Source organism: Mycobacterium attenuatum, assembly GCF_900566085.1.
GTDB classification, from domain to species: Bacteria; Actinomycetota; Actinomycetes; order Mycobacteriales; family Mycobacteriaceae; genus Mycobacterium; species Mycobacterium attenuatum.
This window is the reverse complement of sequence record NZ_UPHT01000110.1, coordinates 1-57,671: the sequence shown is the minus strand read 5'-3', so window position 1 is coordinate 57,671 and position 57,671 is coordinate 1. Positions and strand designations below refer to the sequence as shown.

Sequence of the window (57,671 nt, the reverse complement as noted above, 5' to 3'; positions counted from 1 at the left end):
GTGGATGGTCGTCGGTTTTGGCCTCCAGGCGGGCCACCCGGGTGAGCAGCGACTGCAGGCTCACCCCCACCAAGTCGGGCAGCAATGAGTCGTCGTGTCCGGACGAACCGTTGCGGCTGATGACTTGGCCGGGGACACCGACCACCACTGAGCCGGATGGAACTTCTTTCACCACAACGGAATTGGCGCCGATCCGGCTGCCGTCGCCGATCTTGATCGGGCCCAGGATCTTGGCGCCGGCTCCGATGATCACCCGGTCACCGACGGTGGGGTGGCGTTTACCGATATCGGTTCCGGTGCCGCCGAGCGTGACGCCGTGATAGAGCGTGACGTCATCACCCACTTCTGCGGTCTCACCGATGACCAAGCCGGTCGCGTGGTCGATGAACAGGCCGGAGCCCAGGACGGCGCCGGGATGGATGTCGACACCGGTCAGGATGCGGGTGAGTTCGGCTAACGCCCGAGCGGCAAGCCGCGCGTTGTGCCGCCACAACCAGTGGCTGATCCGGTGGCCCCACACCGCGTGCACGCCAGGATAGCTGAAGATGACCTCCAACGTGGTCGGCCGGGCCGGGTCGCGCTGTCTGGCCACCCGAATGTCGCGTCGAATCTGCGCCAGCATGGCTAATCGCTCAGGTCCGCAAATAACGGTGTGCTCAGATAGCGCTCGCCGAAGTCGGGCAGAACGACGACCACGAGTTTGCCGGCGTTTTGCGGCCTACGGGCCACTTCCACCGCGGCCCACACGGCCGCGCCCGAGGAGATGCCAACCAGCAACCCTTCCTCCTTGGCCAGTCGGCGGGCCAGGTCGAACGCGTCGTCGTTGGCGACGGTGATGACCTCGTCCACCAGGCCCAGGTCCAAAACCGGCGGAACGAACCCGGCGCCGATGCCCTGAATCGGGTGCGGTCCCTTCTGGCCTCCGGACAGCACCGGCGACGCGGCCGGTTCCACGGCGACGAACTGCGCCGACGGCCGCCGTTCCTTGATGACCTGCGCGACACCGGTGATGGTGCCGCCGGTGCCGATACCCGACACGAAGATGTCGACCTTGCCGTCGGTGTCCTTCCACACCTCCTCGGCCGTCGTCACCGCGTGAACCGCGGGGTTGGCCGGATTCTCGAATTGCTGCGGGATGAAATACCGCTCGTCGGTCTTGGCCAGTTCCTCGGCCTTGGCGATGGCGCCGGCCATGCCCTCGGCGCCCGGCGTGAGCACCAACTCAGCGCCGTAGGCGCGCAGCAGCATGCGTCGCTCGATGCTCATGGTGTCGGGCATGGTGAGCACGCATTGGTACCCGCGAGCGGCCGCCACCATCGCCAGCGCGATGCCGGTGTTTCCGCTCGTTGGTTCGAGGATGATTGTGTCCGGCTTGATCAGGCCCGCCTTCTCGGCGGCGTCGATCATCGCGACGCCGATGCGGTCCTTCACACTTCCCGCCGGATTGAAGGATTCCAGCTTGGCCACCACGTCGGCCACTGCGCCGTCGGTGACCCGTCGCAGCCGCACCAGCGGCGTGCCCCCGATCAGTTGGGTGATGTTCTCGGCGATGGTCATTGGCGGTCTCCAGCGATGTCGGCGCGGGCCTCGGCGGCCTGCCAGTTGATGTCGAACTCGATTGTCACGTGCGCGGGTGTCGTGACTGAAACCGGTGTCAGCGGCTGGGTTGCAATGTCTTGCCCGACAAGGCAATCCGCGGACTTCTGCGGCTTCACCGCCACGGGCGCGTCGGAGGCCGTCCGCAGCCAATAGCCGCCCGCCCGAGGCCGCACGTCGAATTCGAAGGTCAGTACCGGCACCGCGATGGGCGCATTGAGCGGCCGGGTGTCCAGATGTGGCTGCGCCGACCGGGAGCCCGGGCGGTGGGGCGACGGGCGCTGCGCCGCGATGCCCGCGAATTCCAGCGAGCAGGCCTTGCGTCGGCGGGCCGCCGCAGCAGGCAGCGCACGGCGGGGGATGGACAGGACAGTCATGGGATCGGTTGCTCTTCCTGAAGACTTCGGATTGCGCGCGTCCTCATGGGGTGAAGCGCCGGAGCGCGCCGATTGCTGAACGGTCAGAAGGCGTCAGGAATCAACAGCAACAACAACAGTCCACGGCGATGCAGCGCGTACGGACAAAGCGCAGCGGTACGGCCTGTTGCATGCCATCCACTATAGGGCATGGCGCATATCTGCTGATCGGCTCAGCGAACGTGACGCGGGCGTGGCCGAGCCCCGCCGCCATGCCGCCGGCCATCGCCGCCCGGTCGATCCGGGGGAGCCACGGCCTGGAGGCCACTGTTCGCGCTTCGTTCGCGTTCTACAACACCTTGGGTGAGATCGACAGGTGCGTCGATGCGGTACGCGTATCGCCGAGCGCCAACGGCGGCTGAGCCGGATCGCGCCCCGGGTTAGTCGTAGATCGGCAGCCACATGGTGTCGGCGATGGCTTGCTGGACGTCGTCATGGGTCCTGGTGGCGACGCCGTCCTGGCCGGCCGCATGGTAGACGGCCTCGGCGACACTCGCGGAGATGCTCCGCAGGTCCGATACGTCGGGCAACAGAGCGTCCCCGGTCTTGGCCGGATTGGCCCGGCACGCAAGGGCTTTAGCCGCTGCGCGCAGCATGCCCTGGGTCAGCAGCCGGGCTCCGGCCACGACGACACCCAAACCGATCCCCGGAAACGCCAGCACGTTGTTGGCCTGGCCGATGGTGTAGGTGGTGCCGTTGTATTCGACGGGCGCGACCGGGGTGCCGGTGGCCACCAATGCCTTTCCGTTCGACCACGTCAGCACATCGGCCGGCATGGCTTCCATGCGCGAGGTCGGGTTGGACAGGGGAAAGATCATCGGGCGCTGGCAGCACGCCGTCATCGCTTCGACGACCTCCTGGGTAAATGCACCGGAGACCGTCGAGGCGCCCAGCAAGACGGTGGGCGAGGCCAGCTTGATCGCGTCGATCAGTCCAACCCGTGCCGCGGCCCGGACACCCAGCCGGCTACGGCTTTTGGCGTACGGCAGCTGGAAGTCCCGCAGGTCGGCCATATCGTCGAACAGCAGCCCCTGCTTGTCGATGGCCCAGATCTGTGATGTCGCCTGCTCGACGCTGGCGCCGTCGGCGACCATGGCGTCGCGGATCTGATCGGCGACACCCATGCCTGCGGTGCCGGCCCCGAACACGATCACCGTCTGGTCGCAGACAGCGGCACCGGTGACATGTGAGCCCCCGTCAATGGCCGCCACGACCACCGCGCCGGTCCCTTGGACGTCGTCGTTGAAGACGCAGTACCGGGTGCCGAAGGTTTGCAGAATCATCCGCGCATTCGCCGGCCCGAAGTCCTCGAAGTGCAGCATCGCCCCGGGAAACATCCGGTGTGCGGCTTCGATGTAGCGCTCGATGAACTCGTCGTATTCGGCGCCGCTGCGCCGGGCGTGCCGATTGCCCAGATAGAACGGGTCCTGCAACAGCTGCTCGTTGTCGGTGCCGACGTCGAGCGAGACCGCCAAGCAGCGGCGGGGATCGATGCCGCCGCCGGCGGTATAGAGCGCCAATTTGCCCACCGCGATCTGGATGCCGCCCACCCCCCAATCACCGATGCCCAGGATGGCTTCGGCGTCGGTGCACACGATCAGGTCGACGTCGTCGGGTCCGAGGCCCAGGGTTTGGAATGCGACCGCGACATCGTCGGGTTCGTCGATGCTCAGGAACAGCCCGCGCTGCCCGCGGTATTCATCGGAGAACCGTTGGATCGCCTCCCCGACCGTGGGCGTGTACACCACCGGCATCAGTTCGGGCAGATGATCGATCAGCACCTTGTAGTAGAGCAATTCGTGGCGGTAATGCAGCTGCTCCAACAGCAGGTTACGGCCCAGATCAGTGGCCAGGCTCTGCAATTGATGCCACACCCGGTCGGCCTGCTGGTCCAGGGTGAGCACCGCGGACGGAAGCCGACCGACGAGCCCGAGCTGTCGGCGCTGCTCGTGGGTGAAGCCGACCCCGCGATTGAGGCTCGGCGTGGACAGTGCGGCCGGAAACCGGGGCACGCGGGCGTCGCTCATCACCATCTCCGTCCGTGACCTGACGAGGCGTCAAATCACGGTAACCCCGCGAAAGCCCGGCGCAGAGCAGCTGGGTCAGTAGACGTCGCGGTGGTAGCGCTTGGCCGCGCTCAGCGACTGCACGAAGGCGGTGGCCGCTTCGGCCTCGAGGTGTCCGTGCTCGGCGGCGATTTCACACAGCGCGCGGTCGACATCCTTAGCCATCGGGTCGGCAGTGCCGCAGACGTATAATTGCGCGCCGTCCTGCAGCCATTGCCACAGCTGCGCCCCGCGGCGGCGCATCAGGTGCTGCACGTAGACCTTCTCCTGCTGATCGCGCGAGAATGCCAGGTCGAGTTCGGTGAGGAAGCCGTCGGCGTGCATCGCCGAGATCTCCTCGCGGTAGTAGAAATCGGTGGCGGCGTGCTGCTCGCCGAAGAACAGCCAGTTGGGCCCGGTGTGGCCGAGCGCGCGCCGCTCCTGCAGGAAAGCCCGGAAGGGCGCGATGCCGGTGCCCGGACCGATCATGATCATGGGTGTATGCGGGTCACCGGGAGGCCGGAAATTGCTGGATCTCTTGACATAGACCGCGATTTCGTCGCTGGGGCAGCGGTCGGCCAGATAGGTCGAGCACACCCCGCGCCGGGGCACACCGTGAAAGTTGTACCGCACCGGTGACACGGTCAGGTGCACTTCCCCTGGGTGCTGTTTGGGGCTCGATGAAATCGAATACAGCCGCGGCTGAAGCGGTTTGAGCACGGCCAGCCACTCGGCGGGGGTCGCGGCGACCGGAGCCCGGGCCAGCAGGTCGACCGACTGACGGCCCCATGACCAATCGGCAAGCGCGGCTTTGTTTTCCGGGCGCATCAAGGTGTCGAGCTGTTGCGCAACGCCGCGATCTTTGGTGCGCCGCGCGACGAAGCTCAGCAGATCGGAGCTGATGTGAGCGATCTCGAGCCGAGCGGTCAATGCCGCACGCAGCGACATCGATTCGTGGTTGGCGACCTCGACTTGGGTGCGGCCGTCCAATCCGGTCACCGTCAGCCATTCGTCGACAAAGCGCTCGTCGTTGTGTGGCCACACCCCCAAGGCGTCGCCGGCCTCGTAGCTGACCGTTTGCTCAGGCACGTGAAAAACCATCTGCCGCACATCTTTTGCCGAACGGGGCATACTGAGGATGGTGTTACGGACCACGCTGGTCACCAGCGGATTCTTTTTGGTGTACCTCGGCGGCGTTCGGGTGGCCATCGACGACACCTGATGCTGTGTGCCGATGGTCGACTCGGCGCCGCGCAGTTCGTGCAGAACCTCGCTCAGCCAGCCGGTGGCGGGGTCCTCGTAGTCGGGTTCGCAGTCGACGCGGTCGACGATGCGGGTCGCGCCCAGCTCGGCCAGGCGCTGATCCAGCGCCCGCCCGTGACCGCAGAAGTTGCCATAGTTCGAATCGCCCAGTGCCAGAATGGCATAACGAGTACCGGCCAGCTGCGGCGCGGTTTCAGCCGACAGCGCCCGCCAGAAAGCTGCACCGTTGTCCGGTGGGTCACCGTCGCCGGTGGTGCTGGTGATCAGCAGCAGCTGCTCGGTGACCGGCAGCTGCGACACCGGGAACTCATCCATGCCGTGCAGCGCGACCGGCAGTTGGGCCGCGCGCAGTTGCGCGACGACATCAGCGGCGAGCTCTTCGGCGGTCCCGGTTTGCGACGCCCATAGCACCACGATTGGGGCAATTGCCGCAGTGGGCTTTTCGCGATAGCCGTCGGCGCCGTGGGGCCGCCCGGCCGACGCCGGTTGCGGCGTCTCGGCGCGCGCGAACATCCCCGCCAGTAATCCGTCCAGCCACAGTCGGGTGGGCGTGTCGAAGGGAGCGCTGACCGGCACGGTGGGTACCCCGGCCATCCGCCGACCGGTTTCGGTGCGCAGCCCCGCCAGTAGACCGGCAAGATAGGAACGAGCGAACGGACCGAACTGGGGCATCGGTTCGCTTGCCACTCCGAGGAATTCGGCGAGCGCGTCGATGTCGGCCACATCGAGGCACGGGGTGTCGGTGAGCAATCTCGGCTCGGGTGCGCCGGCCCCGCTGGGTTCGTCTGCCGAACGTGGGCGGACCGCTGTTTGGGCGACCTTGGTCAAGGTGACCGCACACGCCTTGTATTCCGGTTGCCGCGATATCGGGTCGACGGCGTCGTTGGTCACGGCATTGATCGAGAGATACTCGCCGAAGACGTCGTTCCAGTGGAAGGGAGCAAAACAGTTGCCGGGCCGCACCCGGTCGGTGACCAGAGCGGGCAGCACCGCGCGGCCGCGACGAGACGCTATCTCGACGTCGTCGCCGTCGCAGACATGCAGTTGTGCGGCATCATCGGGGTGTATCTCGACAAACGGTCCCGGGTTGAGCTTGTTGAGTTTGGCGACCTTCCCGGTCTTGGTCAGTGTGTGCCACTGGTGGGGCAGGCGTCCGGTGTTGAGCAGGAACGGGTAGTCACCGTCGGGCATCTCCTCGGGCAGCAGATGGGGACGGGCGAAGAACACCGCACGTCCACTGGCGGTGGGGAACGCCAACGGCGGCACCGTGCCGTCGTCACGAACCAGCAGCGTCTGGCTGACTCCGTCGTTGCGGTAGCGGATCGGGCTGCGGCCACTGCTTTCGGGTGGGCAGGGCCACTGCAACGGTGTCTGCCGCAACCTGTCGTAGCTGACCCCCCGCAGGTCGTATCCGGTCGCCGGGTTCGAGAACCGCTTGATCTCCTCGAACACCTCCGCGGCAGATCGGTAGTTGAAAGACTCCGAATAGCCCATCTCGCAAGCGATCCGGGCGATGATCTGCCAGTCCGGAAGTGCCTGCCCGACCGGCTCGACGGCCTTCTGGAACAGCGTCAGGGTTCGTTCGGAATTGACCATCACGCCCTCGGACTCGGCCCACAGGGCCGCGGGCAGCAACACGGTCGCATACTGGTTAGTCTCGGTCTCGGCGAACGCATCCTGGCTGATCACCAACTCGGCCTTCTCCAGTCCGGCCAGCACGGTCTTCCGATTAGCCACCGTGGCAACGGGGTTGGTGCACATGATCCAGCATGCCTTGATGTCGCCGGCAGCCATCCGGGAAAACATGTCGACCACACCGGCGCTGACTTCGGTGCGCAGCGACCCGTGGGGAATACCCCACTGCTGCTCCGCGAATTCACGGTCGGCGGCCGAGAGCACCCAGCGCTGTCCCGGTAGACCCGGCCCCATGTAACCCATTTCGCGTCCGCCCATGGCGTTGGGCTGGCCGGTGAGGGAGAAGGGGCCGTTGCCCGGCTTGCAGATGGCGCCGGTGGCCAGATGCAGGTTGCACAGCGCGTTGGTGTTCCAGGTGCCGTGGGTGCTCTGGTTGAGTCCCATTGTCCAGCAGCTCATCCAGTTCGTGGCTTCGCCGATCCAGCGCGCCGCGGTGCGGATGTCTTCGACCGGAAGACCGGTGATTTCGCTTACCTTTTCGGGTGGGAACTGCTCGAGAAAGCTCGGCATCGCCTCCCAACCCTCGGTGAACTCGGCAATGAAATGCGGATCTGTGTAGTCGTTTTCGACGATCAGCCGCAGTAAGCCGTTGAGCAGCGCAAGGTCGGTGCCGGGAGCGATCTGCAGGAACAGGTCGGCCTTGTCGGCGGTCGCGGTGCGGCGTGGGTCGACGACGATCAGTTTGGCGCCGGCCTGCACGCGTTCCATCATGCGCAGGAACAGGATCGGGTGGCAGTCAGCCATGTTGGCTCCGATGACCAGAAACACGTCGGCCTGATCGAAGTCCTGATAGGAGCCGGGTGGCCCGTCTGCGCCCAACGACAGCTTGTAGCCCGAACTGGCCCCGGCCATGCACAGCCGCGAATTGGCCTCGATCTGGTTGGTGCCGATGAACCCTTTGGTCAGCTTGTTGGCCAGGTATTGGGCCTCGATCGACATCTGCCCCGACACGTACACCGCGACTGCGTCGGGGCCGTGTTTCTCGATGATGGCGCGTAACCGCTTGGCGCATTGGGTGATGGCGTCGTCGATGCCGACCGGCTCGAGGGGCTCCCCACGGTCATTGCGCAGGTATGCCGACTCCAGCCGTCCGGGAGCGGCGAGCAGGTCGGCCGTCGTGGCACCTTTGGTGCACAATCGCCCAAAGTTGGCCGGATGGGAGGTGCGGCCAATTGACTTGGCAATGTGGCGCTTTCCGGTTTTCTCGTCCGTTGTGACCTGCAGCACAATGCCGCAGCCCACGCCGCAATAGGCGCACATAGTCTCCACGGCATCCTTACCGGGCGCCATGAGTTCCCTGGACACGCCTACTTCCTTTCTCGCAGCCGCTGCTGACGCACCGCCGCGCAACGGGGTATACGCCAAATCCTGCGACGGGGATGTTTCGGTACGGGATGTGCGAAGTTTCGGCCGCTTTACGGTTTTCTCGCACCGGGTTAGCCGTGCCAGTGCGTTGCTGGAATCCGGTGAGCCCGTCGCCCGGGCACTCGGGGCGACCCGCTCATCCCAGGTCGTCATCGACCGGTGCTCTCGTGGTCAGATTACCCGCGAGTGACCTGCGGTGATGCCCGTAGCGGCGCCATCGGCGCAGTTGTGACGAAACGTGGGGAAGGTTCACAGTTTTCGCCCAGCTCCGCTATCCGTCACGGATGCGCTAGGTGGCAGATCTCGCGCGGTTCGGCCACAGAGATTTAGCTGGTATCGCACAGATTTCGGTAAGCTCGCCAGGTGTTGCGTGGTCGGCCGACGGTGATTCGTCCGTGGTTGGGTGTGATGCTCGGGATCGCCGGAATTGCCGGGGCGGCGGGTTGCGTGGGGAAATCGTCGCCACCGTCACCGCCGCCGGATACCTGCAAGCCGTCCGACGGGCCGACAGCCGACACGGTGCGACACTCCATTGCCGCTGTCCCCGTCCAGGTGCCGGGTTCCGCCTGGGTGGAAATCGCCCGGGGGCACACCAGGAAATGCCGTCTGTACTGGGTGCAGATCATCCCCACCATCGCCTCCGAGTCGACTCCGCAGCAGTTGCTGTTCTTCGACCACAACACCGCGTTGGGCTCGCCGACGCCGGATCCGCGGCCCTATATAACGGTGCTGGCGCCCGGTGATGACACGGTGACGGTCCAGTACCGGTGGCGAGTCGGCAGCGAACCCGAATGCTGTCCTAACGGTATGGGCACGGTGCGATTTCAGATCGGACCCGACGGCAAACTCACAGCGCTGGGCCAGATACCACACACATAGCGACTCCCGGCAACACAAGAGCTACCAATAGCATTGGCGCACAGTCGGTTCCAGCAATGACACCAGCCGGTGGCGGTTGTGCCTACAGCAGTTCTTCAGCTGTTCTTCAGCACATTCAGGCTGCTCACGAGGTGCCGCGTGACTTCGAGTTTGGCACTCTGGAAGTTCGTTGTTGTTTCCCCGTGGGAAATGACGTGGCCGGGTCTAAGGAGAGTGATGGAACAGCAGATGCTGCTGCAACGCGAAAATTCGCTGAGCAATCCCGGCCAGGCTCAGTACAATTCGAACACTTCCACACGGCGCAGGAGTGCCTCGCGGCATATTTCGCATTGGGATGCCGAGGATGTCGCGGCATGGGAAGCCGGCAACAAGGTCATAGCCCGGCGCAATCTGTTCTGGTCGGTGGTCACCGTACATCTGGGTTACTCGGTGTGGACGCTGTGGCCGGTGCTGGTGTTGTTCATGCCGCAGAGCGTCTACGGCTTCTCCGCCGGCGACAAGTTCATGCTCGACACCGTCGCAACGCTGGTGGGGGCGTGCACGCGGCTGCCCTACTCGCTGGCCACAACGATCTTCGGCGGTCGGAACTGGGCGATTTTCTCGGTGACCGCGCTGTTGGTGCCCACCATCGGCACGTTGGTGCTGTTGACTCATCCGGGGCTGCCGTTGTGGCCGTACCTGGTTTGCGCCGCACTGACCGGGCTGGGCGGCGGTAATTTCGCGGCGTCGATGAGTAACGCCAACGCGTTCTACCCACACCGGCTGAAAGGTTCGGCGCTGGGAATTGCCGGCGGAGTGGGAAATCTCGGGGTGCCGACCATCCAGTTGGTCGGACTGTTGATCATCGCCGTGTTCGGGGACGCCAAGCCGTACCTGGTTTGCGGGTTCTACGCGGTGCTGCTGATCGGCGGCACCATCGGGGTCACGCTGTTCATGAACAACGTCGAGCAACACCGGGTCAAGGCCAACCGGCTGCGCCCGATCATCTCCACGGTCCTGTCCACCCGCGACACCTGGTTGCTGGCACTGCTGTACCTCGGCACCTTCGGTTCCTTCATCGGATTTTCATTCGCGTTCGGGCAGGTGCTGCAGACCAACTTCGTGGCCGCCGGACAAGGCACCGGCCAGGCGGCATTGCATGCCGCCGAACTGGCGTTCCTGGGACCCCTGCTGGCGGCGCTGGCGCGCGTCTACGGCGGCCGGCTGGCCGACCGGCTGGGTGGCAGCCGCCTCACCCTGGCCGTCTTTGTGGCGATGGCGCTGGTTGCCGGGCTGCTGATCGGCGCCGGCAGTCTGGAAGGCCGACACGCCGGCCCCATGCGCGGAGCCACCCTGGCCGGTTACTTCGTCTGCTTCATCGCGTTGTTCATCCTGTCCGGTTTGGGCAACGGATCCGTCTACAAGATGATCCCGACGATTTTCGAGGCATGCAGCCGCGAGCTGCATCTCGGCTCGGATCTTAGCGAGGCCGAGCGCCGGGACTGGTCGAGGCTGATCTCCGGGGTGGCCATCGGGCTGGTGGCGTCCTTGGGCGCGTTCGGAGGGGTCGGAATCAACCTGGCGCTGCGCGAATCCTACGTGGCCACCGGCGCGGCGACCGACGCGTTCTGGATCTTCATGGTGTTCTACGCCGGTGCGGCCGCCCTGACCTGGAAGGTATACGTTCGCCGGCCAGTGGTGCACCTTCCGGTGCTGCAGCCGGCCGCTGTCGAGCTCGTCGCGCAGCCGGTGGCGGTCGAACTGGTCGGTCGCTGAAGTCAGTCGGGCAGGTTCTCCGGATGCAGCATCTCGGCGTAGCGCAAGGGTTCGGGGATACCGAAGCCGTCCACCAATGTGCGGACGTGCGGTCGCAGTACCCGGCACCGGTCGTTGATGCCGCGGGTAACCGCCTTGGCCCGTTCGGTCGACAAGAACCGGTGCTCGATATACCAGGCCTTATCCTCCTCGATCACCGACAAGGCGTACAGGTCGCATACCGTCGCGAGCAGTTCGCGGGCGTCGCGGTCGGGGCACGATTCGATCCCGGCGACGAACGCCTCGAGCACCACCCGGTCGATGTGCGCCTGCGCCGCGTGCAGAACGTGATCCTGGACCGCGTTGAACGCGTCGAACGCCGACATCTCGTTGGACTTGCTCTGTAGCCGGCGCGCGACGGAGGACAGCAGATACTCCTCGCGGTCTTCGAACATCTTGAGCTGGGTGCCGCGGTTGAACAGGCTGCCCTCTTCCTCGTTGTCCTGACGGGCGTCCACAACCGTTTGAATGATGGTCTCGGCCGCGGTGCGCTTCATCACGCGCTGACCGACGGTGTTGGCGGCGAAGCGCACCCATTCCACCGGGCTCATGCTGCGGATGTCGTCGGCGTAGGCGGTCAGCAGCTCCTTGGCCACCAGCTGGGTCAGTACGTGGTTGTCGCCCTCGAACGTGGTGAACACGTCGGTGTCCGCGCGCAGGGCGATCAGCCGGTTTTCGGCCATGTAGCCGGCTCCGCCGCAGGCCTCCCGAGCCTCCTGGATGGCTCGGCTGGCGTGCCAGGTGTTGGCTGCCTTGAGCCCGGCCGCCCGGGCTTCCAGCTCCCGTTGCTCCTCGGCGTCCGGGTCGTCCGCGGTTTGCAGGTCATGGCACCTCGACACCAGCTCGTTCTGGGCGAACTGCAGCGCATAAGACCGTGCGATCAGCGGGAACAACCGCCGCTGGTGTACCAGGTAGTCCATGATCAGGACTTCGCTGTCGTCGTCGTCAGGGGCGCTGAATTGCTTGCGCTGCAACGCATATCGGGTGGCGATGTCCAACGCGACGCGTGCGGCCGCGGCCGCGCTGCCGCCGACCGTCACCCGGCCGCGGATCAGCGTCCCGATCATGGTGAAGAAGCGGCGGCTGGCGTTGTCGATCGGCGAGCTGTACGTGCCGTCGGGCGCGACGTCGCCGTACTTGTTCAGCAGATTGACCCGCGGGACCCGGACGTGGTCGAACATGATGCGGCCGTTGTCGACGCCGGGCAGGCCGCCCTTGTAGTGGCAGTCCGACGTCGTCACACCGGGCAGATCGTTGCCCTCGTCGTCGCGGATCGGGACCAGCAAGCAATGCACCCCGTGATTGACCTGCTCGCCGTTCTCGGTGGTGATCAGCTGCGCGAAAACCGCTGCCAGGCGGGCGGTTTCGGCCGCGCCCCCGATGTAGTCCTTGCGCGCCGTCGGGGTGGGCGAGTCGATGACGAACTCTTCGGTCGCGGCGTCGTAGGTGGCGGTGGTCTCCAGCGACTGCACGTCGCTGCCGTGTCCCGTCTCAGTCATCGCGAAGCACCCGCGGATGTCGAGATTGATGATCTTGGGGACGTACTCCTCGTGATGGCGCTGGGTGCCCAGGTTTTCGACGGCACCGCCGAACAGGCCCCACTGCACTCCGGCCTTGACCATCAGGGACAGATCCGACATGGCCAGCATCTCGATCATCGTGATCGCCGCACCCACGTTGCCGGTGCCGCCGTGCTCCTTGCGGAAGCTGTCTTCGGCGGCGCCCGCGGCGGCCAGCAACTGCATCTGCTCGGCCACCTTGGCACGGGCGATGACGGTATTGGGCGTGTAGTGCGGGCGGAAGATCTCCAGGTTCAGCTTCTTGCGCATGTCGTTCTTCACGTCTCGGAAGCGCCCGTCGAGGGCGTTGCGCAGATGTTGGGCAGTGTCGGCAGGGTTCGTCATGTCCGGCGCCATACCCGAACCGTAGCCCGGTCAATCAGGGTCTGGGAACGCCGACCGCACGCGCATCCGCACCGGATCCGAATGAGGTCCGAATACAGAAGGCGCATACGCCGTTTCGCGCCGGTGGGTTTAGATGGCGCAATGGCGAATCCAGAACCCGGGCACCAAGGCGAATCGGGCCGATCCGGCGAACCGGCCTTCGACGTCGGGCACTCGCACTCCGACGTCAGCGGCGGCTGGCTGCGCGCAGCCGCGTTCGGCGCGATGGACGGCCTGGTCAGCAACACCAGCCTGATCGCCGGTGTGGCCGCGGCCGAAAGCGTCCACGCCACCATGGTCAGCGGTGTTGCCGGGCTGCTGGCCGGCGCATTCTCCATGGCGCTGGGCGAATACACGTCGGTGACCACGGCCAACGAGCAGATCGACTCCGAGGTCCATCTCGAGCGCCGCGCCCTGCGCACGCGCCCGCACGACGAACGAGCCGAATTGGTTGCGATGTTGCGGGAACTGGGCCTGACCGCCGAAACCGCGGAGATCGCCACCGAGGAAATCCACCGCGACGAGAACCAGGCGGTCAACTTTCACCTGGTACGCGAGATCGGCGTCGATCCGGCCGCCAAGCCGTCGGCACGGGTAGCAGCCGGATCGTCGTTCGCCATGTTCGCCATCGGTGCACTGCTTCCGCTGATCCCTTACCTGCTCGGCTTCGGGTCGCTGGTCGCCGGGCTGGCATGTGGTGGGGCTGGGCTGCTGGTCGCGGGCGGGCTGACCGCCCGGTTCACTCGCAAAGCGATGTGGTGGGCGGCGACGCGGCAACTGATCTTCGGCGCGGCCGCCGTCGCCGCCACCTATCTGGTGGGATTGCTGATCGCGGCGGTGATGTGAGCCGCCCACGATGTCATGGTCGGGTACTCATGCCGCGGCCGGGCGACGGCCGTAGCCGGAACAACACGAACCCGGCCCACCACGCGCCCAGGATGATCAGCATGGCCATGTCGAAGGCCCACCAGCCCGTGTAGTGCGTCCACACCCCGTTGTGGGCCGCCAGCGGGTCGACCCGGCGCAGGTCAACGGTGGCGGCAGCGGCGGCAAAGCCCCAGTGGGCCGGGATCAGCCAGGAGATCTGGTCGAATCCCCATCTGCCCACCAGCGGCAGCAGCCCGCCGCCGAAGAGCGCGGACCCCAACATCACCGGCACCGCCAGCGGCAGCACCTCCCGCTTCGATCTGCCCAGCGTGGACAGCGCCAGGCCGACGATCATCGAGACGACGGCCGTGGCTGCCACACTCACGTAGAGCTCCACCGTGGGGTTGCGCAGCAGGACCGCCTCATGGACGGGTGGACCTTTGATGGCGACGACGACGGCGGTGAGGACGGCGGCCTGGATGGCTGCCACCAGGCCGAACACGATGACCTTGGCAACCAGATAGGCCAGCGTCGACAACCCCACAGCCTGCTCGCGCCGCAAGGTTCGGCGCTCACCGACCAGGTCACCGACCGTCAGCACGGTGCCCATCAGCACTGCGGCCAGGTTCAGCGCGGCCAGGATCTCGGTGGCTTCGTGCTGGTTGGACGCCAACCGGCCGGCGCGGTCGAACCCGGAGTCCCCGGGAATCAGCAGCGTCAAGCCACCCAGGAGCAACGGCAGCAGCACCAGCAAGAGGAAGGACAGGCGCCTGGCGAACAGCAGACGCGCCTGGCGACGAATCGCCAGCCACAGCTGCTGATCGGCATTGAGTTCGGCGGGCGGCCGCCCCGGCGCTGCCACCGCGGGCGGCGCCTGCGGTACTGAACCAGCTGCCTGTTGCTGATTGAGGAACGCCTGATGCGCGCCGCCGGGATCGGCGCCGACTCGTGCGAACACCGCCGGCCAGTCGGTGGTTCCCATCGCCGGTTCCAGCTGCACCGGCGGCCCGGCGAAAGCCAAGCTGCCGGCCGGGGTGAGCAGCAACACCTGGTCGCACATGTTCAGGTGGGCAAGCGACGTAGTGGCCAACACGACGACGCAACCGAGGTCGGCTTGTCGGCGCAGCATCGCCATGACGTGGCTCTCCTGCGCCGAATTCAGCCCCGCGCTCGGTTCGTCGACGACCAGCAGCGAGGGCCTGGAGACCAGTTCGGTAGCCATCGACGCACAGCGACGTACGTCGGGCGCAAGTTTGGTCACCCTGGTCTTGCGATGCGGCGTCAGTTCGAGTTCCTCGAGAACATGGTTCACCACCCGCTCGCGCGTTTCAGGGGTGGTATCGGGCGGCAGCCGCAGCTCTGCGGCGTAATCCAGGGCCTTGTCGACCGTGAGGCAGCCGTGCACAGCATCCTCGCGCGGCACCACCCCGATGCGCGATCTTCCCCATTTCGGTTCGGCCTGCACGTCGTGACCGTCCACGGTCAGCACTCCCGAACCGAGCGGTCGCAAGCCGGCCAGCAGCTGGATCAAGGCGGTGTTGCGGCTTTCCGCCGGCCCGATGACCGCCATCAACGAGCCTGGGCGGGCGGTGAACGAGATATCAGAAAGCAGTTCGCGCTCGTCGACGGTCAGTCCCAGTCGATATGCCGCCACGCCGAGGGTGCGCGCACCCGGTTTCAGCGGCAGCCGGCTGGTTGTCGGCCCCTCCTCCTCTGAGCCCTCCCGTGGGCCGGTGTCGGGTCGAGCGGCGCGCAGCTTTCGGGTGGCGCCGGTCATCCGCTCGACCAGGCCGCGGCCCGCGGGCCGATCACCCGGTGGCGCGGGCCGATCAACCGGTGGCGGGTGCTGATCAACCGGTGGCGGGTGCCCGGCCTCCGTCGCGGGCGGCGTTCCCTGCGGTGTCAATCCGATGGGTTTGGTGGTTCTGTCCACTGTCGAAGCTGCTCGGATTCGCTGGGTGGCCGACTCCGCGACGATGCGGTGCGCTAGGGGCTGGGCGGGACGTGTGATCGAGGTGGCCGGGATCCGCTGTGTGGCTTGCTCGGTGGGTTTCGCGGCTTTGCGCCACTGGCCGGTGGCCGCGGCCGGACCCGTCGGCGGCGGATGCGGCGGAACTTTGTGGTCGGGCGGCCCAACCGCCATAGCTGGACCCGTGAGAGCGGCGAGCTGGAAGGTTAGCCGGGGTCCGCTGCGAGGATCACCGATCGCGATCGTCTGCCCGTCGCGGATGTCGACCGCCGACAGCCGGGCGCCGTCAGCAAAAATGCCGTTGCCGCTGCCGTCCATGGCCACCCAATGGCTGTCCAGGAACCGTAGCACCACGTCCGGGGCGGGCCGGTCGACCGGACCGGGGCGGTCCAGGCGGATGTCACACTGCGTCCCGCGCCCCACCAGCACGTCGCGGCCCGGGGCGAAGACGTATCGCATCGGCCCGAACCACACGGTCAACGGCGGGGCGTTCGGTATCACGTTGCGGCCGCCACCTTTCGTCACCGAATGTCGTCACCGCGGCGACGATCAATATCTGACTGGGTACCCGGCGGGCGGGTCTACTTATCCAGGATGCACCGCAATGTCACAGAGTGTTGCGGCTCGGCGTGGCCGCCGCATTGTCGAGAAGCTGGCGCAGCACCTCGACGGCCTGCGCCAGGACCTGCCGATCCGCCGGTTCCAGCCGGGCCAGTTGCGGCTCGATCGCCGCCGCACGGTCGGCCCGCACCGCGGCCAGAGTGCGCTGCCCGTCAGCCGTGATGCGAATGCGCACCGCGCGGGCATCGCCGGGGTCGACCGTGCGGGTCACCAGTCCGGCCTCTTCGAGGCGGCGCACCTGCGTGGTCATCGTGGGCTGGGAACAGTGGTCGACCGCGGCCAGGTCGCCGATGCGGGCTTCGCCCTTGGCTTCGATGGTTGCCAGCAGCCGGGCCTGAGCCGAGGGCAGCGGCATCTGGATGCGTTGGGTAGCCAGCCGGTTGAGTCGCGCGACCACGCCCAGCAAATCTGCGCCGAGGCCGTGATCGGGTATCACGGTCCCGGCGGGGTTGGTGGCGGCGGAGGAACTCATGTTCCCATCGTTGCATAGCTTTGCTATGTGAGACCAATCGTGGGTGCTGGCAACCCAATCCGGCGGATGGTTGTGTGCTGCCGCCGCATGCGGCGTCACCTGGCAGAATCGGTGAGGTGACCGTGCCGGCCCCTGTTGCTTCGCGACTTCCGCGACATCGACGGGGGCCGTTGCAACCGGTAGAGCTGGCCCAGGCATCGGTGATGGCCGCGCTGTGCGCGGTCACCGCGATCATTTCGGTCATCGTTCCGTTCGCTGCGGGACTCGCACTGCTCGGCACGGTGCCCACCGGGCTGCTGGCCTACCGCTTCCGGCTGCGCGTGCTGGTTGCCGCGACCGTTGCCGCCGGCGTGATCGCCTTCTTGATCGCCGGAATGGGCGGCTTCATGGGGGTGGTCCACAGCGCCTACATTGGCGGGCTTACCGGAATCGTCAAGCGCCGGGGCCGGGGCACACCGACGGTGATCGTGTCGTCGCTGATCGCCGGGCTGGTCTTCGGCGCGGCCATGGTCGGTATGTTGGCGGCTCTGGCCCGCTTGCGCCGTCTGATTTTCGACGTGATGACCGCAAACGTGGACGGCTTGGCTTCCTTCATGACCCGGATCCATCTGCAGGGCGCCGCCGCCGACCTGAAGCGATACTTCGCCGCCGGGCTGCAGTACTGGCCGTGGGTGTTGCTGGGCTACTTCACGCTCGGGATCATGATCGTGTCACTGATCGGTTGGTGGGCGCTGTCCCGGCTGCTGGATCGGATGCGCGGAATTCCCGACGTGCACAAGCTCGACGCTGCGGCCGGTGATCACACGGCGCCGATCGGGCCGGTTCCGGTGCGATTGGACAACGTGCGCTTCCGCTATCCCGGTGCCGGCCAAGACGCGCTGCGCGAGGTCAGCCTGGAAGTCCGGGTCGGCGAACATGTGGCGATCACCGGCGCAAACGGTTCGGGCAAGACCACGTTGATGCTGGTTCTCGCCGGGCGGCCGCCGACATCAGGCACGGTGGCACGTCCGGGCGCGGTGGGCTTGGGCAAGCTTGGCGGCACGGCGGTGGTTTTGCAGCATCCGGAAAGCCAGGTCCTGGGCACCCGGGTCGCCGACGACGTGGTGTGGGGCCTGCCGCCGGGCACCCGCATCGACGTCGGCCGGCTGCTCGCCGAGGTCGGCCTGGACGGGCTGGCCGAACGCGACACCGGAAGCCTGTCCGGTGGTGAGCTGCAGCGGCTTGCGCTGGCGGCGGCGCTGGCTAGAGAACCGGCGCTGCTGATTGCCGACGAGGTCACCACGATGGTGGACCAGCAGGGCCGCGACGCGCTGCTGGGTGTGCTGTCCGGCCTGACGAAACGCCACCGCACCGCGCTGGTACACATCACGCACTACAACAACGAGGCCGATTCGGCCGACCGGACCATCAATCTCAGCGACTCACCCGACAACGCCGACATGGTCGAGACGGCAGACGTTCCGTCGCCGGCCGTCGCGGTGGGCCACGGGGCCCACCGGCCGGCGCTGGAACTGATCAACGTCGGACACGAATATGCGACGGGCACACCGTGGGCCAAGACCGCGTTGCGAGGGATCAGCTTCGTGGTGGAGCAGGGCGACGGAGTGCTGATCCACGGCGGCAACGGCTCGGGCAAGTCCACGCTGGCGTGGATCATGGCCGGGCTGACGGTTCCCACCGCCGGGTCTTGCCTGCTGGATGGCCGGCCCACCCACGAGCAGGTCGGTGCCGTGGCGTTGTCATTCCAAGCGGCCCGGCTGCAGCTGATGCGCAGCCGCGTCGACCTGGAAGTCGCCTCCGCGGCGGGCTTTTCGGCCCGCGATCAGGACCGCGTGGCTGCGGCGCTGAGCGTCGTAGGGCTGGATCCCGCGCTGGCCAAGCGCAGCATCGATCAGCTCAGCGGTGGGCAAATGCGCCGCGTGGTGCTGGCCGGGCTGCTGGCATGTTCACCGCGGGCGCTGATTCTCGACGAGCCGCTGGCGGGTTTGGATGCCGCCAGCCAGCGCGGTTTGCTGCGGCTACTCGAAGACCTGCGCCGCAAGCAGGACCTCACGGTGGTGGTCATTTCCCATGATTTCGCCGGGATGGAAGAGCTTTGCCCGCGGACGCTGCATCTGCGCAACGGCGCCGTGGAACCGGCGTCGACGACGGCCGCCGGCGGGACCGGGAGCATGTCATGACGCTGTCCGCAGCCAACACATCCGACACGGCAGGACGCGGAGTCCGGCGCCCCACGCGACCGGTTGTCCTGCTGGTTCCCGTACCGGGCAGCTCGATCATCCACGAATTGTGGGCCGGCACGAAACTGCTTGTGGTGTTCGGTATTTCGGTACTGCTGACGTTCTATCCAGGCTGGGTAGCCATCGGGCTGATGGCGGCGCTGGTGCTCACGGCGGCCAGGCTCGCCCATATCCCACGCGGTGCGGTGCCATCGGTGCCTCGCTGGTTATGGGTCGTGCTCGCCATCGGGGGCATTACGGCTGCGCTGGCCGGCGGCGCCCCGTCGATCGCGGTGGCCGGAGTGGAGCTTGAACTGGGCGGAGCATTGAATTTCCTGCGGATCACCGCGCTGTCCATCGTGCTGCTCGCGTTGGGTGCAATGGTTTCCTGGACTACCAACGTCGCCGAAATCGGGCCCGCCCTGGCAACTTTGGGCCGCCCACTGCGACTGCTGCGGATCCCGGTCGACGAGTGGGCGGTCACCTTGGCGCTCGCGCTTCGCGCCTTCCCGATGCTCATCGACGAATTCCAGGTGCTCTACGCAGCCCGGCGGCTGCGGCCCAAGCGCATACCGCGCGGCCGCAAGGCCCGCCGGCAGCGGCGCCGGACCGAAGTGATCGATTTGTTGGCTGCCGCCATCACCGTGACCCTGCGGCGAGCCGATGAGATGGGCGATGCCATCACCGCCCGTGGCGGCACCGGCCAGTTGTCGGCCTATCCGGCCCGACCCAAACTGGTCGACTGGGTGGCTCTGACGACCACTGCCGTGGCCGGCGGCGCAGCGGTGGCGATCGAGACACTGTTGCGGATCACCTGAGCGGGCAACCCAGCTGACACGTCCACCGGGCCGGCCGGCGCGGCTCTTGACCGCCGGGGGGCCCGCTTCTGCGGCTGTCCGAGCGGGCGGGAATCATTACTTAGCCGATCGGCCCGACCATTCAGGCGGTTCGCTGCCGGATGGCGGCAAGCCGGGTTCATAATCAGCCTGGTCCAGCACCAGGAGGGCAATTGCCGGCAACGTCGGTCAGTCTCAGACAGCAGATGCTACGGCGCCGCCCGGTGGTCGGCGCCGCGGTCGCGGCCGGGGTCAACGGCGGCCTCAAACGCAGCCTCGGCACCTTTCAGCTGACCATGTTCGGCGTCGGGTCGACGATAGGTACCGGGATCTTCTTCGTGCTGTCCGAGGCTGTGCCGCAGGCGGGCCCAGGCGTGATCGTCTCGTTCGTCATCGCCGGCATTGCTGCCGGTCTCGCGGCCATCTGCTATGCCGAATTGGCCTCGGCGGTACCGGTTTCGGGCTCGTCGTACTCGTATGCCTACGCCACCTTGGGCGAGGCGGTCGCGGTATGCGTGGCGGCCTGCCTGCTGCTCGAATACGGGGTGGCCACCGCCGCGGTCGCGGTCGGCTGGAGCGGTTATGTCAACAAGCTGCTGCACAACGTGTTCGGGTTGCGCCTGCCGAGCGCGTTGTCGATGGCGCCCTGGGATACGCAGCCTGGCCAAGCGCACGGGTATGTCAACCTTCCGGCGGTCATCTTGATCGCGCTGTGCGCGTTGCTGCTGATTAGGGGCGCCAGTGAGTCGGCGAAGGTCAACGCCATCATGGTGCTGATCAAGCTCGGGGTGCTGGGCATGTTCGTCGTCCTCGCGCTGACCGCCTATAGCAGCGATCGCTTCGCCCAGTTCGCCCCCTTCGGTATTGCCGGCATCGGAGCGGCGGCCGGCACCATCTTCTTCTCCTTCATCGGCCTGGACGCGGTGTCCACCGCCGGTGAGGAGGTGACCAATCCGCAGCAAAGTGTGCCGCGCGCACTGATGGCGGCGCTGTTCGTTGTGACCGGCGTCTACGTGCTGGTTGCGTTCGCCGCGTTGGGTACCCAGCCGTGGCAGCGTTTCCAAGCCCAGGAAGAGGCCGGGCTGGCCACGATTCTGGACAATGTCACCCACAGCACTTGGGCCAGTACCATTTTGGCGGCCGGAGCGGTGATCTCCATTTTCACCGTCACGCTGGTCACTCTGTACGGTCAGACCCGCATTCTGTTTGCGATGGGTCGTGACGGGTTGCTGCCGGCACGGTTCGCCGCGGTGAATCCGCGCACGCAGACTCCGGTCAGCAATACCGTGATCGTCGCGGTCGCCGCGTCGATCCTGGCCGCTGTGGTGCCGCTGGACCGCTTGGCGGACATGGTGTCCATCGGCACGCTCACCGCGTTCATCGTGGTGTCGCTCGGCGTGATCATCCTGCGGGTGCGTGCTCCCGAGCTGCCGCGGGGATTCTGGGTCCCCGGTTACCCGGTGACACCGGTCCTGTCGGTACTGGCTTGCGGCTACCTGCTCTACAGCCTGCACTGGTACACCTGGATTGCGTTCACCGCCTGGGTGGCGGCGGCGCTGCTGTTCTACCTCTTCTGGGGGCGCCACCACAGCGCGCTCAATAACCCTGCGCTGCTTGCGGATCCACGTAGGGAGGAGCTGTGAGCGTCGTCGTGGGGTATCTGGCCGGCCGGGTCGGTGTGTCGGCGCTGCAGCTGGGCGTTCGGTTGACGCGAACGCTGAACACGTCGCTGACGGTGGCGACCATCGTGCCGAAGCCCTGGCTGCCGGCATCGCTGTCGCAACCGGACTTTGAGCAGTGGGCCACCGAGCTGGCCACCGACTCGGCGACGGAGGCGCAGCGTTACCTGCGCACCGTGGCCGACGGGGTCGAGGTCAGCTACGTGCATCGTGAACACCGGTCGGTGTCGGGCGGATTGATCGAGGTGATCGAGGAAGTCGACGCCGAGATGCTGGTGCTGGGCTCATTCCCGAGTGGGCGACGGGCGCGGGTATTGATCGGCTCGACCGCCGATTGGCTGTTGCATTCGTCACCGGTGCCGGTGGCGATCAGCCCTCGTCAGTACGATTCGCCCACTGCCCGGCTTACCCGGCTCACCTGTGGTTATTCTGCGGCGCCGGACTCGATCGAGGTGGTGCAGCGGTGCTCGGAGCTGGCCCGGCGCTACGGCGTGCCGTTGCGGGTGATCACTTTCGCGGTCCGCGGCCGGACCATGTATCCACCGGAGGTGGGCCTGCACGCCGAGTCATGGGTGTTGCAGGCCTGGGCGGCGCAGGCCCAAGAAATGCTGGAAAAACTCAAGACCGACGCCGTGGTAGGCAAAGACGTTGTGCTGCAAGTGATCAGCGGAAATGGGTGGCAGCAGGCGCTGGGGCAGACGGACTGGCAAGACGGTGAGATATTGGCGTTGGGCACCTCACCGCGCGGTGATATCGCCCGAGTCTTTCTCGGTTCGCGCAGCGGCAAGATCATCCGCCACAGCCCGGTACCGGTATTGGTGCTGCCCGGCTAAGAGTCGAGCCGCATCAGCGCTGGGCTGCGGCGTTGGCCGCGGCCTGCGCCTGCCTCAGGATCGTTGCGACATCGCCGCGGCCCAGGAACATTTCGTCGAAGTAGGGTTTGAGGGCGTCGTAGCCGGCAGCGAATCCGGCGCCCCCGGGCGCCGGAATGCGCGGTCCCTTCAGCACCGCGAAGAACGGGGTGACGTCGACCCCGTTGGCTTTCCAGTAGCTGAAGTAAACCGGCTGGGCGGACAATACCGCCGGGATGGCCGCACCGTCCCGTCCCAGATATGCGTTGCCTGCCCTGCTGCCCATCCAGGCCAGCACCTGGCGCACCGCGTCTGGATGCTTGGTAGCGCAATTACCAGCTGCTGCAATGCCATTGGTAACGCTCACCCGGCCCGCCGGCCCGATCGGCAGCATCGCCACACCCCAGTGGAACGTGGCATCACGGGCCACCGGCGCCAGGCTGTAGGTGCCGGACTGAAACAGTGCCATGCGGCCGGCCAGGAATTGGTTACGGGAGAAATCGCCGTTGTCGTTGGTGTCGGAGGCCGGCGGCGCGACGTGGTCGTCGTTGATCAGGCCGACCAGATAGCGGAACGCCTCAATGGCGGGCGGGTTGTCGAAGGCGAACTCGTTGCCGCGCTGGAATACCCCGCCGGCCGAGCCAATGTAGTTGAGATAGATGCCTTGCGGGTCGTTGGCGGCGTTGTAGCCCCACTGGCGGACCCGTCGCGCTTCGAAACCCGGTGTGCCGGCTACATGTCCGTCGGCGTCGACGGTGAGCCGGGCCAGCAGTGGACGCAACGTGTCGTCGGGGCCGGCACTCCACCGCAGCCGGTCCAGCTCCGCCGGGTCCACGCCGGCCGCTGCCAGCAGGTCGGCGTTGTAGAACAGCGCGACCCCGGCGTCGGTCAGCTGCGGCACCGCCCACAAGATGCCGTTACGGGTGAACTGGTCCACCACCGACGGCTCCCAATCGCCGGCATCGAGGTGTGGGCCGATCTTCATCAGCCGGTCGCTGTCGGCATAGGCGGCCAGGTGGGCGTTGGACAGCCAGAAGATGTCGTCGGCGCTGCCACCGGCCACGTCGGTGCGCAGGGTGTCGAAGTAGGTTGAGTAGGAGACCAGGTTCGTGCGCACTTCGATGCCGGGATGCGTGCGGGTGAACGCTTCGAACGAGCGCTGGTAGTCCAGCGCGATCGGCTCGGCCCAGAGCCGGACCGTGACGATGATCCTGCCGCCGGCCGGTTCCCCCGCGCGGTCCAGCGCCACTACCGTGACCCCGAGGAGCACCGCGGTCAGGGTGAGCGCCGCAGCGACGAGGGTGGAAAACCGGGGCCGAGTCATGGTTGGCATCCAGACTGCCGTGACGGTCGTGGATCGGCCAGTACCAAAGCCCGAGCGGCAATCTCGGCGCAGCGACGCGTCATTTGAGCCCCGAGACCAGGATCGACGAGACGATATGCCGCTGGGCCGCAACGAACAGCACGATCAGCGGAACGATCGCGACCGTCGTGGCCGCCATCACCAGCGTCCACTGGGCGTTGAACCGCGACTGCAGGTCGGCTGTGGCCACCGTCAACACCCGCCACTTGTGGCCGCTGGTGATCACCAGCGGCCACATGAAGTTGTTCCACTGCGAGACCACGGTGATCAGTGTCAGGGCGGCCAGGACCGGACGGCTGGACGGAATCACCACGTGCACCAGCACGTCCAGGGTGTTGGCGCCGTCCAGGAACGCGGCGTTGATCAAGTCTTTCGGGATGATGCGAAAGTGCTCGCGCAGCAAGAAGATCGCGTACGGCGAACCGAACATGAACGGCAACACCAGCGCCCAGAACGTGTTGCGCAGGCCGAGCTGAGCCATCATCAAGTACAACGGCACCACCGTGACCGTCGCCGGCACCATCAGCGTGGCGAGGTAGACCCAGAACAACAGGTCGCGTCCGGGAAACTCCAGCCGGGCGAATGCGTAGCCCGCCAGTACCGAAAACGTCAGCTGGCCCAGCAGGATCACCGCCGTTATCAATGCGGTGACCACCGCCGCGCGGCCGAAGCCCGCGCCGGCCAGGTCGGTGTAATTCGACAACGTCGGTGGGCGCGGTAACTGCAGCGGCGTGCCCGTGGCGAACTGGTGGGCGGAGGTGAACGACGTCAACAACCCAAGCACGAAGGGCAGCAGCGTGATGAGCGCGCCCAGGATCAGGCCGGCGTAGATCACGGCGTTGGACAGGTTACGTGAGGTCATAGCTAATCCGTCGCCTAAAGTACAGGTGCTGAACGAAGGTGACGCCGACCAGAATGACGAACAGCACCACGGCCATCACCGACGCCCGTCCGATGGCCGCCGAACCGAATGCCTCCGAATAGATCTGGTGGGCCACCAGCTCGGTGCTTCCCCCCGGACCACCGCCGGTCAGCGCGTAGACGGTATCGAAAATCTGTGCAGCGCTGACGATTCCAGTGACCAGAACGAAGAAGGTGGTCGGCCGCAGCATCGGCAGCGTGATTCGCCAGAACCGCTGCCAGGTTGTCGCGCCGTCGGTGCGTGCGGCCGCGTGGATGTCGTCGGGGATGGCCAGCAGGCCCGCCAGGAAAGACAGCGAAACATAGCCCACGTTGGTCCAGACGACGACGGCCGCGACCAGGGGCAAGGCGAGGTCGGGATTGGTGAGCCATTCGACGCGGCGCCCCAGCAGGGCGCTGACGGCTCCGTCGGTGGGCGCCAGAATCCAGCGCCACATCACCGCGATCGCCAGCGGGGCGCAGATCCAGGGCAGCACGTAGAGCGTGCGAAAGAAGTTGGTGCCCGGAAGCCGCCGGACCAACATCATCGCGGCCAGCAACCCGAGCACCGTCTGCGCCGGCACCACGATGGCCACGAAGACGGCGGTGACCACCAGCGAGCCGCCGAAGCCGGAGTCGGCCAGCACCGATCGCCAGTTGGCCAGCCCGACGAAGCGCAGCGGGCCCAGCAGATCCCAGCGGTACAGGCTCAGCCAGACGACCACCAGGATGGGCAACAACAGGAAAGCGAGCACGCCGAACAGGCTGGGCGCCAGCAGGGCGTAGGCCAACGCGGTGGGTCGGCGTGGCGTGGCGCGCATGGGTGTATTAAAGCGTGGTGGATACGGTGGAGTCGTGACACCAAAGCGGCGAATCGATTCCGACTTTCTGGACCTGCCGCGCCACGCGTTGGCCGACGCCGCGCTGTCAGCGGCCACCGCGGCCGGAGCCAGCCACGCCGACCTGCGGATACACCGCATCAACACCGAGATCATCCAGTTGCGCGACGGAGAACTCGAGACGGCGATCGTCAGCCACGACCTGGGCTTCGCGGTGCGGGTGATCGTCGATGGCACCTGGGGCTTCGCCTCCCACGCCGAGCTGGCGCCGTCGGTGGCCGCCGATACCGCGCGCCGCGCGGTGCAGGTGGCCACCAGACTTGCCGCGCTGAACACCGAGCGTGTCGAGCTGGCGCCGGAGCCGGTCTACGCCGACGCCAGATGGGTGTCGGACTACGAGATCGACCCGTTCGGCCTGCCTGCCACCGAGAAGATCGCCGTGCTGCGGGAGTATTCCGGGCGACTGTTGAGCGCAGACGGCGTCAATCACGCGTTGGCCAGGCTGAACGCCGCCAAGGAGCAGACCTTCTACGCCGACACCAACGGAACGTCGATCACCCAGCAACGGGTGCGGTTACATCCGTCGCTGGAGGCGGTGACCGTCGATGCGGCGGCGGGAACCTTCGACTCCATGCGCACCCTGGCGCCACCGGCGGCCCGGGGCTGGGAGCTGGTCGCCGGTGACCAGATCTGGAACTGGACCGACGAATTGGCGCAGCTGCCGTCGTTGCTGGCCGAGAAGATCAAATCGCCCAGCGTGACTCCGGGTCGCACCGACCTGGTGATCGACCCGACCAACCTCTGGCTGACCATCCACGAATCTATCGGCCACGCAACCGAATACGATCGCGCGATCGGCTACGAGGCGGCCTACGCCGGTACCTCGTTCGCCACGCCGGACAAACTCGGGAGCCTGCGTTACGGCGCAGCGGTGATGAACGTGACGGCCGACCGCACCGTCGAATTCGGCTTGGCCAGTATCGGTTACGACGACGAAGGGGTGGCCGCGCAGAGCTGGGATCTGGTGCGCGACGGAGTGTTCGTCGGCTATCAGCTCGATCGGGTGTTCGCGCTGCGGCTCGGCAAGGAGCGCTCCAACGGCTGCTCATACGCCGACTCACCCCATCACGTGCCGATCCAGCGGATGCCCAATGTTTCGTTGCAGCCCGGCCCCGAGGATCTCAGCACCCCCGATCTCATCGGCCGGGTGGCGGACGGCATCTATATCGTCGGCGACAAATCATGGTCAATTGACATGCAGCGCTACAACTTCCAGTTCACCGGTCAGCGATTCTTCCGCATCCGCGACGGCCGTCTGGACGGCCAGTTGCGCGATGTCGCCTATCAGGCCACCACCACCGACTTCTGGAATTCCATGGAGGCCGTGGGCGGCCCATCGACCTGGCGGCTATGTGGCGCGCTCAACTGTGGCAAGGCCCAGCCGGGCCAGGTCGCCGCCGTCAGTCACGGCTGTCCGTCGGCCCTGTTCCGTGGTGTCAACGTGCTCAACACCCGTACCGAAGGCGGCCGATGATCACTGCCCAGCACGTCGTCAACATCGTCCTGCAGGAGGCGGCGCAGCGTGGCCGCGCCGACGAGACCATGGTGCTGGTGGTCGACCGCACCGAGGTGACGCTGCGCTGGGCGGGCAATTCCATGACCACCAACGGGATTTCGAACAGCCGCAGCGTCACTGTTATTTCCATTGTCCGCCAGGGTGATAGTGCCTACGTCGGCGCAGTGGAGTCAGGTGAGGTCGACCCGTCGGCATTGTCCGGGCTGGTGGCCGCGTCGCAGGACGCGGCCCGTTCGGCGCCGGAAGCCGGTGATGTCGCACCGCTGCTGGCCGACCCCGGTGTGCCCGTCGACTGGGACGCGCCGGTTTCCGGCACGGGTATCGATGTATTCGCCGACCTCGCGGTGTCGCTGAGCCGGGAGTTCGGTGGCGGCGACCGGCTGTACGGCTATGCGCACCACAGCCTTTCGACGACATTCCTGGCGTCGTCGACCGGTTTGCGCCGCCGCTACACACAACCGGCCGGCGCGGTGGAGATCAACGTCAAACGCGGCGACGCCAGTGCCTGGGCGGGCGTCGGCGCGCCCGACTTGGCCGGTGTGCCAATCGATGTCCTGCTCGATCAGCTGTCCACCCGGCTGGGGTGGGCGCAGCGCTGGGTCGAGCTGCCCCCGGGACGCTACGAGACGATCATGCCGCCGTCGACGGTAGCCGACCTGATGCTGTATCTGGTGTGGTCGATGGCCGGCCGTGGCGCGCAGGAGGGTCGCACCGCGCTGTGTGCTCCCGGCGGCGGAACCAGGGTGGGGGAGCGGCTCACCGAGCTGCCGCTGACGCTGTTTTCCGACCCGATGGCGCCCGGCCTGGTGTGCACGCCATTCGTCGCGGTGAGCAACTCGTCGGAGACGGTATCGGTGTTCGACAACGGCATGGAGATCGGCCATGTGGACTGGATCCGCGACGGGGTGATCAACGCGCTGGCCTATCCGCGAGCCACCGCGGCCAAGTACGACGCACCAATCGCCGTGGGCGCCGACAATCTCCTGATGACGGGCGGGTCGGCTGATGTGGCGGAGATGATCGCCGCCACCGAGCGCGGTCTGCTGCTGACCACCTTGTGGTACATCCGCGAGGTCGACCCGACCACGCTGCTGCTCACCGGCCTGACGCGCGACGGCGTCTACCTCGTCGAAGACGGCGCGGTGACGGCGGCGGTCAACAACTTCCGATTCAACGAAAGCCCACTGGACCTGCTGCGACGGGCCACGCAGGCCGGCGTCAGCGAGGTCACCCTGCCCCGAGAATGGGGGAATTGGGCCACCCGGGCGGCTATGCCGTCGCTGCGGATACCGGACTTCCACATGTCCTCCGTCAGCCAGGCGCAATAGCCGATTGCTGTGCGGTGATGGTGCGTTCTAGCGTGTGAAAGATGGCTGTGCGTGACGAATTCGCCCGGTTGGTCGCGTTGTCCCCCGGTGACGGTCGAGTGGTGGGCCTGGTCCGGCGGGTCTGCGGGCGGGCGCTTTCGCTGCCCCCGTTACCATCCGATGTTGTCGTCGACGGACCTGAGTCAGCGGCGGAATGCGCGGTCGCCGAGTTTGCCGAACAGTTCAGCGTCGATGTCTCGGGGATCACCGCCGAGCAACGAACCCGCCTGTTTGAACACCTGGGCGACAACACCTTTGGTGCCGTTGTGTCGATATTCATCGCCGACTTCGTGCCGCGGGTGCGAGCGGGACTGGAAGCACTTGGAGTCGGCTCGGAGTATCTGGGCTGGGCGCGGGGACCGGTCGGGTGGGATCGCGAGTCCGATGGGTCCGCGGCGTTGTTCAACGGTTTCCTGCCCGCGGTGGCTCGGATGCGCGCACTCGATCCGGTCACGTCCGAGCTGGTCCGGTTGCGCGGTGCGGCCCAGCACAACTGCCGGCTCTGCAAGTCGTTGCGTGAGGGCACCGCGCTGGATTCCGGTGGTTCGGAAACGCTGTACGAAGAGATTGAGCGCTTCCAGGCCTCGGTTCTGTTAGAAGATCGCACAAAAGCCGCCCTACGGTATACGGATGCGTTAATTTGGACGCCTGCGCACCTCGCCGCCGACGTCGCCGCCGAGGTGCGCTCAAGGTTCGCCGACGCGGAGGCCATCGAGCTGACCTTTGACATCATGCGTAACGCCAGCAACAAGATTGCCGTGTCGCTAGGTGCTGACGCGCCGAGGGTGGAGCAGGGCACCGAACGGTACCTGATCGGGGCCGACGGTCAGACGGTGTTCAACTGACAATGGGTATCGGCACCATGGCGGTCAGGATGGCGGTCAGGATGGCGGTCAGGATGGCGGTCAGGGTGCTTTTTGCCGTTGCCGTGGGTGTGAGTGTGGCCGGCTGTTTTGGGACCGGCGGCAAGACCGCCAGGCCGACCATGACGGCCCACGACAGCGAGCAATCCCGGCTCCCGCCGATATACCCCGGAACCACGGTGTCGATCCCGACGACCACCACCCCCGCTGGTTCGGCAAGCACCGTTGCGGGCGACGGCACCTACCGGGTCGGAGTCGACATCCGTCCCGGCACGTACCGCTCGCCGGGCGGCAAAGACTGTTATTGGGAGCGGCTGAGAGGACTGGGCGGAACCGTCGAGGACATCATCGTCAACGGCGCCGGAACCGGGCCGCAGGTCGTGACGATCGCGCCCACCGACGTCGCGTTCAAAACGCAGCGCTGCCCGACGTGGACGCTGGATTCCGGCGCTACTGCGACGACTTCGATGACTGCGACGACTTCGACGACTAGGCCGGTGAAGCTGCCCGAGGGTGCCCAGCCGTGTCCCAGCACGGCGGGGCCTGCCGGCGGCTTCAGCCAATCCGCGGTCGGGTCATCGGCGACATCGTGTCAGTTCGCCGAACAGGTGCGGCTCGCCTACGGAGCCAGCGCACCCACCGGCTCGACACCTCGCCAGATCACTGCCGTGAGCCCCGTGACCGGCCAGTCTTATGCCATGACCTGCACCGCGGACGGGGAGCTGGTCGTATGCGGCGGCGGCGATGGCGCCGTCGTCTACGTGTATTGATGCGCTCCGCGGGGGCCAAATAGTAGCACTCTGCAACATTTTGGCGTTGACTTAGATGTATCAGTATTTAGTGGGCATCTGCTCCATTGGCAGGTTCGACAATGAATGCCACACATCTGAGCTCACCCGGGCGAGTCGCCGGGATAATCTTGGCGGCCCTGATGCTGGGCCACGTTCTGCTCGTAGCACCGCCAGCCTCGGCGGACTGCGTCTTGAGCGCGCAGGACAAGCGTTACGTCGCGCTGCTGCAACACCGGCAGATCGGCGCGACTTCCGGCAACACCGACTGCGATGCGGCCGTGCTGGGTCGGCAGATCGCCGACAACGTGCGGGTGGCAGACAATCCGCCATTGATGGCCTCGACGCTTGCCGATGCCGTGTACGATCGGACGAACTTGACCGCGGAGCAGGCTGCGTTTGAGGTCGCAGCAGCGATCTATGTCTACGCACCGGAGATGGTCTGGGTGGTTGACAACACACCGCTGTGATCGGCACGAGGATGGGCGCGCCGCACCTGTCGCGGTTGTCGGGCCCGAGGAGAACGCCAGATGATCACAAAAGCGCTGATCAGCGCCGCTATCGCTGTCGGCGCTTCGATAGCGTTGGCCGCCCCGGCCGCCGCTGATGAGCCGGATGCCTCGGTAACCACCTGCAACTGTGAGCAGTCGCCCGACAAGCCTCCCGCGCCCAGCCTGCAACAGATGAACCAGAGCATCCGAGAAGCCCTCGCCAGCCTGGAATCCGGCGAAGGCTAACCGAAGGGTTGTTGCGGCAGGCGGCCAACTCGTGTGGGCGGGTTGGACGTGCGGGCCAGTTGCACGCACACCATCGCGGGCGTGCGATCAGGCCATCGCCATGTCCGACTGATCCCCGTGCCTCCGCGTGCGGACGGACTCTGTTGGCGCCGCCACAATACCGACGTCGAACATCGCCCCGCAGGACCGGCCACGAAAGCCCTCAGCGCCTGGTCGAGTTCGTTTCGTCTGCTGGTATGGGGCCCGCGAGTTTGAAGAAGGGATCGTGCTCCGGATGGCGAGACACCGCAATTTTGAGAAGCATTGGCCGCTCAGATCGGGGTCGCCAATCCCGGCGGATAATCGAGACAAGCGGCAAACCGCGTATTATGGTGCGCAGCAAGTTGATTCGTGCCACGGGCGGCGCTGACCAGCGGGCTACTGAAGGCCCACCGTCAGGAAAATAACTAGGCCCACAAGCAATTTGCCGCATTCGACATCTTTGATAACCGGTGCGCTGAAACGACTGTGGGCAGGCCAGCCAGCGGACCTCGTCGAACGATAAAGGGCTCGACGAGGCCAGCTGACTGGACGAGACGACTAAACTCCTGGCCGCCGGGCCGCGGCGGGGGCGACACCCGTGCCGGCGTCCTTGCGCCGTTTCAACCCGACGAGTCCACCCAGGCCGAGGAGCCCGAGAAGCCCCCAGAGTCCCGAGTTGTCGCCGTGTTGGTCATTGTTGTTGTCTGCCAACGTCGTAGTGGTCGATGATGGCGTGGGCGCGTCCTGCACAGCGGCGTTGGCTACGCCCGTGCCGCCGAACAGTAGTGCCCCAGTCGCAGAAGCCACTGCAATGGTCTTGCGCATGTTTATCCCTCCAAAATTCGGGTGTTCTCGATCCAATGTCGTTTAGTGAGACCAAGTTCGGACCAGTGTGCTCTAATCCCTGTGAGAAGCAGCGCAAGCGAACGCCCGGCGCCGCATGGTCGGGCTACCCATTAGTGGGATTCTGAAACGGATTCAGTTCGATCGGCGACGCGCAGGTGGTCCGACGCCATTGGATCGAAGATCGATGTTATGGGGCGGACAGAAAATGGGTAGCCGCTCAGAGATGCGAAAGTGCGCGAACCAGATCTCAACTCAGGGAGGGAACTTCAATGACGGCATCGGACAGGACCACACTTGTGGCGCAACTGCGCACGGTCCTTCAGTTGACCAACACCGAAATCCAGGTCGCGGAAACCCGCGTCGCCCAAGCGCGTACCGAAGCGGTGCGCCGCGAGCTGACCCAAAACGCGGCGAATGCCCGCGATCGGGCTGGGGCTATCGAGACGGCAATCCGCCGACTCGGTGGCTACCCTGACGTCGTCGGCCCGTTCCTGGGCCGCGCCGCCGCCGCGGTCAAGGCGCTTACTGAACAGGCCCAACCGTTCGACGAGGCGTTACTGGGTGATCTCGCGCTCGAGGACCAGCTGCTTGATCGCGCGCGTTACATCAAAGCGCTGGCTGTGGCCGCCCAGGAGCGGGACGTTGAAAACCTGGCGGCCCGCCTGATCACCGCTCACTCCGCGACGGTCGATTGGCTCACCACGGTGCTGGCCGAAGATGCACTCGGCGGTCCGGCAGCATTGCGTCGCACCCCGTTACAGGCGGCCACCGGTACGGCGGTGAAACTGGTCAACTTGCCCGTCGCCTGGTCCACGCGCGGAGTAGACCGGGCAGCGGAGGCGCTGCGCTCTACCGGGCCGTCGCTCAAGGAGCTGGTGAACCGGAGCGGTCATGCCAGCGACGTGGCGGTCAAGGCGCTTTCTGCCTCGCGTGACGCTGCCCTTGGCGCGGCCGAGCGGGTTACCCGCAGGGAAGGCGCGGGCGAAGCTGCCGATGCATTGCACTCCGCGCGTGCCCGGACAGGTGTGCTGGCATCCAGTGAACTGCCCATCCGCAAATATGACGATCTGAATGTCAACGAGGCAGTGGCGGCGGTGAAGGAACTCACCAACGCTGGTGATGTGCGGGCGATAATCGCCTACGAGGAGGCCAACAAAAATCGGCAGCGCATCGTATCGGCTGCCCAAACGCGTGTCGCATCCATCGCGCAGGACATCGTGGGGATCAAGGCGTGAGCTGACTGCGATCACTAACCATCGACCAGCCCGACGACTCGGTATGGTGAGGGTTTCTCGCGGTTCCCGATGCGAGTCGGCAGAAACCTGTGCCCCAACGTCAGGCGGACGGGCGGTGCTCCAAGACGGGTGCTGTCGGATGGTAAGCATACTCAACCCAACAGCGGGCTGCCCGCCCGATCGTTATACCGGGATCGGTCGATGTATCGCACGCAGATCTGCTTGCCGCCGAGCGGAATTCGGCTAGCAACTGATCGGGTACCCTCAACGGTTCTGCGTTGACCGCCTCATGGAGTGGCACCCTCATGGAGTGGCACGTTGCCCGACGCCGGTTGCGAACTCCTTTTGCCGGAGTCGACCGCCGGCGCCCGATTCGAGCGGCGGGGTGTTCATCCCGCCGCCTGACCTGAGTCCGTCGAGGAACTCGCTGATCGCGTCCAGAGATGTCCGCGACGCAGTCCAGCCGAGTTCGATTCGGGCGCGCGTGATGTCCATCAGCGGCAGACTTAACGCCAGATCGAGCAGGGTGGGGCTGGTCGGGAGCAGGTGCAGCTTCCAGGCAGCGGCAACGAGCGTCCGGATGGGCCAGGACGGCAGCTTGACCGGCCGGGCGCCCAGCAGTTCCCCGAGCGTCCTGGCGTCCAGGACGGGGTCGGCCGCGACGTTGAACGCCCCGCGCACCGGTTGGACGACGGCAAGCCGAAAGGCCCGTCCCGCGTCGCTGGAATGCAGTGCCTGCAGCCGAAGGCCGGGCAGATCGGGAATGATCGGCAGCCGCGCGGACCGCACCAGCGTGGCGGGCAGCAGCGGTCCCGCAAACAGGCGGCGCTGCTCGGAGGCCGCTTCGCGCTTGAAGATGAAGCCTGGCCGCAGCCGAACCACCCGTATCTTCGGATGATCGCGCTCGAACGTGTCGAGCACGCGTTCCAGATACGACTTCTCCCGTCCGTACGCCGCTGTGGGAAGCGCGTGGGTGGGCCAGGATTCGTCGACACCGCGATCCTGCGGGCCGGGGGAGTACGCGCCCACTGACGAGGCGCAGATCAGCGCATCAACCCCGGCCCGGGCGGCAGCCGCGAAGACGCGGATGCTGCCGAGTACGTTGTTGCGCCAGGTGGTCAGCTCGTCGTGCGTCGGCTGGAAGATCCAGGCTAGCTGCACCACGGCAGCTGCACCACGGAGGTGAGGCTCGAGATCGTCACTCGAGATGTCCGCCTGGATCCAGGTCGTTTTCGGCGGCTGCCACCCCGGGCTGCGACGCGCGATGCCGACGATCGAGTCGATCTGCTCGTCGGCGCCGAGAGCCTCGACCACGCTGGTGCCCACGTTGCCCGTGGCACCCACCACGACCACTCTCATTCGCCACCTCCGCCGCTTGGCTTCGCGAGTACCCGCTGTGGTGCGCTCGTATGCAATGCGGCTTTGCGAGTGACTCCCCGACAGGCGGTAGAAGCCGCTGTCTGCCACCCAACGCCCCTGCGGCGCGACGCTTTGTGTGCACTTCGTTGCGATCCGTCGATCAGCCACCTGGTCACTGCTAGGTGCGGCGCATCGCCTCTGGATCGTCAAGGTCCGCCGCTGCGTAGGCCGCGCGACGTATTTCCTCCCGCGTGAGATTGCCTTGAGGCTGTGCCACCGACCGCTCCGTCTCGAACCTGCGCCGTAACCGTCGATGTGGGCGACGGCCGCGTTCGACATTTCCTCGATCAACACAATCGGCCGTGCCCGTCAGCCTCCCGGTCCACGGTATGAAAAGCTTTACCGATCAACATTATTCGGTTTGCGCAGCCCGGGTGTGGCCCCGCTTGGAGAGCGGCGGCGGTGCCGCGCGCGCAGCTGCTTGTCGAGCGCGTCAACGGCGAGCAGGATCGGCATCGAGCTGAGCGCGACGACCCAGCCCCACAGGGGCGGGTTCCACTGGCCGAGCAATCTGGCCACGGGAGGCACCCACAACTCGACCAACGACAACGCCAGCCCGATCAGCGCTGCCGGCACCAAAAGCCGGTTGGTGGTCCAGCCCAGCGCGCCGGGCCAGCGCGAGGATGACCGGCAGGCGAAGACGTTGGCCGTCTGAGCGAACACCACCGTGATGAATGCCGCGCCGGATGCCGCCGCCAAGGCATGCCCGGTGGGGAACGGGTCGGCCGGACGCCAGCCGAGCGCCAGCATGGACACCAGGAAGGCGGCCAGCGAAAGGACGGCCTCGAGTGGTCCCAGCAGTCCGAAGGCTCGGCGCAGCACGGTGCGGTTCATCAGCCGTCCGTGCACCGGCGGACCTTCGAGCAGGTGCTGTGCCGGCGGCTCGGCTCCCAGCGCAACCGCCGATAGGGTGTCGGTGCCGATGTCCAGGGCGATGATCTGCAATACGCCGAGTGCCAGCGGGAACAGGCCACCCGAAAGTGCCCAGACCAGAAACGGCGCCAACTCGGCGACGTTGTCGGTCAAGTGGTAGGTCAGGAACCGTCGGATGTTGACGAACGTCGCGCGACCCTGCTCGATACCGGCCACGATGCCGGCGAAGGAGTCGTCGAGCAGTACCAGGTCGGCGGCTTCGCGGGCGACGTCGGTGCCGGATTCGCCCATGGCGACGCCGATGTCGGCCTCGTGCAGCGCCGGGGCGTCGTTCACCCCGTCTCCCGTCATCGCCACCACGTGGCCCCGGGAGCGCACCGCGCGGGCGATCCGAAGTTTGTCCTCCGGGGACACCCGGGCGATCACCGCCCCGTCGCGGTCGAGCAGGGCGGCCAAATGCTGCTCGTCCTCGGGCAGGTCGGCCCCCGATAACACCGGCGAGTCGGGGAAGCGCAGGCCCACCTGGTCGGCGATGGCGGTGGCGGTGGCGGGATGGTCGCCGGTCACCATCGCCACCTTCACGCCGGCCCGCCGGCAGGCCTGCAGCGACTCGGAGATCCCGTCGCGCGGCGGATCCTGCAATCCCACCAGGCCGAGCAGGCGGGCGTCCTGATCGCAGTCTTCTTGGTTGCGCGGTGTGCGGCCGTTGCGCGGGCTGGCGGCGACGGCGAGCACCCGCAGCCCACGGTCGGTGAGGGCATCGACTGCCCGGTGCGCCGCCGGGTCGTCACCACAGAGCGGAAGGACCGTATCCGGTGCCCCCTTGACGATGATCTCGTCGGCGAACACCACGGCCATCCGGCGCAGCCGGGGGTCGAAGGGGAACCGCAACTGCGCTGTCATGGCGCGACGGTCCGCGTCCGTGTCGAAGCCCAGGCGCCGGGCCAGGGTGTCCAGGGCCGCTTCCATCGGGTCGCCATGGGCGCGCCAATTGCCTTGGGCCTCTTCGGCATATCCGGTGGAACAGCGCTCGGCGGCCTGGGCGAGCTCACGGACCGAGCCCTCAGCGGTGGGACAGGACCAGGCCAGTGTGGCGGTAGGTCCGTAGCCGGCGCCGTCGACGGTCAACGATCCAGCCGGTGTCCAGGCATCCACGACGGTCATCTGGTTGCGGGTGAGGGTGCCGGTCTTGTCGGTGCAGATGAACGTCGTCGACCCGAGCGTCTCGACGGCCTCGAGGTTGCGGACCAGAATCTGGCGTTTGGCCATCTGCTCGGAGCCCCACGCCAGCGACAGCGTCACCGTGGGCAGCAGCGCCTCCGGGACCAGAGCGACGGTGACGCCGATCGCAAACACGAAGGCCTGTTCGGCGGGGTTGCCCACCAGCATCGAGACGAGCAGGAAGACCACGCCGACGCTGACCGCGATCGCCGCGGTGAGGCGGACCACGCCGCGCAGGCCGCGGGTCAGGGGCGTGTCGGGTTTGGTTGTCGATGTTGTCAGCCGGGCGATGCTGGCCAGGCGCGTGTGCTGGCCGATCGCGGTGACCCGGGCGCACGTATCGCCCTCGACGACAAAGGTTCCGGCGAACAACGTGTCGCCCTCGACCACGGCGCCCGCCACGCTCTCGCCGGTCAGCATGGAGGAATCGACAAGCAACCGGTTCTCGGCGAGCACCACGGCGTCGGCAGGCACCCGGTCGCCGCTTTCCAGCAGAAGGATGTCGTCGACCACCACCTCCTCTGCATCGACAACCTGCCGGCGGCCGTCGCGCCACACCGTGATGCGCGTCGGCAGCATCTGTTGCAGGCGGTCGGCGGCGCGGTCGGCCCGTGCTTGCTGAATCATGGCGAAAACGCCGTTGAGCACGATCACAGCGATGATGGCGATGCTTAGTTGGGGGAGCCTGGCGATGAAGGCGAGCATCGCCGCCGCCCAGAGCAACAGGGCGAAGAAGTGGGTCAGCTCACCGAGTAGACGACGGATCACCGACGGGCGCCGCGCCGCGGGGAGCCGGTTGGCGCCGTCTCTTGCGCGCCGGTGGGTGGCCTCGGCCGTCGTCAGCCCAGCTGGTAGCACGTCGGCCATGGCCCTCCTCTCGGCTGTCGGGTGGGTGCGCTGGTTCGGCTCTTGACGCAACGCTAATTGCTAATCGCGGATGGTGGTTCCTGCGCGGATCGCTGGTAACCGCCGAAATGCTGTCGGCGGGGCGGTCGCACGTAGGTGCTCAACCGGCCTCACGGCGCCCAGCTGCTGCCGCGTTGGTCTACCCTTTCGTAGGTTCGATTGTCATGCGCGAGCGCCGCGCGGCGCGTCGGTACTGCGCAGGCGTTGTGACAGAAGGCGGAAGATAGAAGCAGAAATTTCCCTTGCGGGGCGGTAGCTCAGTTGGTTAGAGCCGCGGACTCATAATCGGTGTACCTGGGCGTTTGCTGCGTCGGCTAGCGTTGGTCCGTTAGGGAAATACCGGCTTCTAGCTGGTTCAATAGGGTTTGTTGCATTGGCCGGAGCTGGCGAGGTCTGGAAGCGCTGCGGTATGGACTGCGGTATCGGCTGGATAGCCTCACTCGATACGCAGCAGCGGCACCTCGGGTTGCTGACAAGTCATTAATCTGCCCGTCCCCCGTGCAATCGGCTACCGACGGCTCTTGTAGCCATGTCGAACACGTTGCGTATGTCGGCGAAGACTCCTGTGCTCCGAGGACCATTGTCCCGGTAGCCGGCACAAAATGTGTCTAGTCTGGCGGGTTGTCAAGGCCAAGCCGTATGCGGTCGAACCGACGGTTCGACCCTTGACAGCCGGTCAAACCGCCGAGGATGCCGCGGGTAGGTTGTTTTCGCTGTACGCCATGCCCCGCTTTTCTAATACCGGCGATCCTCTGCTGATGAGCGGACGTGTCACGGGTGGGCTAAGCCATCACGCAGTGACGCCGAAGGCGCCCTTTACTCGTCCGATCGGGAAGCCGGATAATTGCGCCGATGAGGAGCGGGGACGCCGTGCGCCGGCCGGAGGGATTCATTCGCGTGGAGACAGTTTGATCTGGACTTGCCTCTGAATCGACGTTGAGTCGCAAATGCGCAATTTGCGACGCGTGGTTGCGGCAGATCGGCGCCGGTCGCCGAATCGCGCGCCCTTGGATTTTTATGGCGACATCAGCGACTGATTGCCGGGCCGGCCGGCGCCGAGCGAGGAACGACCGGCGCCGGCAAGCAGCCCGGTCGGCGCGCTTACGTTCCACTTGATACCAGGAAGTAGCGGTAGCGAATTTTCCCAGGTCGCGTGCGGTTTCCGCGGCCAAGGCCGCGATGGGTGACGTTCATGAACGCGCAGGTCGTTCAGCATCGTGCATGACGTGTGGTCCCTGAGTGGTCCCAGCACGACCTCCCCCGACGCCTCCGGGAATCATCTCTAGCTGATATCAGTTAACGCTGATAGTATCCGGTTGTGCGGAAATGGGAGGTCGATCTGACCCTCATTGAAGCGTGGATCGACACCCTCGATGACGAGGAATACGACAACGTGATTGCGGCTCTTGAGCAATTGGAGGAACACGGACCGGTCACGCGCCGACCGTTCGTAGACACCCTCGAAGGATCAGAGCACCCGAACATGAAGGAGCTTCGACCTCGCGCCACGAAAGGCGGAGCCCACATACGAGTGCTGTTCGCCTTCGACATCCAGTCCCGGGCGATCATGCTCGTCGCCGGGGACAAGGCAGGAAATTGGACGAAGTGGTATGCGACGAACATCCCCATCGCCGATCGCCTGTTCACCGAACACCAAGAGAAGCTAAAGAAGGAGGCTGAAGCGGCCAAAGCCGCCAAGCCGCAGACAAGAAAGGGGAAGAAACGATGACCACGCTTGATGACCTTCGACGTCGCCGTCCGGGCAACCGTGCCCGCATCGACGCAATCAAGGACGAGATGGATCGCGAAGTTGCGCAGTACCGTCTCCGTGAGCTGCGCGAAGACGCTGGTTATACCCAGACCTCCCTCGCAGCAGCCATCGGCGTCGGACAGAACCGCGTTTCCCAGATGGAGCACGGCAATCTGGGCACCAGCCGGGTCGACACCCTCCGCAAGTACGTCGAGGCCACAGGCGGCGAGCTGGAGGTCGTGGTGAAGCGCCCCGACGGGTCTCGCGTCCTGCTGAGCCTCTAGCATCCAATGGCCCAGAGTCGAATCAGAGATTCCCCGACGATCCGCTTGCCATCAGACAACAGCGGAACATCGCTTTCTTCGGTGAAGTGCCCCGGCATTTCCGGAACTCCGGAATCGCCGGGGGGCGGTTCACACTTACGCAAGTAAGTCGGAGGTGTGCGGTAGAAGTCGGATGTGACGTTCTTGGCATGGCTATAGCGACACTTGCACTCTTTGACGCTGCGGCGCAAACACTCGGGTTCTCCTGAGGCGATGGGCGTTGAGCCGTTGCCGGACGACCGCCGCAGTGGTGAGTTCAGTTCGGCGTGGTCGATGTTCGACGAGGCGACCGATGCAATGCGGGCCATGGCGAGCGCATGGAACGAACTCGTTGGCAGCGAGTTGTTCAGAAGTTCCGTCTACGTCGACGACGACGGGATGGGCTGCCTCGACGTCTTGGTTGACGAATACGAGGAGCACCGACTTGAAAGCCTAGAGCGAGCAGCTGGTCAGTTCGTCGATGCGTTGTTGGGGTGCGCGAGGGCAGCTGTGCTCGCCGCCGAGCACTGCGTCTCCAGACCGTTGCGGTCACCGGGCGGCGAGCACCTTCCTCGGTTCCTGCTTTTCGGCACGGTGTCTGAGTTCCTCGATTTCGTCGAGTCAGGTGCGCTGGCGGGTTTGAGGCCCGACCAGATCCAGCTAATCGAGCAATTCCAGCCCTACTATCGATCGCGCGTCGACGATGATCCCCATCAGTCCATGCAGCCCGTGCTGACACGCTTGTTCAATCTCGCCGCTTTGCGTGAGCGGAACACCAGCCCTGTCGTATCGTTCTGGGCGCATTCCGCCTGCCCCATGGTGGAGGCGGACCCACCCGTGGTAGTGACAGAGTTGGAGTGCTTGCCCGACGGGGTTCTCGTCGATTGGCATCGAGTCGCTACCTTTCGCACACCGCCAGGTGCCAGTGGTATTCGGGCCAACCCCAACATCGCATTTGATCCCATCCTCAACGTCGAACCCTGGCCCGATGACCCCGACGGCAACATTGACGTGCAGTGTCACGGACTCTTGCGAGTGGTCGAGGAACTCATCCGCGCCTTCGAACGCTCGGTTGGTTTACGGCCACCATTGACCGAGGGTCACTTTCGGCTGGTCCCGCTCGAAGACGATCCGCTGTGGGCGCGTGTGGATATCAGCGAAACCCCGGACATCGAAGCGGGTTTGCGCAATTCTGACCTTGGTCTAGCGACGTATCGCGCCGGAGACGACTTCATCATGCTGGTCCAGCGTCCGGACGGGATTTACGGCCGCATTGTGCCCATGGCCAAGCCGCTGGACCAACAGCTGGAACGTGGCACGGCGGCCGAGGATGCGAGCCGCGATTCAGCATCCCGTTGGGGTTTATCGGACTTTGTCTTCCACCCCGAGACAGTCCAGCGCGACAATGCCGTACGAGAAGTCGGCGATGGAACCATTGTGTGCGGTGATCGCGGCCTCGCCGTCCAAGTCAAAGCAAGGACCGAACCGACCGACCACGCCGACCGCGAACGGGCATGGATGTCCAAGAAGGCCAAGGAGGGGGCACGTCAGGCCGGCGGGTCGGTTCGGACAGTTCAGCGTGCCCCGATCTCCCATGTAAACGCCCGGGGGCGCTCAATCATCAACGGCAACATCATTGAATGGGTTGGTGTCGTCATCATGGACCACGACAATCCCCCCGATACCGTGTCGGCATATGAACAGAGCGTGACTATCCCGTATGTCGTTGTCCTTCGAAGGGAATGGGATTTCTTTTTCGATCAACTTCGGTCCACCACGGCCGTCGTTGACTACCTGCACCGGATCGTCGGCGACCACATCGCACCTGGCGAACATGTCGCCACTTACTATGAGTTGGCCTTGGCCGATGAACAGACTCCACCCGATCTGGCAGGATCACGAATCCCTGCCTCGCTTGGTGATCCCGCCCTCCGTACGTCCCATCCGGTGTTGCCGATTAAACCAGCCAGTGCAGCAGACGAATACGGAGCACGGATGTACCGTCAGATGCTCGAGGATATTGCGCGCAGCCCCTGGGATCGCGGGGAATCGGAGCGCGGGTGGTTCATCCTGACGGATCAGTGACAGTGTTTAAGGGGGACCTTCATCAATTCTTGCCATATATTGGTAGGTAAAGGGGTTAAGCGATGAATGCAGCTTCGGTTACAGCAATTATCGATTTCGAGGTCTACCTGCTGATGACGATGAAGCTCAGGATGTCCATGGCGAACAAGGAAGCTCAACTAGAAGCCAAGCTGGCCGAACGCGGGTTCTCCATCGACGACGGCGAACGGATACATCAGCGAGTGACTGAAGTTCTCGCTGACGAAGCCTCCCGGTTCGAGAACATTACGAAGCTGCTGGGCATTGCAGACCAGGAATCCAGGTCACTGACGTACAGCAGCATATTGTGGCCGGGATTTGACTTCAATGCGATCGCTAGTGAAGACAGACGGCTTGAGTCGGCTCGGTATTGGCACACGAGGCGCGATTCGCCAAGTGGCGCCTTCCCGACCGAGCTGCACACTTGGAGCGTGGACGTCACCGAGTTCGCGGAGCAGTTTGGGCCGGTGACCATTCGCGGCAAGTGGCCTCTGTTCGACAAAATTCTCCCCGCATACGAGGAGTACGAATTCTCGTGGAACGGAGAGCGTTACGGTGCCCGATTCATCTGGGGGTTGTTTTTGTCTTCTTCGATCTACTGGGACTGAGGTTGCCAAGAGTGTGATCGGAAAGTTGCGCAAGAATACGAATTTTCGATGTCCTATCGAGTGAAGCGTTGTGCCCCGGCGCCATCGGTTCCACCACTGGTGCCGCCGTTCGAAGAAATGACAAAGGAGCAGGCGCTTCAATCGTGGGACCCTGGTCAAGGACAAAGCTAGCTACGCAACCGGGTGCGATCCTCCAAAAATCGTCGGTCCACTTCCGCCTGGCCCCTACAGCTCCTGCATGAGGGAGTTTGGTGAGCTAAACACACGAGAGGCGGCCCTTCGAGCACGGCTAGGACAATTAAGCATACCCATAACAGATTCAACCCGCCCCACCCCCCGCCCAGCCGGGTACGCCAGGTGTCCAACCACAGCCACGTGCGCCCGGCACGCAGGAACCACCTGGGGCGGCGGGAAAAAGCCCGCCCTTGATTGACGAAGTCCCCTTGCAAACCGACCTTCGTCAAATAGAGGAAAAGTATTCTCAGCATGCGGCAGAGTTCGGTGTCACCGATCCCCGGGGCCGCGCTGGCTTTGACAATTTCGACAGAGCGTTAACGCAGTTCGTAGATGACCCTACAACGATGCACATCCAAGGCACCTTCCGTGGCCAGCCTGCCATCCTGAACTATAATCCGGACTCCGCATTGTGTGTAATCCAAAAGCCCGATGGAACGTTTGTATCAGGTTGGAAGTTAAGCCCTGAACCGGCTCATAACATAGTAACCAGAGAATCATTGTGAACAAGGAGAAATTAGGTGGTAATTGATGTCATCTGATGGCAGAGCAGCCGCGAGAAAGTCGACCAAGTACAGGGGGCTGATCTCCAGTTTCATCAGCGGTCAGATATCGGCTCAGGAATTTAAATCCTCTTACCTGAAGATGTTTCAGAACGACCAGGATTACAGTCTCGACGAAGACGAGTTTGATATACTTGAAACGTTGTTCACGGACGCTGATGATTACAGTGCGAATTCCGAATACCGTGAGTACGTCCGCGCCAAGGATCCCGAATTTCGTAAATACGTGCACGCGTTCGATGAGGAGGAATTACGGGACCGTGCGCGTGAGGCATACCGAAAACTTTACGAAGCATAACCGCCAAGATCGCCATCCCGCGGACGGGCAAGCTCAGGTTGGCCCTCAACTGGATCAGGGCTCGACGCCGACGTGAGGGCGCATGACGCACGCAAGCCAGGGGCGAAACGGCGCTCCCTCGACTGCCTGCTCACATGCGGTGGGTGGTGCTGGTGGACAAGCGCCAGCTCGCAGTGGTGTTGCTGAAGAATGAGCTACCGGTCGCTTCCGCGACCGAAACGTTGGAGGCGCACGGTGATGTCAACTATGAAAACCAGCCGGTTGACGCAGTAGAGCGGTTGCGTCGGCTTTTGGCTGACCAGGCGTAGAAACTCGGTCCAGGCGTCGACGTATGGATGAAGCTGGTGGACTACAAGCCCGAGTATTGTCGATCAGGCCACGCAAATTGGTAGAGAAGCTTCGGTTCTCGCCCCCGGCACGAGGTCAGATGCAATTGCGGACAAGGTGTCCGGCTTACACCTTGATCAGGAACAGGCTGCGGAGGCGGCCGATATCGCAGCGGAAACTGCGTTCGGTGAAGCTGCGGGAATTGCCAACCTGCCCAATGGAGCAAGGGTGGTGCTCCCGGTAAGGGTAGATCAAGGAATAGCACTGATGGTCCACCCGGACGGATCGGTTACAGTATTTAGGGGGGACCTTCATCAATTCTTGCCCTACCTTGGTGGATGAATGGATACACAATGAATAGAGCTTCGGTTACCGCCATAGTCGATTTTGAGCTGTACTTGCTGATGACGATGAAGCTGAGAATCAGGATGTCACACCAAGAAGGTCAACTAAAAGCTAAGCTGGCTGAACAGGGGTTTTCCGTCGACGACGGAGAACGGATACACGAGCGGGTGGCCGAAGCCCTTGGCGACGAAGCCTCCTATTTCGGAAATATGCGGAAGCTGCTGGGTATTGCGGATCAGAACGCCACATCACTGCAGCACAGCAGCGTATTGTGGCCGGGATTTGACTTCAATGCGATCGGTAGTGAAGACGGACTGCTTGAGTCGGCGCGGTATTGGCACACGGGGCGCGATTCGATTACCGCCGATTCCCCAATCGGGCTGCCTATCTGGAGCATGGACGTCACCGAATTCACGGAGCAGTTTGGCCCTATGAGAGGCGGCCGCCAGTGGTCCCCGTTCGACAAACTTCTTCCCGCATACGAGGAGTACGAATTCCCTTGGCGCGGAGAGAGTTACGGTGCGGGATTCAGTTGGGGACTGTTCATGTTTGCGGCGAAGTCGTGGGACTGAGCTTGCCAAGGTGGCGAAATATCCGCGCGTCAAGCAAGAGTTTGCAGTCCTTGATGTCCCTTCTCCTGAAGCGTTGCGGGCCGTCGCCGTCCAGGTGGGCCGGCAGGATCGGAGGCCGCCGGAAGCCCTGCGCTGCGGGGGATTGGTTATGATGCAAAGCCGCCCGCAGAGGTCATGGTCCGGCGGTGGTATCCGCGTGGGACTGAGATTCAGGGAGGGGCGCGCATTACGTACGCAGCCAGGGACGAAATGACGCTCCCCGAACTGCCTGCCCAGATGCGGTGGGTGGTGCTGGTCGACAAGCGCCAGCTGGCGGTACTGCTGTTGGAGAATGAGGTACCGGTCGCTTCTGCGGCGGCGACGTTGGAGGCGCGCGGTGATGTCGACTATGAGAACCAGCCGGTCGATGCGGTGCAGCGGTTATGTCGGCGTTTGGCTGATCAGGCGTTGCATCAGTGGGGTTTCATGCATGGTCTCAAGCAGAAACTCGGGCCAGGTGTTGATGTGCGGATGAAGCTGGTGGATTGGAACCAGTGAACTATCTGGGGGGCCTCGGACCCCCGCCCCCGTCGAGGTGGTTGGTCGGGTTGGTCGGTTCTCCCGCAGTGATGACTGCGGCTAATGGCACTCCGGTACCTCCGCGCGAGGTGTCGCCAGCCGCTACGGACCCGCTTTCAAGGCTCTTGTTCGACCGCTTCGCCTACGACAGCGACTCGATTCTGGAAGTGCTGCGCGACACGACGGCCACGATGCTGGCCCGAGCCCAACGGTTGCGCGGCCCGCTGTAATCGGCCCACCCGCGCCGAACCCCATATCGTTTTGCTGGTCGATGAGTTGGCCACCCTGATCGCCTACGCTGATCGCAAACAACGCGCCGAAGTCGACCAACTTCTCGGATTGTGGTTGGCACAAGGCCGGGCGGTCGGGGTCAGTGTCATCGCCGCCGTGCAAGACCCGTCTAAAGACGTGGTGGCTCTGCGCCAGTTGTTTCCGGTCCGGGTGGGGCTGCGCATGACCGAGGCCACCCAAACCGCGATGATCCTCTCCACCTCGGCACATCAGCAGGGCGCACGCTGCGAAGAAATTCCCGACACCACGCCGGGCGTGGGTTATGTGCTCACCGAAGGCAACACCGCCGTAGCGCGGGTGCGGGCGTTTCATGTCACTGACAGCGATATCGCTTGGCTGGCTGCCAATTTCGCGCCACCGGCTTGTCGCGGCAACAACCAGGGGCACCGGTGAGCATGCTCGCATCGACCTCGCTGACCGACTGGTTGGCACCGGGTTCCCCGGCCATCGATCAGGCGATCCGCCGCGCCTCCTCACCCGGCCACGAGTCATGGTGGCAGCGCTGCGCGGCGGTGGGGTTTTGCGCCAACCCTGTTCAGGCCAGCGCTTGTGATCCCGACCTCGGTCGGCGGGTGGCGGTGATGATCCGCTGCGGCAACCGCCGGGCGGCGATCTGCCCGTCGTGTTCGGATTTGTATGCCGCCGACACTTGGCAGCTGGTCCACGCTGGCACCCAGGGCGGCCACCACGGTATGCCCGAAACCACCGCCCAACCGGCCGCAAGTCTTCGCCACCCTAACCGCCCCCAGTTTCGGCGCGGTGCACACCAGCAGCAGCCGACCAGGACTGGCTGATACGGTGTGCCACTCGGCTAGTAACGGCAAGAGTCACTGTCCGCATGGGAAAGCCTTATGGTGCAACGCGATCCACGCCAGCGACGCCCCCGAGGTCGGACAGCCGCTGAGCCCGGACTGCTATGACTACACCGGGCATGTGTTGTTCAACTGGCACGCGCCGGAACTGTGGCGGCGCTTCACTATTGCACTGCGCCGGGCACTGGCGGCCCACCTGCGCCGTATCGGAATCGACCCCAACGCTGTGCGAGTGTCGTTCGTCAAAGTCGCCGAATATCAACGTCGCGCCGTCGTGCACTACCACACCATTATCCGGCTCGACCCACCCAACAATGACGACAGCAGCACCGGCGCATCCGACGCCAAAGTGTCAGCAATTGAACTGGCCCGCTGGTGCGCCAAGCCGCCAACCAGGTACGGCTCCCCGTGACAGTGGATGCAGCGGCCGGCGCCGCCGCAACAGCATCGGAGTCCGAGGCGCGCATGCTGCGATTCGGTAGCCAAATCGACACCCAGCCCCTCAACGATATCGATGACACCGGCAAGCCCGGATTGGTCCGGCGGGTGGCGGCGTATTTGGCTAAAGCTAAGTACACCACCAAGTCGGTCGCCGAATTCGGCATCGCCGCCCGCCGTATGAGCCCTGCCGCCATCGCCGAGCTGGACATCCCGGCCCATACCCGCCGCATCCTGTCCACCCTGGTCAACCTAGCGACACTACCCGCAAACACCGCAATGGCCGGCTGGCTGCATACTCTGGGCTATCGCAGGCACATTACCAGCAAATCGCGGTGCTACTCGATCACCATGACCGCGCTGCGCGCCGCCCGTCGTCACTGGCGGATCCACCGCGCTGACCAACCGGAACACGTTGACGTCCAACATAATTCCCATGACCAGGAAGACTGGTCAAACAGCGCGTGCGAACTGAGCGACTGGCGCATTGATGGGGTCGGGCACCGCAACGACGGCGAACGGCTGCTAGTCCATACCGCGGCATTGCGTGCCCGCGAGTACCGATACTTGGCCCGCTTGGATGCCAGCCAGAACAGCGGAGCAAGTCCATGAAGCGGACTCGTGCTGGAAGGTGCCGATTGATTCGGAATCGATCCATTTACAGGGGAATCGGGGTGGGTGCGTCTCTGCCAAAGCGTGATTGGGCCGTACGTACGCACATTGAGCGAGAACAGGAAGTAGACGGATGACGGCAATATCAGTGGTTCGACTGGGCACCAGGGCTGTAGCCGAATACTTGGGAGGATTACCTGAGTCGACGCTCAGGTATTGGCGTTACATGGGCACTGGCCCGCGCAGCTATCGCCTTGGCCGACATACGTTTTACGACATCGTCGACCTGAATGCGTGGGTGGAGGCAGAAGCTGCCAAGACAGAGCGCGGGGGACTGGCGTAATAACGGATTCGTACCACGGATTTGTGCGGTATTGTCGCCTCATAATTACCAGACATCAGCGAGCCGGCATTGACGACCGATGGCACAAGAAGGTCAAGGGCTCGGATGGAAAGGTCCGCAAGGAACGTTGCGCCGTCTACGGCAAGGTCACGCGCTGGCGAGTGCGGTGGGTTGATGGTAGCGGCAGGGAGCACGCACGAGTCTTCGAGCGCCGGCCGGACGCTCAGGCATATCTGGACGGCCTGACGGGGGACATTCAACGCGGCGCGTACGTCGACCCTCGGAAGAGCGCTGAGACGTTCGGATCGGTCGCTGAACAGTGGTTCGCTACTAAGGGGCATCGAAAACCCAAGACTGTCGCGGGTTACCGGTCCATCCTGGACACCCTTGCGCTGCCGAAGTGGGCGGAGGTGCCACTGAAACAGATTGACTACCAGGCCTACTCAACGTGGCTCGGCGGTTTGGCTGTGGACGGCTCACAGCGCGGCACCGCACTCTCGGCTAGTCGGATCACGCAGGCTCATCAGCTCGTCGGCGCCGTGCTTAAGTACGCGCAACGGACCGGGAAGATTGCTAGAAACGTGGCGGCGGAGATCAAGCGGTCCGAAGATTTGCCAATGGCGGCGGAGCGGGAGCGGCGATACTTGAACCACGCCGAGCTGCTCCAGCTCGCGAAGGCGACCGAGCGATTCGAGACGCTGACCCTGGTTCTCGGCTACTGCGGACTGCGCTTCGGTGAGGCTGCCGCACTGCGGCGCAAGCATGTGGGCGACCGGGACCTGCTCGTCCGCTCATCGGCCACTTACGTGACCGGCAGAGGCATTGTCGAATCGACAACCAAGACAAACCGTGCACGCCACGTTCCCATCCCAGGGCCGGTATGGAACCGGCTGCAACCAGAGTTGCCGAGCGATCCAAACACACTCGTGTTTCCAAGCCTGGGGTTCCCCCGAAAAAGTGGACACGGGTTAACTTGCTTCCGTGGTGGCAGTCAGCGCGCGCTCGTAGTCCATAGGTGCGCGCATCCCGATCGCTGAATGCCTTCGTTGATTATTGTAGAAATTCATCCAATTATCAACTGCTGCAATAAGTTCCACTTTCGTTGCAAAGGTGTGTCGGTAGTAGCATTCGTGCTTGAAGGTCGACCACAGCGATTCTGCACCGGCATTGTCCCAGCAGATGCCGGTGGCTCCCATCGAGCGGCGCAGTCCATGGGTGGCGAGGATGTCCCGAGTTCCGTGGAACTTCGGTGGCGGTCCGGTGAGCACTAGGCCGCGCTCACTTGGTCATTGTGTACGACGGGTCCGACAGGTTCGGCGAACTCGCGTTCGAGGGCTGCTCGGAGCGACGGTAGGTGCAGGTGGCCGTTGACGCGGCGGAACTGCTTGCCGGCCTCGACCATGCCGGCGGCGCACCAGCGCAGCGCCATCTGCCCGTCACGCCACCGCTTGACGTTGCCGGCGTGCTCACGGCATACCGAGATCATCGACTCGATGCAGTTCGTCGAGCGCAGCGTGCGGGCCAGGGTGGGCGTCACACCCAACCGCAAGACCGTGAGGGTCTCGTCCAGGCCCTCGCGCAGGCTCGCCGCCGCGCCCGGGTGAGTTCGGTCGAGCTCTTTGGCCAGCGCGAGCAGCGCGGCCTCGGCCTCGAGCGCCGATCCGGCGTGGTAGGCGTCGGTCATCTTGCGGCCTACACTGGACCGAAGGCGGTGCGGCAGAGAATCTTTGACGTTTCTGACCTTATGAATTTGGCAGCGTTGGACGACCGAACGGTCGAGCACGTCAACCACGGCCTTGCGCAGCGCCTTGGACCCGTCGAGGCCCACCAACATCGGGCGGGTGACGTCCAGGCCTCGCTCCCGCAGATCGACCAGCAGATCGGTAACCAGCGTGGCGTTCTCCGTGGAGCCCTCCACCAACGCCAACGGATGCTTGACTCCGTCGATGCCGATACCGAGCGCCACGATGCAGCACGACTCGGCGAAGTGCACCCCATCGATCATCAACGCCACCAGATCCAACCCGGACAGATCGGCCGACAGCAGCTCGGCCAGAGCGGTTTCGGTCATCGCCACGAACCGCCGCGACACCGCAGACTTGCTTGTCGCCGAGGCCTTCTCGCTGATCTGCTCACCGACCGGCTCCAGCCCGACCGGGTAGTGCCGCGTCGACAGCCCGGCCAGCATCTTCTCCATCGCCAGCTTGCCCAAGATCTCCGTGGAGCTGAACAGCTCATACGAGGCGACCGGCCGCTCGCCCGTCCGGTTGGCGGCACGCACCCGCGGCCGGGTCACCGGCACCCGACGCCCACCCAGGGTCACCGACCCGCGCTCGTGGCCGTGGCGCACCGCGGTCCGCGCTCCGTCATGCTGGCCCTTCGGGCCGGCCAACGCGGTCACGTCGGCCTCCATCAACGCCGCCATCACCTGCAGGCCCGCGCCCACGGCCAACGCCAACAAGCCCTCTTGCATGTTCTCGGCGATCTCGGCCATCGCCACACTGACCCGCTCTGGAACCGCCGACGCGCTCACATCGACGGACTGAATCTGGCTACTCTTCTTCATGGTGGTCCCCTTGCTGTTGGTGTGTCTTGGCGGACGCCCGACACCTACCACAGGCAGGTCTCGAGCGGGGGGACCGCCACCTCAACTTCTACGAGACCCGGGACAACCTCGGTGGCGCATCAACCCGTTGCTTGATCTGCCGCTGAAACCATACGCGGGCATGGATAAGAACAAACTATGGGAAATGTTCATCTGGCGACTCGCCGAAACCGAGACGAAATGGATTCTGCGGGACGAACAGTCCTGGGCCAATCCGCCGGAACGCAACACCATGGACGCGGCCACCCTACAGATTCTGTCCGACGATGAAGCTGACGCCGCGCACGCCGAACGGTTGGCGTGGTGGAAAGAGAACCAAGAAGCACCACTGCGCCCTGGCGACCCGGCCGCTGCGGTGAGTGTGTGGCTGTGGCGCAACGGACTACACGATCAAGCGGTCGACACCTTCGCCTATATCTGGCGAACAGTGCGCCACCACCAGGAATCCAGCCCAGAGCACCGAGGTATCCCATGGACAGCAGAGAACGCCTTGGAGGGCTTCCGCATCGCAGCCTACCGCGATTGGGACGACGCCGACCAAGCCGAATTCACCACACTGTTCCGCGAGCGTCACGTGAACCCCGAAATCGAATGCGGGCTAGAAAATCTCACCGATTAACGAATTCTGTACGGGTTGCAACTCTTTCCCCCAGACAAAGGCAGCTCACCACCCCCCGCTGCCAGAGACTCCCGGCCACTGCCAGTGGGGATTAGGGGCAGCTTCGGGAACCCGAGGCTTACTCGTCAGATACGCTCCGCACATCACGCTCGTCGAGGGAAACCGTTTCGCCGTCTTCTTCGACAAGTTCGTCGATGCGGGCGATGAGCGGATCAAGGGATGCAGCTCTCACACGGACACGCATGACATCGGAGACATTTTCCATCACCGCAGCATATTTCGCGCCTGGGCGAGCCCGCTTTACGCCGGGACTACCAGTATGTCGTTGAGTAGCGCGTTGGCGGTGTCACAGATTTGTTGCAGGCAGTAACGTACTTCGTCACTGACAGTGAAATCTTTTGGTGGCCAGCGCAGTTCATTCCATCCCCTGGTCAGGCCAACCGAAAGCTGGCTGCCAGCACGGTTGTTCAGTCGCACAACGTACCCAGTCTCCTCAGCGATTGTGGCGTCGTGAATGTTCAGCTCAAGGCCAGGATCGCCGATGAGCGCACCAGCGCTAAGTGCCCGATGGACCAATTCTGACGAGGTCGATCTCGCGGAGGTATCGGTTGGGTCTGGCAGGTGGTGTGGCAGCTCATCGCTTTCGTCAGCAACCCAGGCCGCGAAAGCGTTCTCGTCGATGCTGAACGGCACGGGGGCGCCGTGAGCAGTGACCGCAAAGGCCGGAGCACCGTATGGGACACGGGGCGTGGTGGTAGCGGTGAGCATATCGTCTCCAATCTCCGATAAAGGCCTGTTCAGGTTGGTGGCCCCCGGGGCGGCCCAGCGTTTGACGCAACACCTCCAACGACGCCCAACTGCTTCGTCGATGGTGTCCTCAGAAACCTAGGCCGCAGAGAGTAAACAAGCAACAAAAGTCAATAAAATAAGTATGAATTACGCGATACTACGTAGGGTCGCGAGTCCGCTAGCTTGAGGCTAAAACTGGTGATGGTTACTCTTAGGTTTACCGTTCTACGGCCAAGACGGCACCCGTCGGCAACGGCACCCGAGGGGCCTTCGTCCATGAGGCTAGACGTCGGGCTAGCCGATGACAGGCAGGGGACAGGTCTCAGCAGGTCAAGTAACAGATACCCGTGAACCCTAGATCGAACTCTGCAAGATCACACTGCGATGCTAGTTTTGTTCACTGCTGTTTGATCCGTGTTTCCAATGGAGTGTGGAGTGGCCTTATGACAGGACATCGGGAACACTTCGGGGTGCAAGTATCGCAGCGGCGCCGGAACCTCGGAATGACGCTGGCTGAGGTCAACCGCAACGGCGGGCCTACCGCGCCCACGCTCGCCAAGGCGGAAGCGGGAGAACTTGAGGACCCACGGCCGAGCACTCTGTCGAAATTCGACGTCGGACTTCGTTGGTTACCCGGTAGTGCAGCCAACACCTACTGGGGCGGCGATGAGCCCAAACCCCGGGAGCACATCGGTAAGCGCGCGGTGCTGGAACCTACAGACGGCACCGTGGGGTTGCCCCTTGAGCGCATTCTGGCGATGATGACAACCCAGACGCAACTCAATGATGTGCTTGATGACCACAGCGTCGAACCCATTCCGTCCGGTGAAATCCGACCCATCGTTGACACCCTCAATCAGCATCTGAGCGCCATCGTCGGACATTATGTAACGGATTTACTCGAACGAAACCACACCAAGGGCCACCAGTCCATGCAGCCGCTACTGGAATACGCGTTCGCTGAGTTGCTCTCGGCACCTGTCTCGGCGGACGATCCCGAGAGGGTTGACAAGCTGTACAGGCGGTGGCTGTTGGGCTACTCAGAAAGCATCGACACTGAACTTGAGGCGTCATTTCGGCGGCGACTGCGACGCCGCAACCCGAGAAGGATCTGACAAATGACTGACATCAGCGACCCCACCCTGACGTTTGCGGTCAAACTTGACAGGCTGTTCAACGTATGTCGGTCACGAGATCAACCGGAGCAGTCAGCCGAGGAAGTAGCCAGATCGGTGAGCCACATCATCGGTCGCTCCGTTACTGGCAGCCAAATCAGCGCCCTACGACATGAGAGCGCCCCCACTCCCGAGCAAGACATTGCTCGCGGGCTGGCCACACATTTTGGCGTGTCCGCTGAGTACCTGACTTCAGCAGGTGCCCACGCAGAGCATGTGGACAAGCAACTTCGCCTACTCGCCGCCGCCCGCGACGCCGGTGTCAAGCGTCTATCTCTGCGAGGTGAGCCAGCAATTGACACTCTAGGCAATATCGTTTGTGATGATCAATTAAGTGCCCCCACGACCGCTGAGTAGCCTCAGCGCATTCCACGGGACTGCGTGCGAAGCGAGAGCACAGTTAGGTGCGCTAGACGGGCCCCGCACGTGAATCCAAGCTGTCAGTCAAGCTCAACAAACTTCTCCAGGCCATACGCAACCCATCTGAGCCGCTGCTGTCCAACACCGTCCCCGCCGCCGAGGCCATCACCAAACAGACCGGGGTGTCGCGATCAGCTCGGCCTACATATGGCAGCTGCACAGTAGGATCAAGACCAACCCAACCGCGCAGCTTCTACGGGCTGTCGCCGAATTCTTCGGCGTCTCCCCGTCCTACCTGATCGACCCGCAAATCGACGCCCAACCCAACCTCCTGCAAGCCTTACGTGACAGCGGGGCGGGGTGCGTGACCTGGCCCTGCGCGTCTTAGGATTGGAGCCGGAAGCGATCAACAGCTTGGCGGTCACCGTCGCATGAGATGCGAAAACTTCAGCGGCTACCTGCGACCGCTCCGCAAGGTGAGGAAATTTGATGGCAGTGCCTAACGCCGAGCTACTCGCTCTAGCGCGTACGCTGCACATCCCTGTTCCTTGGAATAGAGATGTCTTTATTGAGAATCTCGCCTCTCAAAGAGGTAGGCCCATCCGGCTACTCCCCACCGATACCTCAGCGTTCACGGAAGGTCCCTGCGGTGTGTGGTTAATCCGCGACGACGACGACGTCATCCTTTACGACGCTGAAACTTCGGACTATCACATCGATCAAATCGTTTGCCACGAAATCGGGCACATGGTGTTAGGGCACGGTCTAGCACAGGAAACCGGTACTGATAGAACACTTAATTCCGACGCGTGGCTCAAAGTGTTACCTGACATCGACCTGGCGACCGTGAATGCCGTATTAAGACGAACGGCCTACGCCAGCGACCAGGAACGAGACGCCGAAATATTCGCTTCCGTGCTGATGATCGCCGCCGCTGAAGCCAACGAGCGTTCATCGGTGATGATGCGTAGCGCCTTCTTCGGCCGCCAATGACCTCCACCGTCCCAGGCATCATCGCGTGGCCCGTAATCACGCTTATGGCGATCCTTCTCTCCGCGCGCTTCCGGTGGTGTAGGGCCAACCTCTACGACACCTACTACAACAATCTGATGGCATTCGTACTGCTGGCCCAGCTCTTGCGTGAGCGCAAAGTAGAAGGCCTTTTGTCCAAAAGCGCCTTGATGACTGTCACCACCGCCCAGCAACTAGCTTTCGCTGCAATGATTTTCGCCTCCACCGAATTCATCGGATTCACGATGTTATGGACTAGGCACTCGCCGGTCGAAACGCGCCGAGATCACGGTTATTATCGTCTGGCAGCAGTCATTTTGTGCATGGCATACCTGGTCGCGGCTACCCGTGCCCGCGTTGCCGGTCAAACCCTTGAAGTCTCCGGCGGCTGGGACGCGATCTGGGCGTGGAGCTTCTATCTGACCATGATTTTCGTGGTGGGGGCTCGGGTAAGTTGGATGTTTGCGGTCGAGTTGAGGAAAACCACCCGCAACCGTGAATTCCTCCTGGCCGTCGGCGGATTACTGCTAGGTGTCGTGGCCGCAGCGGGCTGCTCGGAGGCGCTGGTCTTGGCGGTGACCGACCAGCTTGGCTGGACTAGCACCATCGAGTTTCGGCTGTGGTTTCACGGCTTCGAGTTCTTCTCCATAGCAGTCATCGTCTTTACTCTCGGCGCGGTGCCGCTCGCGGCGAAACTGCTGTCTTACTTCGGAATGGATCGCACTGGTCGCACCTGGAATAGATTGAAGCCTCTGCGGTTAAGCCTGACAGCGGTGGTGCCAGAATGCAGTTTCAACCTTGAACAGGATGACCATCGATTTCAAAAGACCCCCCTGGAATTGCACCAAACCGTTATCGAAATCCGCGACGTTATCTTGCGGCTGCGCCCCTATCTGCGTGAAATAGCTTCACACGAGCTGGCCGGGTTTCTCAAGGCTTACTCCGTGCCAACTCGCGAACACGACGCGGCGACTCACGCCCTGCAGTTGGCTAATGCCGCCAAAGCCAAAGCCGCGGGCGTCACACCAGAGCCCCCTGACATGGCACTAATCCTGCGATCTCGGTCGACAACTCTCGACGAGGAGGTAGCCGAACTATTGAAATTGGCGAAATGGTGGCCGGTCGCCTACGCAACTACCGACCGGTTCACCCTGTCCGCCCCCGAAGTGACCGCCCAGCCTAGGTAAGGGAGCCCGACAGGATGACCACGGACAGCTCAATCCCGACCAGCCAGTTAAACCGCTTTCAGTTTCCTATCATCGCCGATCCGCGAACGCTTGACTTTACTAAACCCGTCCAGGCCGTGACCACCGAACTCCGCAAACTTGGCAGCGGAATGCTTGAGCAGCCCTTCGGCAACCAGCCAGTCATCTTTCTCGCCGACACCGCCCTCATCGACGAAGTCAACGACGAGACCCGCTGGGAAAAACACATTGGCCCCTCGCTGGGCAGGCTACGCTCCGTCCTCGGTGACGGCTTATTCACCGCCTACAACCACGAACCCAACTGGCGCACAGCGCATAACATCTTAATGCCACTCTTCGCCAAAGCAGCCATGAAGCGCTACCACGACAACATGATCGGCGCCATCCGCGAACTCCTCGACACCTGGAACACCAAAAGCGCTGTCCGAGGCTGGCTTACCATCCCCGCCGACACCAACCGACTCACCCTCGAGATCATCGCCCGCACCGCAATGGGCCACTCCTTCAGCAAGCTCAGCAATCCCCGTGAACGCGAAAATCCATTCGTCGCCATGCTGATTCGCGAACTCGCCTACGCCGACCGGCACACCACGGACATCCCCCAGGACAGAAAAAATCAACACAACAAAGACAAGGCCGAGATGCGCCGACAAGTCGCAACAATCATCGAGGCCCGCAACTCCACGCCAGACTCGCACACCGACGTGCTCGACGTCCTACTGCAGCGCACCGACCCCGACACCGGCGAGCAACTCGGCAACGACAACATCATCAACCAGATTCTGACCCTCCTCATCGTCGGCAGCGAAACCTCCGCCAACGCCATCGCCTTTGCCCTGCACCTTTTAGCCACTCACCCCGACATCGCCGCGAAAGCCCGCGCCGAGATCGACGAACGCTGGCCCGATAAAATCTTCCCCAACATCGGTTTCGAGGACGTCGCCACACTGCGGTACCTACGCTGCGTGGTTGACGAAACTTTGCGGCTGTGGCCGGCAGCACCTGGCTACTTCCGTCAGGCCCGCCAAGACACCACCATCGGAAACGGAAAGCATGCCTTCCGCGCCGGAGACTGGGTGTTCGTACACTTAATCGCCGCGCACCGCTGCGATGCCTGGGGCTCTGACGCCGATGAATTCAACCCCGACCGTTTCCTTCCCGAGAATCTACGCAAACTTCCACCTCGTACCTACAAGCCGTTTGGCACCGGCGCCCGCGCTTGCCTTGGTCGCCAATTCGCGCTCCATGAGACCCTTTTGACTCTCGCGGCGGTACTGCATCAATACGACCTCGAACCCCGTCCTGGATATCACCTCTCGGCCTCCGAAGCCATGACACTCAAACCCGTCGATCTGCAACTTCGACTACACCGCCGATAGGTTTTCGACTAGAACGACCACGATCCGGCCAGGCTGGCGAACGCGATGGTTAGGGTTAGACCTGAGTTAGGACATTTGGCTTAGTAAGCCACTTTGACCTGAGTTAGGACATTTGGCTTAGTAAGCCACTTTGATGCCGAGGTGGGCGAGGATTGTCCGCTGGGGCTCAGGCCTGAGTTGGGTCACTTTGGACATTTTCTGAAGGTTGCAATGCGCTGAGCTGGGGTGATGGTTCGGCTTAGTGCACTCGTTAGGCACTAATTTGTGTCGGTAGGCTCGGCTGGTGGTGTGGATTCGGCGGGTGCGCACGGCTTCGGGTGCGACCGCGGTGCAGATCGCCGAATCGGTGGGCAGGGCCTTGACCCCAGGTGTTGGACACGCTGAATCCCGCAAGATTGGCGGGGGAAGCGAGATGATCGACACTGATGGCAAGGAAAAATTATCCGGACGAGTTCAAGCGGGATGCAGTCACGCTGTACCGAGACACTGAGGGTGCGACGATCAGCCAGATCGCCGACGAGTTGGGGGTTAGTGGGGTGACGCTGTCGGCGTGGTGCAAGGCCGCTGGGGTGCCGATTCGGCACTGCAACCCCACCACTGGTGGCGCACCAGTATCGGGCGCGGAGACCCCTGACCAGGAGCTGGCCCGGCTACGAGCCGAGAACAAGACGTTACGGGCCACCGAGGCTCGGTTGTCGACCGAGCGTGACATTCTGCGGTCGGCGGCCAAATATTTCGCCGGGGAGACGAGCTGGTGAGCCGCTTCCAGTTCGTCGCCGACTGGCGAGTCCCCGTTACTGAGTCAACCCGTTTTTAGAGCCGGGTTTGTTTGATTCGGATTCAGTTGATCTCGCAGGCCACCGGGGTATGGGTGTGTCTGCAGGCCGAAGCGTACTCGGCCGGTGTGC

The 57,671-nt window shown here is 64.3% G+C and carries 53 protein-coding genes and 2 pseudogenes (1 of these 55 running past the window's edge); 37 read left to right on the top strand and 18 right to left on the bottom strand.

From position 1 onward, the window contains the following. The 3 genes in view from cysE to EET13_RS18470 are tightly spaced (at most 2 nt apart) and all read right to left on the bottom strand, a layout consistent with a single transcriptional unit that may run on beyond the window. Positions 1-622: the 5' portion of a serine O-acetyltransferase gene (gene cysE, locus EET13_RS18480; protein WP_122443642.1), read on the bottom strand. 65 nt of this gene lie to the left of the window's left edge; 622 of the gene's 687 nt are visible here — the first part of the coding sequence; it begins with the start codon at positions 620-622; its stop codon lies beyond the left edge, outside the window. 2 nt (positions 623-624) lie between these two features. After that, positions 625-1,557, bottom strand: a complete 933-nt coding sequence (cysK, locus tag EET13_RS18475; protein ID WP_122443641.1) for a cysteine synthase A — start codon at positions 1,555-1,557, stop codon at positions 625-627. After that, complete coding sequence (locus tag EET13_RS18470) at positions 1,554-1,973, bottom strand: hypothetical protein (protein WP_122443640.1); 420 nt, start codon at positions 1,971-1,973, stop codon at positions 1,554-1,556. Before EET13_RS18470 ends, cysK begins: the two co-directional genes overlap by 4 nt. 170 nt (positions 1,974-2,143) lie before the next feature. Between EET13_RS18470 and EET13_RS18465 the strand changes: the two genes are divergently transcribed. Further along, on the top strand, positions 2,144-2,374 hold the full coding sequence (locus tag EET13_RS18465) for a hypothetical protein (RefSeq protein ID WP_136623193.1): 231 nt from the start codon (positions 2,144-2,146) through the stop codon (positions 2,372-2,374). An 18-nt stretch (positions 2,375-2,392) separates the two neighbouring features. On the opposite strand, the gene EET13_RS18460 is transcribed toward EET13_RS18465, so the two are convergent. Together EET13_RS18460 and EET13_RS18455 are read right to left on the bottom strand one after the other, a co-directional pair. Next, positions 2,393-4,039, bottom strand: a complete 1,647-nt coding sequence (locus EET13_RS18460; RefSeq protein ID WP_122443653.1) for an NAD-dependent malic enzyme — start codon at positions 4,037-4,039, stop codon at positions 2,393-2,395. Positions 4,040-4,114: 75 nt separating this feature from the next. Then, the gene (locus tag EET13_RS18455) at positions 4,115-8,305 is read right to left on the bottom strand and encodes a bifunctional nitrate reductase/sulfite reductase flavoprotein subunit alpha (protein ID WP_122443638.1); all 4,191 of its coding nucleotides are present in this window, start codon (positions 8,303-8,305) and stop codon (positions 4,115-4,117) included. Between the two features lie 483 nt (positions 8,306-8,788). Here EET13_RS18455 and EET13_RS18450 point away from each other — a divergent pair, with 483 nt between their 5' ends. Next, entirely contained in the window at positions 8,789-9,259 is a 471-nt protein-coding gene (locus EET13_RS18450) for an LppP/LprE family lipoprotein (RefSeq protein WP_122443652.1), read from the top strand. A 216-nt stretch (positions 9,260-9,475) separates the two neighbouring features. Then, positions 9,476-11,014: a nitrate/nitrite transporter gene (locus tag EET13_RS18445; protein WP_122443637.1), complete on the top strand. Its 1,539-nt coding sequence runs from the start codon at positions 9,476-9,478 to the stop codon at positions 11,012-11,014. A gap of 2 nt (positions 11,015-11,016) precedes the next feature. Here EET13_RS18445 and EET13_RS18440 read toward each other — a convergent pair whose 3' ends face one another. After that, positions 11,017-12,969 (bottom strand): acyl-CoA dehydrogenase family protein, encoded by a 1,953-nt coding sequence (locus tag EET13_RS18440; protein WP_122443636.1) that lies wholly within the window; start codon positions 12,967-12,969, stop codon positions 11,017-11,019. 129 nt (positions 12,970-13,098) lie between these two features. Between EET13_RS18440 and EET13_RS18435 the strand changes: the two genes are divergently transcribed. After that, positions 13,099-13,842: a VIT1/CCC1 transporter family protein gene (locus EET13_RS18435; RefSeq protein WP_168990827.1), complete on the top strand. Its 744-nt coding sequence runs from the start codon at positions 13,099-13,101 to the stop codon at positions 13,840-13,842. A 13-nt stretch (positions 13,843-13,855) separates the two neighbouring features. Here EET13_RS18435 and EET13_RS18430 read toward each other — a convergent pair whose 3' ends face one another. Next, entirely contained in the window at positions 13,856-16,291 is a 2,436-nt protein-coding gene (locus tag EET13_RS18430; protein ID WP_122443651.1) for an ABC transporter permease, read from the bottom strand. Between the two features lie 148 nt (positions 16,292-16,439). After that, complete coding sequence (locus tag EET13_RS18425; RefSeq protein WP_122443634.1) at positions 16,440-16,925, bottom strand: MarR family winged helix-turn-helix transcriptional regulator; 486 nt, start codon at positions 16,923-16,925, stop codon at positions 16,440-16,442. Between the two features lie 116 nt (positions 16,926-17,041). Between EET13_RS18425 and EET13_RS18420 the strand changes: the two genes are divergently transcribed. From EET13_RS18420 to EET13_RS18405, 4 genes are all read left to right on the top strand, one after another. Next, on the top strand, positions 17,042-19,105 hold the full coding sequence (locus tag EET13_RS18420) for an ATP-binding cassette domain-containing protein (RefSeq protein WP_211189095.1): 2,064 nt from the start codon (positions 17,042-17,044) through the stop codon (positions 19,103-19,105). Continuing rightward, positions 19,102-19,962: an energy-coupling factor transporter transmembrane component T family protein gene (locus EET13_RS18415; RefSeq protein WP_122443632.1), complete on the top strand. Its 861-nt coding sequence runs from the start codon at positions 19,102-19,104 to the stop codon at positions 19,960-19,962. The genes EET13_RS18420 and EET13_RS18415 overlap by 4 nt, the downstream gene beginning before the upstream one ends. A 191-nt stretch (positions 19,963-20,153) precedes the next feature. Further along, positions 20,154-21,623 (top strand): amino acid permease, encoded by a 1,470-nt coding sequence (locus EET13_RS18410; RefSeq protein WP_122443631.1) that lies wholly within the window; start codon positions 20,154-20,156, stop codon positions 21,621-21,623. Continuing rightward, the gene (locus EET13_RS18405; RefSeq protein ID WP_122443630.1) at positions 21,620-22,492 is read left to right on the top strand and encodes a universal stress protein; all 873 of its coding nucleotides are present in this window, start codon (positions 21,620-21,622) and stop codon (positions 22,490-22,492) included. The genes EET13_RS18410 and EET13_RS18405 overlap by 4 nt, the downstream gene beginning before the upstream one ends. Positions 22,493-22,505: 13 nt before the next feature. Here the strand turns inward: EET13_RS18405 and EET13_RS18400 are convergent, their stop codons facing one another. From EET13_RS18400 to EET13_RS18390, 3 genes are all read right to left on the bottom strand, one after another. Further along, positions 22,506-23,834: an ABC transporter substrate-binding protein gene (locus tag EET13_RS18400; RefSeq protein WP_122443650.1), complete on the bottom strand. Its 1,329-nt coding sequence runs from the start codon at positions 23,832-23,834 to the stop codon at positions 22,506-22,508. Between the two features lie 79 nt (positions 23,835-23,913). Then, positions 23,914-24,735 carry a carbohydrate ABC transporter permease gene (locus EET13_RS18395; protein WP_122443629.1) on the bottom strand — a complete coding sequence of 274 codons (822 nt, stop codon included), beginning with the start codon at positions 24,733-24,735 and terminating at the stop codon, positions 23,914-23,916. After that, entirely contained in the window at positions 24,722-25,594 is an 873-nt protein-coding gene (locus tag EET13_RS18390; RefSeq protein WP_122443628.1) for a carbohydrate ABC transporter permease, read from the bottom strand. The genes EET13_RS18395 and EET13_RS18390 overlap by 14 nt, the downstream gene beginning before the upstream one ends. Positions 25,595-25,628: 34 nt before the next feature. Between EET13_RS18390 and EET13_RS18385 the strand changes: the two genes are divergently transcribed. From EET13_RS18385 to EET13_RS18360, 6 genes are all read left to right on the top strand, one after another. Next, the gene (locus EET13_RS18385) at positions 25,629-27,146 is read left to right on the top strand and encodes a TldD/PmbA family protein (RefSeq protein ID WP_122443627.1); all 1,518 of its coding nucleotides are present in this window, start codon (positions 25,629-25,631) and stop codon (positions 27,144-27,146) included. Then, entirely contained in the window at positions 27,143-28,516 is a 1,374-nt protein-coding gene (locus EET13_RS18380; RefSeq protein ID WP_122443626.1) for a TldD/PmbA family protein, read from the top strand. The genes EET13_RS18385 and EET13_RS18380 overlap by 4 nt, the downstream gene beginning before the upstream one ends. A gap of 41 nt (positions 28,517-28,557) precedes the next feature. Then, on the top strand, positions 28,558-29,400 hold the full coding sequence (locus tag EET13_RS18375; RefSeq protein ID WP_122443625.1) for a carboxymuconolactone decarboxylase family protein: 843 nt from the start codon (positions 28,558-28,560) through the stop codon (positions 29,398-29,400). A 2-nt stretch (positions 29,401-29,402) separates the two neighbouring features. Next, on the top strand, positions 29,403-30,188 hold the full coding sequence (locus tag EET13_RS18370; protein WP_244603987.1) for an Rv1352/Rv1906c domain-containing protein: 786 nt from the start codon (positions 29,403-29,405) through the stop codon (positions 30,186-30,188). Between the two features lie 101 nt (positions 30,189-30,289). Next, positions 30,290-30,676 carry a DUF732 domain-containing protein gene (locus tag EET13_RS18365; protein ID WP_122443624.1) on the top strand — a complete coding sequence of 129 codons (387 nt, stop codon included), beginning with the start codon at positions 30,290-30,292 and terminating at the stop codon, positions 30,674-30,676. 60 nt (positions 30,677-30,736) lie between these two features. Then, positions 30,737-30,943 (top strand): hypothetical protein, encoded by a 207-nt coding sequence (locus EET13_RS18360; protein WP_122443623.1) that lies wholly within the window; start codon positions 30,737-30,739, stop codon positions 30,941-30,943. A gap of 579 nt (positions 30,944-31,522) precedes the next feature. Here the strand turns inward: EET13_RS18360 and EET13_RS18355 are convergent. Next, the gene (locus EET13_RS18355; RefSeq protein WP_122443622.1) at positions 31,523-31,789 is read right to left on the bottom strand and encodes a WGxxGxxG family protein; all 267 of its coding nucleotides are present in this window, start codon (positions 31,787-31,789) and stop codon (positions 31,523-31,525) included. A 290-nt stretch (positions 31,790-32,079) separates the two neighbouring features. On the opposite strand from EET13_RS18355, the gene EET13_RS18350 reads away from it, so the two are divergent. After that, the gene (locus EET13_RS18350) at positions 32,080-33,045 is read left to right on the top strand and encodes a coiled-coil domain-containing protein (RefSeq protein WP_122443621.1); all 966 of its coding nucleotides are present in this window, start codon (positions 32,080-32,082) and stop codon (positions 33,043-33,045) included. 303 nt (positions 33,046-33,348) lie between these two features. Here the strand turns inward: EET13_RS18350 and EET13_RS18345 are convergent, their stop codons facing one another. Next, the gene (locus EET13_RS18345; protein ID WP_122443620.1) at positions 33,349-34,404 is read right to left on the bottom strand and encodes an NAD-dependent epimerase/dehydratase family protein; all 1,056 of its coding nucleotides are present in this window, start codon (positions 34,402-34,404) and stop codon (positions 33,349-33,351) included. A 399-nt stretch (positions 34,405-34,803) separates the two neighbouring features. Continuing rightward, positions 34,804-37,425: a cation-translocating P-type ATPase gene (locus tag EET13_RS18340; RefSeq protein ID WP_122443619.1), complete on the bottom strand. Its 2,622-nt coding sequence runs from the start codon at positions 37,423-37,425 to the stop codon at positions 34,804-34,806. Between the two features lie 1,357 nt (positions 37,426-38,782). On the opposite strand from EET13_RS18340, the gene EET13_RS18335 reads away from it, so the two are divergent. The 15 genes and pseudogenes from EET13_RS18335 (at position 38,783) to EET13_RS18285 (ending at position 48,657) form a co-directional block, all read left to right on the top strand. Then, entirely contained in the window at positions 38,783-39,193 is a 411-nt protein-coding gene (locus EET13_RS18335) for a type II toxin-antitoxin system RelE/ParE family toxin (RefSeq protein WP_122443618.1), read from the top strand. After that, on the top strand, positions 39,190-39,498 hold the full coding sequence (locus tag EET13_RS18330) for a helix-turn-helix domain-containing protein (protein WP_122443617.1): 309 nt from the start codon (positions 39,190-39,192) through the stop codon (positions 39,496-39,498). The genes EET13_RS18335 and EET13_RS18330 overlap by 4 nt, the downstream gene beginning before the upstream one ends. Before the next feature lie 312 nt (positions 39,499-39,810). Then, positions 39,811-41,601 carry a hypothetical protein gene (locus tag EET13_RS18325; RefSeq protein WP_168991304.1) on the top strand — a complete coding sequence of 597 codons (1,791 nt, stop codon included), beginning with the start codon at positions 39,811-39,813 and terminating at the stop codon, positions 41,599-41,601. A 62-nt stretch (positions 41,602-41,663) separates the two neighbouring features. Continuing rightward, the gene (locus EET13_RS18320) at positions 41,664-42,227 is read left to right on the top strand and encodes a hypothetical protein (protein ID WP_122443615.1); all 564 of its coding nucleotides are present in this window, start codon (positions 41,664-41,666) and stop codon (positions 42,225-42,227) included. 425 nt (positions 42,228-42,652) lie between these two features. Continuing rightward, positions 42,653-42,967, top strand: a complete 315-nt coding sequence (locus tag EET13_RS32870; RefSeq protein WP_211189094.1) for a colicin D domain-containing protein — start codon at positions 42,653-42,655, stop codon at positions 42,965-42,967. 25 nt (positions 42,968-42,992) lie between these two features. Further along, on the top strand, positions 42,993-43,322 hold the full coding sequence (locus tag EET13_RS18310; protein ID WP_122443614.1) for a colicin immunity domain-containing protein: 330 nt from the start codon (positions 42,993-42,995) through the stop codon (positions 43,320-43,322). Between the two features lie 134 nt (positions 43,323-43,456). Beyond that, a pseudogene (locus EET13_RS30490) lies at positions 43,457-43,627 on the top strand (hypothetical protein); the annotation flags it as partial. 375 nt (positions 43,628-44,002) lie between these two features. After that, complete coding sequence (locus EET13_RS18305; RefSeq protein WP_122443613.1) at positions 44,003-44,566, top strand: hypothetical protein; 564 nt, start codon at positions 44,003-44,005, stop codon at positions 44,564-44,566. A 225-nt stretch (positions 44,567-44,791) separates the two neighbouring features. Beyond that, positions 44,792-45,103, top strand: coding sequence for a hypothetical protein (locus EET13_RS18300; protein ID WP_122443647.1), 312 nt, complete (start codon positions 44,792-44,794; stop codon positions 45,101-45,103). Beyond that, the gene (locus tag EET13_RS29935) at positions 45,100-45,354 is read left to right on the top strand and encodes a hypothetical protein (RefSeq protein ID WP_136623191.1); all 255 of its coding nucleotides are present in this window, start codon (positions 45,100-45,102) and stop codon (positions 45,352-45,354) included. Before EET13_RS18300 ends, EET13_RS29935 begins: the two co-directional genes overlap by 4 nt. Positions 45,355-45,385: 31 nt before the next feature. Further along, a complete protein-coding gene (locus EET13_RS18295) occupies positions 45,386-45,808 on the top strand; it encodes a hypothetical protein (RefSeq protein ID WP_122443612.1) in 423 nt (140 codons plus the stop codon). A gap of 2 nt (positions 45,809-45,810) precedes the next feature. After that, positions 45,811-46,209: a replication initiator gene (locus EET13_RS32865; protein WP_425294256.1), complete on the top strand. Its 399-nt coding sequence runs from the start codon at positions 45,811-45,813 to the stop codon at positions 46,207-46,209. Then, positions 46,175-46,639: a replication initiator gene (locus EET13_RS31635; protein WP_425294254.1), complete on the top strand. Its 465-nt coding sequence runs from the start codon at positions 46,175-46,177 to the stop codon at positions 46,637-46,639. Before EET13_RS32865 ends, EET13_RS31635 begins: the two co-directional genes overlap by 35 nt. Beyond that, positions 46,636-47,277 (top strand): replication initiator, encoded by a 642-nt coding sequence (locus EET13_RS31630; protein ID WP_244603985.1) that lies wholly within the window; start codon positions 46,636-46,638, stop codon positions 47,275-47,277. Before EET13_RS31635 ends, EET13_RS31630 begins: the two co-directional genes overlap by 4 nt. Positions 47,278-47,643: 366 nt before the next feature. Beyond that, positions 47,644-48,657: a site-specific integrase gene (locus tag EET13_RS18285; protein WP_244603984.1), complete on the top strand. Its 1,014-nt coding sequence runs from the start codon at positions 47,644-47,646 to the stop codon at positions 48,655-48,657. Here EET13_RS18285 and EET13_RS32860 read toward each other — a convergent pair. Then, positions 48,589-48,816 (bottom strand): integrase core domain-containing protein, encoded by a 228-nt coding sequence (locus tag EET13_RS32860; RefSeq protein WP_425294255.1) that lies wholly within the window; start codon positions 48,814-48,816, stop codon positions 48,589-48,591. The genes EET13_RS18285 and EET13_RS32860 overlap by 69 nt on opposite strands. Positions 48,817-48,887: 71 nt before the next feature. Then, positions 48,888-50,186 carry an IS256 family transposase gene (locus EET13_RS18275; protein ID WP_122443610.1) on the bottom strand — a complete coding sequence of 433 codons (1,299 nt, stop codon included), beginning with the start codon at positions 50,184-50,186 and terminating at the stop codon, positions 48,888-48,890. Between the two features lie 160 nt (positions 50,187-50,346). Between EET13_RS18275 and EET13_RS18270 the strand changes: the two genes are divergently transcribed. After that, positions 50,347-50,844, top strand: coding sequence for a hypothetical protein (locus EET13_RS18270; RefSeq protein ID WP_122443609.1), 498 nt, complete (start codon positions 50,347-50,349; stop codon positions 50,842-50,844). 118 nt (positions 50,845-50,962) lie between these two features. Here the strand turns inward: EET13_RS18270 and EET13_RS30485 are convergent, their stop codons facing one another. Together EET13_RS30485 and EET13_RS18265 are read right to left on the bottom strand one after the other, a co-directional pair. Then, positions 50,963-51,109, bottom strand: a complete 147-nt coding sequence (locus EET13_RS30485) for a hypothetical protein (RefSeq protein ID WP_168991303.1) — start codon at positions 51,107-51,109, stop codon at positions 50,963-50,965. 35 nt (positions 51,110-51,144) lie between these two features. After that, positions 51,145-51,537 (bottom strand): hypothetical protein, encoded by a 393-nt coding sequence (locus EET13_RS18265; RefSeq protein WP_136623190.1) that lies wholly within the window; start codon positions 51,535-51,537, stop codon positions 51,145-51,147. Positions 51,538-52,136: 599 nt separating this feature from the next. Between EET13_RS18265 and EET13_RS18260 the strand changes: the two genes are divergently transcribed. From EET13_RS18260 to EET13_RS18230, 6 genes and pseudogenes are all read left to right on the top strand, one after another. Next, positions 52,137-52,748 (top strand): hypothetical protein, encoded by a 612-nt coding sequence (locus tag EET13_RS18260; protein WP_136623189.1) that lies wholly within the window; start codon positions 52,137-52,139, stop codon positions 52,746-52,748. A 3-nt stretch (positions 52,749-52,751) separates the two neighbouring features. Further along, the gene (locus tag EET13_RS29930) at positions 52,752-53,165 is read left to right on the top strand and encodes a hypothetical protein (protein ID WP_136623188.1); all 414 of its coding nucleotides are present in this window, start codon (positions 52,752-52,754) and stop codon (positions 53,163-53,165) included. Positions 53,166-53,819: 654 nt separating this feature from the next. After that, positions 53,820-54,161 (top strand): hypothetical protein, encoded by a 342-nt coding sequence (locus tag EET13_RS18250; protein ID WP_244603983.1) that lies wholly within the window; start codon positions 53,820-53,822, stop codon positions 54,159-54,161. 44 nt (positions 54,162-54,205) lie between these two features. Next, positions 54,206-55,366: an MAB_1171c family putative transporter gene (locus EET13_RS18245; protein ID WP_136623187.1), complete on the top strand. Its 1,161-nt coding sequence runs from the start codon at positions 54,206-54,208 to the stop codon at positions 55,364-55,366. A 14-nt stretch (positions 55,367-55,380) separates the two neighbouring features. After that, a complete protein-coding gene (locus tag EET13_RS18240) occupies positions 55,381-56,763 on the top strand; it encodes a cytochrome P450 (protein ID WP_122443604.1) in 1,383 nt (460 codons plus the stop codon). Between the two features lie 425 nt (positions 56,764-57,188). After that, a pseudogene (locus EET13_RS18230) lies at positions 57,189-57,428 on the top strand (transposase); the annotation flags it as partial. Between the last annotated feature and the right edge of the window lie 243 nt (positions 57,429-57,671).

Excerpts from the sequence above, each read along its gene's own strand:
- cysK (WP_122443641.1), bottom strand. The coding sequence starts at position 1,557 with ATGACCATCGCCGAGAACATCACCCAACTGATCGGGGGCACGCCGCTG.
- EET13_RS18470 (WP_122443640.1), bottom strand. The coding sequence starts at position 1,973 with ATGACTGTCCTGTCCATCCCCCGCCGTGCGCTGCCTGCTGCGGCGGCC.
- EET13_RS18465 (WP_136623193.1), top strand. The coding sequence starts at position 2,144 with ATGCCATCCACTATAGGGCATGGCGCATATCTGCTGATCGGCTCAGCG.
- EET13_RS18460 (WP_122443653.1), bottom strand. The coding sequence starts at position 4,039 with ATGAGCGACGCCCGCGTGCCCCGGTTTCCGGCCGCACTGTCCACGCCG.
- EET13_RS18455 (WP_122443638.1), bottom strand. The coding sequence starts at position 8,305 with ATGGCGCCCGGTAAGGATGCCGTGGAGACTATGTGCGCCTATTGCGGC.
- EET13_RS18450 (WP_122443652.1), top strand. The coding sequence starts at position 8,789 with ATGCTCGGGATCGCCGGAATTGCCGGGGCGGCGGGTTGCGTGGGGAAA.
- EET13_RS18445 (WP_122443637.1), top strand. The coding sequence starts at position 9,476 with ATGGAACAGCAGATGCTGCTGCAACGCGAAAATTCGCTGAGCAATCCC.
- EET13_RS18440 (WP_122443636.1), bottom strand. The coding sequence starts at position 12,969 with ATGGCGCCGGACATGACGAACCCTGCCGACACTGCCCAACATCTGCGC.
- EET13_RS18435 (WP_168990827.1), top strand. The coding sequence starts at position 13,099 with ATGGCGAATCCAGAACCCGGGCACCAAGGCGAATCGGGCCGATCCGGC.
- EET13_RS18430 (WP_122443651.1), bottom strand. The coding sequence starts at position 16,291 with ATGCGATACGTCTTCGCCCCGGGCCGCGACGTGCTGGTGGGGCGCGGG.
- EET13_RS18425 (WP_122443634.1), bottom strand. The coding sequence starts at position 16,925 with ATGAGTTCCTCCGCCGCCACCAACCCCGCCGGGACCGTGATACCCGAT.
- EET13_RS18415 (WP_122443632.1), top strand. The coding sequence starts at position 19,102 with ATGACGCTGTCCGCAGCCAACACATCCGACACGGCAGGACGCGGAGTC.
- EET13_RS18400 (WP_122443650.1), bottom strand. The coding sequence starts at position 23,834 with ATGACTCGGCCCCGGTTTTCCACCCTCGTCGCTGCGGCGCTCACCCTG.
- EET13_RS18395 (WP_122443629.1), bottom strand. The coding sequence starts at position 24,735 with ATGACCTCACGTAACCTGTCCAACGCCGTGATCTACGCCGGCCTGATC.
- EET13_RS18390 (WP_122443628.1), bottom strand. The coding sequence starts at position 25,594 with ATGCGCGCCACGCCACGCCGACCCACCGCGTTGGCCTACGCCCTGCTG.
- EET13_RS18380 (WP_122443626.1), top strand. The coding sequence starts at position 27,143 with ATGATCACTGCCCAGCACGTCGTCAACATCGTCCTGCAGGAGGCGGCG.
- EET13_RS18375 (WP_122443625.1), top strand. The coding sequence starts at position 28,558 with ATGGCTGTGCGTGACGAATTCGCCCGGTTGGTCGCGTTGTCCCCCGGT.
- EET13_RS18370 (WP_244603987.1), top strand. The coding sequence starts at position 29,403 with ATGGGTATCGGCACCATGGCGGTCAGGATGGCGGTCAGGATGGCGGTC.
- EET13_RS18365 (WP_122443624.1), top strand. The coding sequence starts at position 30,290 with ATGAATGCCACACATCTGAGCTCACCCGGGCGAGTCGCCGGGATAATC.
- EET13_RS18360 (WP_122443623.1), top strand. The coding sequence starts at position 30,737 with ATGATCACAAAAGCGCTGATCAGCGCCGCTATCGCTGTCGGCGCTTCG.
- EET13_RS18355 (WP_122443622.1), bottom strand. The coding sequence starts at position 31,789 with ATGCGCAAGACCATTGCAGTGGCTTCTGCGACTGGGGCACTACTGTTC.
- EET13_RS18350 (WP_122443621.1), top strand. The coding sequence starts at position 32,080 with ATGACGGCATCGGACAGGACCACACTTGTGGCGCAACTGCGCACGGTC.
- EET13_RS18345 (WP_122443620.1), bottom strand. The coding sequence starts at position 34,404 with ATGAGAGTGGTCGTGGTGGGTGCCACGGGCAACGTGGGCACCAGCGTG.
- EET13_RS18340 (WP_122443619.1), bottom strand. The coding sequence starts at position 37,425 with ATGGCCGACGTGCTACCAGCTGGGCTGACGACGGCCGAGGCCACCCAC.
- EET13_RS18330 (WP_122443617.1), top strand. The coding sequence starts at position 39,190 with ATGACCACGCTTGATGACCTTCGACGTCGCCGTCCGGGCAACCGTGCC.
- EET13_RS18325 (WP_168991304.1), top strand. The coding sequence starts at position 39,811 with ATGTTCGACGAGGCGACCGATGCAATGCGGGCCATGGCGAGCGCATGG.
- EET13_RS18320 (WP_122443615.1), top strand. The coding sequence starts at position 41,664 with ATGAATGCAGCTTCGGTTACAGCAATTATCGATTTCGAGGTCTACCTG.
- EET13_RS18310 (WP_122443614.1), top strand. The coding sequence starts at position 42,993 with ATGTCATCTGATGGCAGAGCAGCCGCGAGAAAGTCGACCAAGTACAGG.
- EET13_RS18305 (WP_122443613.1), top strand. The coding sequence starts at position 44,003 with ATGAATAGAGCTTCGGTTACCGCCATAGTCGATTTTGAGCTGTACTTG.
- EET13_RS32865 (WP_425294256.1), top strand. The coding sequence starts at position 45,811 with ATGCTCGCATCGACCTCGCTGACCGACTGGTTGGCACCGGGTTCCCCG.
- EET13_RS32860 (WP_425294255.1), bottom strand. The coding sequence starts at position 48,816 with ATGGGAGCCACCGGCATCTGCTGGGACAATGCCGGTGCAGAATCGCTG.
- EET13_RS18275 (WP_122443610.1), bottom strand. The coding sequence starts at position 50,186 with ATGAAGAAGAGTAGCCAGATTCAGTCCGTCGATGTGAGCGCGTCGGCG.
- EET13_RS18270 (WP_122443609.1), top strand. The coding sequence starts at position 50,347 with ATGGATAAGAACAAACTATGGGAAATGTTCATCTGGCGACTCGCCGAA.
- EET13_RS30485 (WP_168991303.1), bottom strand. The coding sequence starts at position 51,109 with ATGGAAAATGTCTCCGATGTCATGCGTGTCCGTGTGAGAGCTGCATCC.
- EET13_RS18260 (WP_136623189.1), top strand. The coding sequence starts at position 52,137 with ATGACGCTGGCTGAGGTCAACCGCAACGGCGGGCCTACCGCGCCCACG.
- EET13_RS29930 (WP_136623188.1), top strand. The coding sequence starts at position 52,752 with ATGACTGACATCAGCGACCCCACCCTGACGTTTGCGGTCAAACTTGAC.
- EET13_RS18245 (WP_136623187.1), top strand. The coding sequence starts at position 54,206 with ATGGCGATCCTTCTCTCCGCGCGCTTCCGGTGGTGTAGGGCCAACCTC.
- EET13_RS18240 (WP_122443604.1), top strand. The coding sequence starts at position 55,381 with ATGACCACGGACAGCTCAATCCCGACCAGCCAGTTAAACCGCTTTCAG.